General features: G+C 47.2%; 53 protein-coding genes (1 of these 53 running past the window's edge). All 53 read right to left on the minus strand.

Annotation, left to right across the window (positions count from 1 at the left end; translation table 11 throughout):
• Window positions 1-418, minus strand: a 418-nt coding sequence (locus JO375_RS18455) for a RicAFT regulatory complex protein RicA family protein (RefSeq protein ID WP_229525840.1), incomplete at its 3' end; no start/stop codon positions are given.
• 82 nt (window positions 419-500) lie between these two features.
• Window positions 501-2,054: a tRNA (N6-isopentenyl adenosine(37)-C2)-methylthiotransferase MiaB gene (miaB, locus tag JO375_RS18460; protein ID WP_229525841.1), complete on the minus strand. Its 1,554-nt coding sequence runs from the start codon at window positions 2,052-2,054 to the stop codon at window positions 501-503.
• Window positions 2,055-2,358: 304 nt separating this feature from the next.
• Window positions 2,359-2,931, minus strand: coding sequence for a phosphate propanoyltransferase (gene pduL, locus JO375_RS18465; protein ID WP_229525842.1), 573 nt, complete (start codon window positions 2,929-2,931; stop codon window positions 2,359-2,361).
• A 157-nt stretch (window positions 2,932-3,088) separates the two neighbouring features.
• Entirely contained in the window at window positions 3,089-4,105 is a 1,017-nt protein-coding gene (locus tag JO375_RS18470) for a dipeptidase (protein WP_229525843.1), read from the minus strand.
• A gap of 94 nt (window positions 4,106-4,199) precedes the next feature.
• A complete protein-coding gene (locus JO375_RS18475) occupies window positions 4,200-4,460 on the minus strand; it encodes a stage V sporulation protein S (RefSeq protein ID WP_007430104.1) in 261 nt (86 codons plus the stop codon).
• 129 nt (window positions 4,461-4,589) lie between these two features.
• Window positions 4,590-5,384, minus strand: a complete 795-nt coding sequence (locus tag JO375_RS18480; RefSeq protein WP_229526871.1) for a TIGR00282 family metallophosphoesterase — start codon at window positions 5,382-5,384, stop codon at window positions 4,590-4,592.
• A 75-nt stretch (window positions 5,385-5,459) separates the two neighbouring features.
• On the minus strand, window positions 5,460-7,004 hold the full coding sequence (gene rny / locus JO375_RS18485; RefSeq protein ID WP_229525844.1) for a ribonuclease Y: 1,545 nt from the start codon (window positions 7,002-7,004) through the stop codon (window positions 5,460-5,462).
• Window positions 7,005-7,371: 367 nt separating this feature from the next.
• Entirely contained in the window at window positions 7,372-8,121 is a 750-nt protein-coding gene (locus tag JO375_RS18490) for a regulatory protein RecX (RefSeq protein WP_229525845.1), read from the minus strand.
• A gap of 221 nt (window positions 8,122-8,342) precedes the next feature.
• On the minus strand, window positions 8,343-9,404 hold the full coding sequence (recA, locus tag JO375_RS18495; protein WP_322098757.1) for a recombinase RecA: 1,062 nt from the start codon (window positions 9,402-9,404) through the stop codon (window positions 8,343-8,345).
• Between the two features lie 241 nt (window positions 9,405-9,645).
• Window positions 9,646-10,914 carry a competence/damage-inducible protein A gene (locus JO375_RS18500; RefSeq protein WP_229525846.1) on the minus strand — a complete coding sequence of 423 codons (1,269 nt, stop codon included), beginning with the start codon at window positions 10,912-10,914 and terminating at the stop codon, window positions 9,646-9,648.
• Between the two features lie 94 nt (window positions 10,915-11,008).
• Window positions 11,009-11,596: a CDP-diacylglycerol--glycerol-3-phosphate 3-phosphatidyltransferase gene (pgsA, locus tag JO375_RS18505; RefSeq protein WP_229525847.1), complete on the minus strand. Its 588-nt coding sequence runs from the start codon at window positions 11,594-11,596 to the stop codon at window positions 11,009-11,011.
• Between the two features lie 208 nt (window positions 11,597-11,804).
• Window positions 11,805-12,296 carry a YajQ family cyclic di-GMP-binding protein gene (locus JO375_RS18510; protein WP_229525848.1) on the minus strand — a complete coding sequence of 164 codons (492 nt, stop codon included), beginning with the start codon at window positions 12,294-12,296 and terminating at the stop codon, window positions 11,805-11,807.
• A gap of 147 nt (window positions 12,297-12,443) precedes the next feature.
• On the minus strand, window positions 12,444-12,608 hold the full coding sequence (locus JO375_RS18515) for a hypothetical protein (protein ID WP_229525849.1): 165 nt from the start codon (window positions 12,606-12,608) through the stop codon (window positions 12,444-12,446).
• 82 nt (window positions 12,609-12,690) lie between these two features.
• The gene (locus JO375_RS18520) at window positions 12,691-13,803 is read right to left on the minus strand and encodes a helix-turn-helix domain-containing protein (protein WP_229525850.1); all 1,113 of its coding nucleotides are present in this window, start codon (window positions 13,801-13,803) and stop codon (window positions 12,691-12,693) included.
• A gap of 30 nt (window positions 13,804-13,833) precedes the next feature.
• Complete coding sequence (locus JO375_RS18525; RefSeq protein WP_229525851.1) at window positions 13,834-14,607, minus strand: DUF3388 domain-containing protein; 774 nt, start codon at window positions 14,605-14,607, stop codon at window positions 13,834-13,836.
• Window positions 14,608-14,840: 233 nt separating this feature from the next.
• Complete coding sequence (locus tag JO375_RS18530) at window positions 14,841-15,095, minus strand: DUF3243 domain-containing protein (RefSeq protein ID WP_229525852.1); 255 nt, start codon at window positions 15,093-15,095, stop codon at window positions 14,841-14,843.
• 102 nt (window positions 15,096-15,197) lie between these two features.
• Complete coding sequence (ymfI, locus tag JO375_RS18535) at window positions 15,198-15,965, minus strand: elongation factor P 5-aminopentanone reductase (protein WP_229525853.1); 768 nt, start codon at window positions 15,963-15,965, stop codon at window positions 15,198-15,200.
• 20 nt (window positions 15,966-15,985) lie between these two features.
• Window positions 15,986-17,266 (minus strand): EF-P 5-aminopentanol modification-associated protein YfmH, encoded by a 1,281-nt coding sequence (gene yfmH / locus JO375_RS18540; protein WP_229525854.1) that lies wholly within the window; start codon window positions 17,264-17,266, stop codon window positions 15,986-15,988.
• Between the two features lie 3 nt (window positions 17,267-17,269).
• Window positions 17,270-18,550 carry an EF-P 5-aminopentanol modification-associated protein YfmF gene (yfmF, locus tag JO375_RS18545; protein WP_229525855.1) on the minus strand — a complete coding sequence of 427 codons (1,281 nt, stop codon included), beginning with the start codon at window positions 18,548-18,550 and terminating at the stop codon, window positions 17,270-17,272.
• Between the two features lie 161 nt (window positions 18,551-18,711).
• A complete protein-coding gene (gene sleB / locus JO375_RS18550; RefSeq protein WP_229525856.1) occupies window positions 18,712-19,554 on the minus strand; it encodes a spore cortex-lytic enzyme in 843 nt (280 codons plus the stop codon).
• Window positions 19,555-19,774: 220 nt separating this feature from the next.
• The gene (locus tag JO375_RS18555) at window positions 19,775-22,462 is read right to left on the minus strand and encodes an FtsK/SpoIIIE family DNA translocase (RefSeq protein ID WP_229525857.1); all 2,688 of its coding nucleotides are present in this window, start codon (window positions 22,460-22,462) and stop codon (window positions 19,775-19,777) included.
• Window positions 22,463-22,565: 103 nt separating this feature from the next.
• The gene (locus JO375_RS18560) at window positions 22,566-22,778 is read right to left on the minus strand and encodes a YlzJ-like family protein (protein WP_229525858.1); all 213 of its coding nucleotides are present in this window, start codon (window positions 22,776-22,778) and stop codon (window positions 22,566-22,568) included.
• Window positions 22,775-23,623 carry a ClpP family protease gene (locus JO375_RS18565; protein WP_229525859.1) on the minus strand — a complete coding sequence of 283 codons (849 nt, stop codon included), beginning with the start codon at window positions 23,621-23,623 and terminating at the stop codon, window positions 22,775-22,777. Before JO375_RS18565 ends, JO375_RS18560 begins: the two co-directional genes overlap by 4 nt.
• 228 nt (window positions 23,624-23,851) lie before the next feature.
• A complete protein-coding gene (locus JO375_RS18570) occupies window positions 23,852-25,531 on the minus strand; it encodes a ribonuclease J (protein WP_229525860.1) in 1,680 nt (559 codons plus the stop codon).
• 267 nt (window positions 25,532-25,798) lie between these two features.
• Entirely contained in the window at window positions 25,799-26,677 is an 879-nt protein-coding gene (dapA, locus tag JO375_RS18575) for a 4-hydroxy-tetrahydrodipicolinate synthase (protein WP_229525861.1), read from the minus strand.
• A 41-nt stretch (window positions 26,678-26,718) separates the two neighbouring features.
• The gene (gene dapG, locus JO375_RS18580) at window positions 26,719-27,936 is read right to left on the minus strand and encodes an aspartate kinase (RefSeq protein ID WP_229525862.1); all 1,218 of its coding nucleotides are present in this window, start codon (window positions 27,934-27,936) and stop codon (window positions 26,719-26,721) included.
• Window positions 27,937-27,972: 36 nt separating this feature from the next.
• The gene (locus JO375_RS18585) at window positions 27,973-29,010 is read right to left on the minus strand and encodes an aspartate-semialdehyde dehydrogenase (RefSeq protein ID WP_229525863.1); all 1,038 of its coding nucleotides are present in this window, start codon (window positions 29,008-29,010) and stop codon (window positions 27,973-27,975) included.
• A 136-nt stretch (window positions 29,011-29,146) separates the two neighbouring features.
• Window positions 29,147-29,740 carry a dipicolinate synthase subunit B gene (locus tag JO375_RS18590; protein ID WP_229525864.1) on the minus strand — a complete coding sequence of 198 codons (594 nt, stop codon included), beginning with the start codon at window positions 29,738-29,740 and terminating at the stop codon, window positions 29,147-29,149.
• Entirely contained in the window at window positions 29,737-30,636 is a 900-nt protein-coding gene (dpsA, locus tag JO375_RS18595) for a dipicolinate synthase subunit DpsA (RefSeq protein ID WP_229525865.1), read from the minus strand. Before dpsA ends, JO375_RS18590 begins: the two co-directional genes overlap by 4 nt.
• 163 nt (window positions 30,637-30,799) lie before the next feature.
• Window positions 30,800-31,246 (minus strand): dUTP diphosphatase, encoded by a 447-nt coding sequence (gene dut, locus JO375_RS18600; RefSeq protein WP_229525866.1) that lies wholly within the window; start codon window positions 31,244-31,246, stop codon window positions 30,800-30,802.
• Complete coding sequence (locus tag JO375_RS18605; RefSeq protein ID WP_229525867.1) at window positions 31,224-32,489, minus strand: M16 family metallopeptidase; 1,266 nt, start codon at window positions 32,487-32,489, stop codon at window positions 31,224-31,226. Before JO375_RS18605 ends, dut begins: the two co-directional genes overlap by 23 nt.
• A gap of 66 nt (window positions 32,490-32,555) precedes the next feature.
• Complete coding sequence (locus JO375_RS18610; protein WP_229525868.1) at window positions 32,556-33,560, minus strand: polysaccharide deacetylase family protein; 1,005 nt, start codon at window positions 33,558-33,560, stop codon at window positions 32,556-32,558.
• A gap of 226 nt (window positions 33,561-33,786) precedes the next feature.
• Window positions 33,787-35,889, minus strand: a complete 2,103-nt coding sequence (gene pnp, locus JO375_RS18615) for a polyribonucleotide nucleotidyltransferase (protein WP_229526873.1) — start codon at window positions 35,887-35,889, stop codon at window positions 33,787-33,789.
• Window positions 35,890-36,102: 213 nt separating this feature from the next.
• Window positions 36,103-36,372 carry a 30S ribosomal protein S15 gene (gene rpsO, locus JO375_RS18620; RefSeq protein ID WP_229525869.1) on the minus strand — a complete coding sequence of 90 codons (270 nt, stop codon included), beginning with the start codon at window positions 36,370-36,372 and terminating at the stop codon, window positions 36,103-36,105.
• 132 nt (window positions 36,373-36,504) lie between these two features.
• Window positions 36,505-37,443 (minus strand): bifunctional riboflavin kinase/FAD synthetase, encoded by a 939-nt coding sequence (locus JO375_RS18625; protein WP_229525870.1) that lies wholly within the window; start codon window positions 37,441-37,443, stop codon window positions 36,505-36,507.
• 172 nt (window positions 37,444-37,615) lie between these two features.
• The gene (gene truB, locus JO375_RS18630; protein ID WP_229525871.1) at window positions 37,616-38,551 is read right to left on the minus strand and encodes a tRNA pseudouridine(55) synthase TruB; all 936 of its coding nucleotides are present in this window, start codon (window positions 38,549-38,551) and stop codon (window positions 37,616-37,618) included.
• Window positions 38,548-39,525, minus strand: coding sequence for a DHH family phosphoesterase (locus JO375_RS18635; RefSeq protein WP_229525872.1), 978 nt, complete (start codon window positions 39,523-39,525; stop codon window positions 38,548-38,550). Before JO375_RS18635 ends, truB begins: the two co-directional genes overlap by 4 nt.
• A 51-nt stretch (window positions 39,526-39,576) precedes the next feature.
• Entirely contained in the window at window positions 39,577-39,927 is a 351-nt protein-coding gene (gene rbfA, locus JO375_RS18640) for a 30S ribosome-binding factor RbfA (RefSeq protein WP_229525873.1), read from the minus strand.
• Between the two features lie 20 nt (window positions 39,928-39,947).
• On the minus strand, window positions 39,948-42,461 hold the full coding sequence (gene infB / locus JO375_RS18645; RefSeq protein ID WP_229525874.1) for a translation initiation factor IF-2: 2,514 nt from the start codon (window positions 42,459-42,461) through the stop codon (window positions 39,948-39,950).
• Window positions 42,454-42,777, minus strand: coding sequence for a L7Ae/L30e/S12e/Gadd45 family ribosomal protein (locus JO375_RS18650; protein WP_229525875.1), 324 nt, complete (start codon window positions 42,775-42,777; stop codon window positions 42,454-42,456). Before JO375_RS18650 ends, infB begins: the two co-directional genes overlap by 8 nt.
• The gene (rnpM, locus tag JO375_RS18655) at window positions 42,770-43,078 is read right to left on the minus strand and encodes an RNase P modulator RnpM (protein WP_007430067.1); all 309 of its coding nucleotides are present in this window, start codon (window positions 43,076-43,078) and stop codon (window positions 42,770-42,772) included. The genes JO375_RS18650 and rnpM overlap by 8 nt, the downstream gene beginning before the upstream one ends.
• A gap of 23 nt (window positions 43,079-43,101) precedes the next feature.
• Window positions 43,102-44,199, minus strand: coding sequence for a transcription termination factor NusA (nusA, locus tag JO375_RS18660; protein WP_229525876.1), 1,098 nt, complete (start codon window positions 44,197-44,199; stop codon window positions 43,102-43,104).
• 101 nt (window positions 44,200-44,300) lie between these two features.
• On the minus strand, window positions 44,301-44,762 hold the full coding sequence (gene rimP, locus JO375_RS18665; protein ID WP_229525877.1) for a ribosome maturation factor RimP: 462 nt from the start codon (window positions 44,760-44,762) through the stop codon (window positions 44,301-44,303).
• 303 nt (window positions 44,763-45,065) lie between these two features.
• Window positions 45,066-49,382, minus strand: a complete 4,317-nt coding sequence (locus JO375_RS18670; RefSeq protein ID WP_229525878.1) for a PolC-type DNA polymerase III — start codon at window positions 49,380-49,382, stop codon at window positions 45,066-45,068.
• Between the two features lie 233 nt (window positions 49,383-49,615).
• Window positions 49,616-51,064, minus strand: coding sequence for a proline--tRNA ligase (gene proS, locus JO375_RS18675; protein WP_229525879.1), 1,449 nt, complete (start codon window positions 51,062-51,064; stop codon window positions 49,616-49,618).
• Window positions 51,065-51,116: 52 nt separating this feature from the next.
• Window positions 51,117-52,388: an RIP metalloprotease RseP gene (rseP, locus tag JO375_RS18680; RefSeq protein WP_229525880.1), complete on the minus strand. Its 1,272-nt coding sequence runs from the start codon at window positions 52,386-52,388 to the stop codon at window positions 51,117-51,119.
• A gap of 110 nt (window positions 52,389-52,498) precedes the next feature.
• Window positions 52,499-53,638, minus strand: coding sequence for a 1-deoxy-D-xylulose-5-phosphate reductoisomerase (locus JO375_RS18685; protein ID WP_229525881.1), 1,140 nt, complete (start codon window positions 53,636-53,638; stop codon window positions 52,499-52,501).
• 104 nt (window positions 53,639-53,742) lie between these two features.
• Window positions 53,743-54,534, minus strand: coding sequence for a phosphatidate cytidylyltransferase (locus JO375_RS18690; RefSeq protein ID WP_229525882.1), 792 nt, complete (start codon window positions 54,532-54,534; stop codon window positions 53,743-53,745).
• Window positions 54,535-54,551: 17 nt separating this feature from the next.
• Window positions 54,552-55,319, minus strand: coding sequence for an isoprenyl transferase (locus tag JO375_RS18695; protein WP_229525883.1), 768 nt, complete (start codon window positions 55,317-55,319; stop codon window positions 54,552-54,554).
• An 84-nt stretch (window positions 55,320-55,403) separates the two neighbouring features.
• Window positions 55,404-55,958, minus strand: coding sequence for a ribosome recycling factor (frr, locus tag JO375_RS18700; RefSeq protein WP_229525884.1), 555 nt, complete (start codon window positions 55,956-55,958; stop codon window positions 55,404-55,406).
• Entirely contained in the window at window positions 55,958-56,686 is a 729-nt protein-coding gene (gene pyrH / locus JO375_RS18705) for a UMP kinase (RefSeq protein WP_229526874.1), read from the minus strand. Before pyrH ends, frr begins: the two co-directional genes overlap by 1 nt.
• A 121-nt stretch (window positions 56,687-56,807) precedes the next feature.
• On the minus strand, window positions 56,808-57,458 hold the full coding sequence (gene tsf / locus JO375_RS18710) for a translation elongation factor Ts (protein WP_229525885.1): 651 nt from the start codon (window positions 57,456-57,458) through the stop codon (window positions 56,808-56,810).
• 140 nt (window positions 57,459-57,598) lie between these two features.
• Window positions 57,599-57,671: the end of a 30S ribosomal protein S2 gene (gene rpsB / locus JO375_RS18715; RefSeq protein ID WP_229525886.1), read on the minus strand. Its footprint extends 626 nt past the window's final position; the window shows 73 of its 699 coding nt (coding positions 627-699); the start codon falls outside the window, past its right edge; the stop codon is at window positions 57,599-57,601.

The following is a 57,671-nucleotide window of genomic DNA, read 5'->3' on the forward strand; positions in this document are numbered from 1 at the left end:
CCTCTTCGACATTCACCTTTTCAGCAACCGTATCTCGGATAGCCGTGATCACCATTTGCAGCAGCTCATTAATTTCCACCTGGCTTTGCTGAAACTCCGTTACAATCGGAATTCCGTCGAGCTCTTCCTGCAGTTCCTGAAGCTCGGCCTCGATTTGGGCGATCATTTTTTGATTCTTCAAGGATTCAAACGCTACAATTTCCTTTTGCTTTTTCTTCATCGCTGCAATCAGTTGCTGGATGCGCTGATGATTCCGAATCTTTTCTTCGGCTCTCCGAAAAATCTGCACTTCCCCACTGTTGCCCAAAATATCTGCCAGCTCTTTAGCTTTTGCCAATATCATATCGCGATTGACCAAATGATCATGCGGGCGCGCCGCTGATTGAAGTCCTGTTTCTTGCAACCGCTCCTCTGTCACTGTCCATCGCTCCTTTTTTCTTACTTGGACGGTATGCACGCGTTACTTGCACTCATTCGCATACAGCCGGTCAGAATATTTTTTATCCATTTACCGCAACTGCCGTTTGAACAAGCTCACCCTTGATGTAGAAGGTCATCGGCTCTGTAATTTTCACTTGGACAAATGAACCAATCAGATCCTTGGAGCCTTCAAAATGCACAAGCTTATTGGAACGGGTTCGTCCGGAAAGCACCTCGCTGTTATTTTTGCTTTCACCTTCCACCAATACCTCAACAACCTCGCCCTTCAGCCTGCTATTAAAGCGAAGACTGTTTTCATTCACGACTTGATTCAGGCGCTGAAGACGCTCTTTTTTGACTTCCATAGGTACATTATCCTCCATAGAAGCCGCTGGTGTACCTTCACGTGGTGAATAGATGAATGTGTAGGCGAAATCGTATCCGACTTCGCGCACAAGGGATAGTGTATCTTCAAACTGTTCGTCTGTCTCACCCGGAAAACCTACAATGATATCCGTTGTCAAAGAGACATTCGGAACAGCCGCTTTGATCTTCGCTGCCAGTTCTAGAACACGCTCACGAGTATATTTTCGGTTCATTTTCTTCAATATATCCGTATTACCTGATTGTACAGGCAGATGAATATGCTCCACCAGGTTGCCGCCCTTACCAAGCACCTCAACCAAATGGTCGTCAAAATCACGCGGATGTGATGTCGTAAAACGTACACGCGGGATGTTGATCTTGCGCATATCATCCATCAGATCTCCGAACCTGTAGTTCATATCCTTCAGATCCTTGCCGTAAGCATTGACATTCTGCCCCAGCAAGGTAATCTCTTTAAAGCCTTGACGAGCCAAATCCCGTACCTCGGCAATCACATCCTCAGGGCGGCGGCTTCTTTCCTTACCACGTGTAAAGGGGACGATGCAATAAGTGCAAAATTTATCACAACCGTACATGATATTGACCCAAGCCCGCATGCCTTCACGCTTCTTCGGCAGGTTTTCGATAATGTCGCCTTCCTTGGACCACACCTCAACCACCATTTCTTTACTAAAGAGTGCTTCCTTGATAAGTTGAGGCAAGCGGTGAATATTATGGGTTCCGAAAATCATATCGACAAAACCGTGTTTTTGCATAATCCGGTTAACGACATTCTCTTCCTGCGACATACAGCCACATACGCCAAGCAGCATACCCGGCTTTTCTGTTTTGAGATGCTTGAGATGACCCAACTCGCCAAACACCTTATCCTCTGCGTTTTCACGGATTGCACAGGTATTCAGGAGGATGATGTCTGCTTCCTTGCGATCCTCAGTTGCCCGGTAACCCATTTGCTCCAGCAAGCCTTTGATAGTTTCGGTATCATGCTCATTCATCTGGCAACCAAATGTATAAACGATATAATGTTTTCCTTCACCGATATGCTTTAGCTCGTCCGGAACTGCATTATCATATAATACTTGTACGTCTTCTTTACCGCGCTGCTTTTCTTTTCTATGGTTCGGCTCCGCCATAATATTGATTTCACGTCCGCGAATGCGGATTTTTTTGCTATGCTCATCTTGAGAAATAATCTTTGCATCCGAGAAATCAAAATATTTGGAGTAATCTTTTGTTTCCTTCGCCATTCCTTGGTCACTCCTTACACCATCTATTTCACGCCATCTGCGTTTTTGCTATATCCTTATGCACGGGTAAATTCTTTTACGCCTGTGTCCATTAAAATCCTTTGAAAAAGGCATTACACTAAATTATAGCATGATTTATACAGCATCGCCATAGATCAGCTGCAGACGTCAGATCGCTGCCGTGTGAACGCATAATCTTGTATGTATAAGTTAAGCTATATGGATTCTCATATGTAAAAAGCCCGACTCTCTTGGGTAAGAATCGGGCTCTCTAAGCCTAAGCTAACGGCATCAAATACGAATATTAGTCAACGATTTCAGCGCTGTCACCGTTTTTCACGCCGGCTGCGTTCGCTTCGTCCGTATCAATGTGCATATCCAGAGCAAAGGAATCAGATACACGTGCAATAACATTCTCAAATACAACACCACGTTCGCCGCCAACACGTACTTTCAGTAGCTGCTTGTCCTTAATATCCCATTTAGCAGCGTCGGATGTATGGAAATGAATATGGCGGGCAGCAACAATTACGCCCTCTTTCAGTTCCACTTCTCCGGCTGGTCCTTTTACCGTAATTCCTGGTGTACCTTCAATACTGCCAGATTCGCGCACAGGTGCTTTTACACCAATTGCAAAGGAATCTGTACTGGAGATTTCGAGCTGGGAAGCTGGGCGAGCTGGTCCTAAAATACGAACCTTATCAAATTGGCCCTTGGAGCCAATTACAGCTACCGTTTCATTTGCAGCAAATTGTCCTGGCTGAGACAAAGGTTTAAATTCAGTCAATTGATAGCCTGCTCCAAACAAAATTTCAATGTGCTCTTGAGTCAGGTGAATATGACGTGCGGAAACGCCGACAGGTACGATTTTATTCATCGTAAGGTCACTCCTTTTTCTCTATACAATACTTTACACACCTAGCTATTATACTCCTATTTCGCCAAGAAAGAAAAGGAAAGCGACACAAAGTTCCTATTTTCGCCGTATTTAGTCTAGCGTTTTGTTCTATATTTGTCGGCGGGAATCCAATCATTCAGGAAGAGCTTTTAGAGGGCAGATTAGTTTGCAAATAATGGAGCGCATTTTCTCCCAGCCAACCTTTGACCATCTCCTCAGAATAATGCTTTAATAGCAACTCTGCAAAAGCGGGATATTTCCCCGGGTGCTCCAATCCCTCTACATGATGTTCGATCCCGTCAAAATCGGAGCCGAACATCAAATGCCGTGCACCACCCAAGGCACAAATATGTTCAATATGCAGCAGCAGATCCTCCGCGGTCACCGTCCCCTGCTCCTTGATAAACATCGTAACGAAGGTCAGGCCAATCCGCCCGTTACGTGAGATCAGTGCACGAACCTGATCATCCTGCAGATTGCGCGGATGTGAGCATACGGTAAAAGCATTGGAATGCGAGGCAATGGGCGGTAAAGCTGCCTGCTCCAGCACCTCCCAAAACCCCCGTACAGACAAATGCGACACATCCAGCAGCAATCCCAGCTCATTACAGCGCTTGACCAACTCATGCCCTTTACGGGTCAGGCCGCCCCCTCTTTGTTCCATAATGCCATCGGCCGCCCAGTTTGCATAATTCCAGGTTAATCCCATTAACCGTATTCCCATGGCATAACACAATTCTGCATACAATGGATTCCCTTCGAGCGCGTCAGCCCCCTCCAATGAGAGCAAAGCCCAGGGCGAGCGGGTTTGATGCATCCCGCTACCATCCGTACGTGGCAGCTTATCTGGTGCTTCATCTTTATTTTCCAAGTCTTCCCGCCACAGCAATGGTCTGAGTCCACCTGAGGAAGAGAGGATATGCTGCCTGAACAGCTCAATTTGCCGAACTACATGCTCAAATCTTGGCGTACCCAATACCTGTGATATATATATTGCGAACGTTTGCAGCTGCACATGGCCTTCAAGCAAGCTCTCCTTTGTGACATCAAGCGAAAGATGACTGAAATCTACCTGCGAATTAAGCTGCATTTTACTCAATACATCACAATGAAAATCCACAACTGGCCGTTTTGCTTTTAGCTTATCGTTCATACCCTTACCTCCATTTATAACTTGAAGCAGTGGCAATCCGTAATGCAAAAAAACCCGTTTACGCATCGTAAACAGGCTCAGCAACTTCCATTTATTATCTTGGCTCTACAATCAATTTAATTGCAGTACGATCTTCTCCGTCAATAACAATGTCTGTAAAAGCAGGAATACAAATCAAATCCACTCCGCTTGGTGCGACAAATCCCCGGGCAATGGCAACCGCTTTAATGGCTTGGTTTAGTGCACCCGCTCCAATCGCCTGCAATTCTGCGTTCCCGCGCTCACGCAATACGCCTGCAAGGGCACCAGCAACTGAATTGGGATTGGATTTTGCTGATACTTTTAATACATCCATAGTAAGTACCTCCCCTGGGAATGATGATGGCTTGATTCCACTATTAGATGTTATTCGAGAATCAGCAAAAAATTCCTGCTTTTTGGTGGCCCTTTTCCTTATTGTTTCCTTAAATAGCTTGCAAAAAGGTTAATCCATCCGCCATTCATCTTCTTTAAGCCTGATTTTCTGAATTTTACGGGCTTTTCCATCGTGGTCATCCAGTTCTACACTGATGGCATGAAAGTGCCATTTGCCCATGTCTACTTGAAAACGCACCGGCAGCTGTGTCTTGAATTTCTGAAGCACAGCCTCTTTTTGCATACCGAGCACACCCTCATAGGGGCCTACCATTCCTGCATCTGTCTGATACGCCGTTCCTTGCGGCAAAATGGTATCATCATTACTTTGTACATGTGTATGTGTACCCACTACAATGGAAGCACGTCCATCCAAATGCCAGCCCATCGCGATTTTCTCCGAGGTTGCTTCGGCATGAAAATCGACCAGTATATGCTTATGTTTCTTGCGCAGCTCATCTACAATTTCATCTGCTGCACGGAAAGGGCAGTCAATTGCCGGTAAAAAGGTTCTGCCTTGCAAATTAACGATGGCCAGCTCTTTTCCTCCACCTTTTACAACGGTATATCCGCGTCCCGGCGTTCCAGGTGGAAAGTTAGCCGGACGTATAATACGCGGCTCGTCATCTATAAAATCAAATATTTCCTTATTGTCCCATGTATGGTTCCCCATCGTAATCCCATGAACGCCCCAATCAAAAAACTCTCTGGCGATGGTTGCGGTAATCCCTCTTCCCGCAGCCGCATTTTCTCCGTTAACAATAATAACGTGCGGGTTATATTTTGATTTTAACGAAGGCAGATTTTCCTTCAGTGCCTTTCTCCCTACGCTGCCGACGATGTCTCCAATAAATAATACGTTGATAAGAAGCCCTCCCTAGTCTGCCTTACATAATAAAAGTGGCCCTACAAGCAGCGGCCACTTTTCAATAAAATGCTTTTATTTTGCGTATTCTACCGCGCGGGTCTCGCGAATAACGGTAACCTTGATATGTCCAGGATAGTCTAGTTCATTTTCAATCGTTTTCGTAATATCGCGGGCCAGTCGGAATGCTTCCGCATCATCAATTTTCTCTGGCTGTACCATGACGCGAACTTCACGTCCGGCTTGAATCGCGTATGATTTTTCAACACCTTCAAAAGACTCGGATATGCGTTCCAGCTTCTCAAGACGACGGATATACGTCTCAAGCGTTTCACGCCGCGCTCCCGGTCTTGCGGCTGACAGAGCATCTGCTGCCCCGACCAGCATGGCGATCACTGAAGTCGCTTCGCAGTCGCCGTGATGTGAAGCAATGCTGTTGATGACGACCGGGTGTTCCTTGTATTTCTTCGCCAGTTCCACGCCAATTTCAACGTGTGATCCTTCCACTTCGTGATCCAGCGCCTTCCCGATGTCATGCAGCAATCCTGCCCGTCTTGCCAATACAACGTCCTCGCCCAGTTCTCCGGCCATCAGACCTGCCAAGTATGCAACTTCCATCGAGTGCTTTAAAACGTTTTGTCCGTAACTTGTACGGAACTTGAGCCGTCCCAAAATTTTGATTAGATCCGGATGCAGGCTATGCACGCCTACCTCAAAGGTGGCTTGCTCGCCATATTCGCGAATTCGTTCGTCCACTTCTTTACGGGATTTCTCAACCATCTCTTCAATACGAGCCGGATGTATCCGTCCGTCCGCTACGAGCTTCTCAAGCGCAGTACGCGCAATCTCTCTACGAATCGGATCAAATCCGGACAAAATAACAGCTTCCGGCGTATCATCAATAATGAGATCAATTCCCGTAAGGGTTTCAAGCGCACGGATATTGCGGCCTTCACGCCCAATAATCCGCCCTTTCATTTCTTCGTTCGGCAACGTGACAACAGAAACCGTCGTTTCTGCTACATGGTCTGCCGCACAGCGTTGGATGGCCAGTGTGATGATCTCGCGAGACTTTTTGTCTGCCTCTTCTTTGGCCTGCTGCTCAATTTCCTTAATCATCTGAGCTGTTTCGTGGCGAACCTCCTGCTCGACGTTGGTCAAAATAATGCTCCTTGCATCCTCCATCGTCAGGTTGGATATACGCTCCAGCTCAGTAACCTGGCTCTTGTAAATCAACTCAATTTGCTGTTGGGTTTCATCGATTCGTTTCTCTTTGTTAACCACTTGTTCTTCTTTGCGTTCCAGCGATTCCAATTTTTTATCCAGCGATTCTTCTTTTTGCAGCAATCTTCGTTCTTGTCGTTGAATTTCATTACGACGTTCACGAGTTTCTTTTTCAGCTTCGGCACGAATGCGGTGAATTTCATCTTTCGCTTCCAATACCGTTTCCTTCTTCAGTGCTTCCGCTTCTTTTTTCGCGTTCTCCACGATTTGCGCAGCAGCTTCTTCCGCACTGGAGATTTTAGCTTCTGCAATAGATTTGCGAATAAAATAACCAACCCCGAACCCAAAGAATAACGCGGCTACAGCAACGAGAACGAACCAGATCGCAGTCACCATACTGTTCACCTCCCCGTTGGTTCCTCCAAGGCATTCCTTGGGACTTTTTTCATTTGTCATTTACTTTAATCGTCAAACTAAGATAACGACACAAGGTCGCTGCATTTCATATGCACATGCTTTCACATGTACAATTCCGCCTAGCATAGCGGCATCACTTGTTATTTGGCGATGAGAACTTACTGTGGATTCCGCTTTTTTGGAAGGAAAAAGGGCATTCCACAAGTATCGTTTCATGTATATTTTATTATTTGACAAATGGCATTGTCAAGGGAATGCAAACTTTAGTAGACTACCATGCAGTTTCCATGAATAACCTGCCCGGGTCCGATCATCCCCAATGAATGGCCGACCGTGAACAACCATTTTATTCATCCCACTGCGATAACTCATCGTCATCATAAGCTCCGTTTTGCTCGGCCGCAGTGAGATGATTAACCACTCGGCGTGTCATATCATTCGAGTATCCGCGTCTCATCAGAAAAGGATACGTTTTCCTTTTTTTCTCTGTCACGTCACCACGTACTTGCTTCCACTTCTTACGTCCGATAACCAACGCGCTCTCCCATTCCTCGTTATCGGTGATCTCTCCTAAAGCTTCCCCGATAGAGGCTTTAGAGATGCCCTTTTGACGAAGCTCCTGCCTGACCCACACTTTCCCCCTACGTTGGCCCGTTACACGCTGTCTCGCCCACTGGCGTGCGTACAAATCATCATCTACGAGCCGTTCGCTTTCGAGTCGCATCAACACTTCATCTATCACAGCCTGATCCAGTTCCTTTTGCACTAATCGCTGCGCTATTTCCTGGCGTGTACGCGGCTTTCGCCCCAAATAGTAGAGCGCATACACATACCCCTGCTGCTTTTCATCTGCCAGAACGACGGCTTCCAATTCCGCTTTGTCGAACGACGTTCCTTTGAACATATTGTACTTGATCATTACATCTTCCAAGACAGACAGTGAATACGGGCCAAAATGAATGATGTATCTTCCGCGTTTGCGCCCCTGTCCCTGCTCCACTTTTGTAATCACTAATTCTTCATGATCCGGGAAGTGAGAAATCCCTTGCTGCTTATTTTCTTCCGAGGCATATTCTTCTTCATTATGGAATTGCAATGTGCTTCCCCTCACTTTGAAAATTCACGAAAGCAAGCTGAGAACGCCTGCTGCGCAATAGTTGGATTCCGCTGAAAAGTTGTGCGATAAAGTCATGTACGATGCAAAAAAGGCCCTGCACAACCGTGCAGGGCATCAGAATTATGCTATTCAAACGTAATATGCGATATACCTCTGACCCCAGTCTACATCCCAGAGCAGAAGAAGAGATTCAGTCAAGCTTATTCGAGCTCCAGCAATTCCTGTTCTTCCTTGGCTTCCTGAGCCAACTGTTCTTCTGTCGGTGGAGCTACTGTCGTAATTAAATTGCTGGCCAATCGAATTTTCTGCTCGATTGTAACAGCAATGTTCGGATTTTCCTTTAAAAATTGCTTCGCGTTTTCCCGTCCCTGACCAAGGCGCTCACCTTCGTAGGAATACCAGGCTCCACTCTTGTCGACAATGTCATGCTCCGTACCGATGTCGATCAAGCTGCCTTCTTTGGAAATGCCCTCACCGTACATAATATCCACTTCAGCTTGACGGAAAGGAGGAGCCACTTTATTCTTCACGACTTTAATGCGGGTACGGTTCCCTACAATGTCGTTCCCCATTTTCAAACTTTCAACACGGCGAACATCCAAGCGTACTGTAGAGTAAAACTTCAATGCACGCCCACCTGGTGTTGTTTCGGGGTTCCCGAACATAACACCTACCTTTTCACGCAACTGGTTAATAAAGATAGCGATAGTTTTCGATTTATTAATCGCACCAGACAGCTTGCGCAATGCCTGTGACATCAAACGCGCTTGAAGGCCGACATGGGAATCCCCCATTTCACCTTCAATCTCTGCCTTCGGTACAAGTGCTGCGACAGAGTCAATGACGATAATGTCTACTGCTCCACTACGTACGAGAGCTTCAGCAATCTCAAGTGCCTGTTCTCCTGTATCTGGTTGCGATAGCAACAACTCATCGATATTGACACCCAGCTTGCTCGCATACGATGGATCAAGTGCATGCTCGGCATCGATAAAGGCAGCCTGTCCGCCTGTTTTTTGCACCTCTGCGATAGCATGAAGAGCTACTGTCGTTTTACCGGATGATTCCGGTCCATAAACTTCAACAATCCGGCCTCTTGGAAAGCCGCCCGTTCCTAATGCAATATCCAAAGCAATTGAACCACTGGGAATTGTTTCCACCTGCATATGTGTAGACTCACCCAGCTTCATGATAGAACCTTTACCGAATTGCTTTTCTATTTGACGGAGCGCCATATCCAGCGCAGCACGACGATCTGACAATAAACTCACATCCTTTATTGTTTGTACTTTAATAATACCTTGTTTTAACACACTTGCCAAGCATTTTTTCGAACATACATTCGTTTTTTTAACCCAGTCACTTCTCTTCTATAATTACATCAGCCTCTTAAAATAAAAAAAGAACCGAAGGCAAAAGGCTTTGCAACGGTTCTTCCGATGATATGATTATATCATGAATGCTCTATCAAAAACAACTCTGCGATTCGTTCCCTCTGCATACTCAGGAAAGCTTCTCGTTTTCCACCACCTGGCGCCACAATCTGTATAAGATTGCTTTGACAGAGCGCAGACGGATCGTTTCACGGTTTCCGCTCAGCTTCAGCTCGTAGATTTCCGTCTCCTTGTCGCGTTCAGCAATACCGATGTATACCAAGCCAACAGGCTTGCGTTCGGAAAATCCGGGTCCGGCCACACCTGTAACGGAAAGACCGAAGTCGCTGTCCATAACCATTCTGACCTGCTCAGCAAGGACAAGAGCCACTTCCTTACTCACTGCACCGGGCGCCTGATCCCCTTCCAGATAATCCCGGGGAACATTAAGCAGCTTCATCTTCATTTCGTTGGAATAACACACAATGCCACCTTGGAACATAGCAGAGCTACCCGGTACGGAAGTAATGTGCTCCATCAGCATCCCGCCTGTACAGCTTTCCGCCGCACTGACAGTTAGTCCGCGTTTGGACATAAGGTCCACAATAACCTCCTCCAGCGTAACATCCTCGCTTGCATACATATACTCGGAAAGACGCTGCTGAATTTCCGCCTCCGTAGCTGCCAGCTTGATTAATGCTTCGCTTTCACTGGCCGCCTTGGTAGATATGCGGATCGCGACTTCCCCTTCCTTGGCATAAGGAGCAATCGTCGGGTCTGTCTGGGATTGAATCAGATCAAGGAGCCGGGTTTCAAGCGCAGACTCACCAATCCCTGCAAATTTTAGCATTTTCGAGTAAATCGCCAATTCTTTGCCACCCAGTGCCTGCTGCAGCAGCCAAGACTTTGCTTGATTTTCAAACATCGGTTTAAGCTCTTTGGGCGGCCCGGGCAAAACTACATAAAACTTGCCATCCTGCGCAATGGCGTCTCCTATAGCCAATCCTGTCTCATTTTCCAGCGGGGTCGCCCCTTCAATCGAAAGAGCCTGACGACGGTTGTTCTCGGTCATTTCTACCCCGCGGTTACGGAAAAATTGTTCGAGCTTGTCCATCGCAAGACGATTCAGGTGCAATTCGCGCCCCAATACAGCAGCTATCGCATCCTTCGTCAAATCATCCTGAGTCGGCCCCAAACCACCGGAAAACAAAATAATATCTGCACGCTTCTGAGCCAATCGCACCGCTTCCTGAAGCCGATCCATGTTATCGCCAACTACAGTCTGAAAATATACATCAATTCCGATTGCAGCCAACTCTTGTGACAGGTATTGAGCATTGGTATTCACGATTTGTCCTAGCAATAATTCTGTCCCTACTGCGATGATTTCAGCCTTCATTGTCTTTTCCTCCTGTACTGCGAATGTGGTTGGAATGATGTAAAGAAACAGCAATAAGTTCCGCCCTATTGCTGTTTCCATAGAATGTATCCTGTTAAACTTTGGAGGAACTCAGCAAATGAATATTCTTCACAAAGTAGTCTATACCCGAATAAATGGTAACCAATGCAGCCGTCCACACCACGATCAAGTCGAACGGAATACCCAGAAAAACAAACGGGAAATTATTAATGAGCAGTGCTACAATGGCAACAATCTGAATGATTGTCTTTAATTTGCCCCAATTGCTTGCTGCGACCACCGAGCCGTCCAGTAAGGCAATCTGACGCAGACCCGTCACTGCAAACTCGCGGCTGACAATCACTACGACGATCCACGAATCAATCTTGCCCATTTCCACCAAAGAAACCAAAATAGCGGTTACCAAAAGCTTATCAGCAAGGGGGTCCAACAGCTTGCCCAAATTGGTGACCATATTATTTTTACGGGCCAAGTACCCGTCAAGACCGTCCGTGCTGGCTGCAATGAGGAAAATGATAGCCGCGACCAGCTGATTGTACGGCAGCTCGAAAGCTCCAATCTCAATCGGTGGCGGATAAAAATCAAAATTCACCAGCAAAGCCAGCATCATCACCGGAATAAGGCAAATCCGCGTAATTGTAATTCTGTTGGGTAAATTCACAACACACTCTCCCCTGATTATCGTACTTGATTGCAACTGGCAGTTCCCGGATTGATTTCAATCCTATGTAAATCGCTTCTGACGAGCGCTACACCTGAATTGTCTGCATTTTCGTTACAAGTATAATATGGTGCAAAACGCATGTCAAAATAACCTGCCCACATCAAGCAACGCTTTATTCCTATACCATGCAAAAGGGAAAACGGCTTTATTTCATGTTCGTAAATTGGAGCTCCAGTGGCAAATCCGCTTTACGCAGCAGTTGAATGATGGCTTGCAAATCATCCCTGCTTTTTCCGGTCACGCGAATTTGATCACCTTGAATTTGACTTTTAACTTTTAACTTGGAGTCCCGAATCAGAATGTTGATTTTTTTGGCATTATCCTGATCAATTCCCTGCTTAAGCGTAAGACGCTGGCGTACTGTACCCATAGAGGCTGGTTCCAGCTTACCAAATTCCACATTTTTTAGAGACAATCCCCGCTTGACCATTTTAGATTGTAAAATATCAATCACCGCATTCAGCTTGTATTCGTCTTCCGATGCAATTGTAAGCGCATCTTTCTCAAGCTTCAGGCTACTTTTACTCCCCTTAAAATCAAACCGTGTTTCAATTTCACGCTCCGTCTGATGAACTGCATTCGTTAACTCCTGCATATCCATTTTGGAGACGATATCAAATGAATTTTCCGAAGCCATCGTTTCACTTCCCTTTCCACAACAAAGTTCAATAACTAATTATAGGCTAGTCATTTACAAAAATCCAATAATCCGTTCATTAAAAAGGCGTTCCTGCCGGTTTCCCTGACAAAAACGCCTTTATTTCAATTTCTAGATTCTACATGTCTAATTGTAGGTACGGGTTGAAGTCCGAAACATATCCAAAACTCCAAGCAAAATGTGAGCGAGACCAAAACCAAGTATGCCATAGCCCCAAGCGCTCGGTGTCAGATAATAGCCAAGCAGACTAACAATGATTCCGAGTCCGGTCACGATCCAGCTAACGGTCATAACATATACACCTCACTTTGCGGAAATAAAATGACTGACCATCCAAGAATTACAGTCATATTATCTACTCGCATGCAGGTGTTTATTCGCCGGTCGTAGTTGTAGAGTCTGTACCGCTTTGAGCTGAGTTCGTATTACTACCTGTCGTCGTATCCGCGGGTGAACCCGTCACCCCGGCACTCGTCCCGGTAGAGGAAGCTTCTCCTGGCTGAATCAGTACGCGAGTCGTTGATTTGTTATCGGTTATCGGCTGACCAGCTACGGAAATATCTGTAGCAGAAGATCGTCCTGATTTGATATATAAGCCTTCCGGACCAATATCAAACGACATGGCGTCTCCGCTTTTAGTCATACCATAGCTCAGCTTTTCACCACGGGAGTTTTGTCCCTTGTATACTTCAAGCCAGCTTTCACCCGTTGCTTTAATATCAACCTTGACCGTAGCCCCGGTTGCACTGGAGACCTTGAAAATCGTCGTTTTGCCTTGCTTGCCGTCCTGTACCACAGTTACACCTTGTTGTGGTGCAGCCGTATCGGGCTGCTGGCCAGTCCCTGGTGAAGTTCCATCGGGAATACCTGTTCCTGTCCCCCCTGGCTGAGTCTGTCCCGTTTGTCCTGCATCAGGGGTCTGCCCGCCACCACCATTAGGAGCCGTCGTTTGGGCGCTATTATCCGGTTGAGCTGGTGTTGTGGTCCCTGGTTGCGTCGTAGTTCCACCTTTTGCAGTATCAGGGGTAGATGACGAGTCTGGTGCTGTGCTTGGTGTTGTCATCGGTGTTGTGTCTTCTGCTGTTTTAGGAGCTGAATGATTGTTGCTTACCCAGTAAGCATAAATAACCCCAACAATAAGAACTAGAAAAAGCCACATTAACGCAGTAGGCAACCATTTAAGATTCCCTATTGTAGCGGGACGGCTGGAACGTTTCTGTGTGACAGGCTCCATAATCGCCTCCGGTTCAGGTTCAGGCACATTGCTATGATGTCCCTCCAGAATCTCATCGGGGTTCAAACCAACCGTTTCGGCGTACGTTTTAATAAAAGCTTTGACATAAAAGCTTCCCGGCAGCACTTTGTAATCGCCTGTCTCAATGGCTTCCAAATAACGTTTACGTATCTTCGTCATTTCCTGAACATCGTCAAGGCTCAATCCTTTTTGCAGCCGGGCCTCCTTTAATTGCTGACCCAGTTCTGGCATGTCATCATCTCCTTGTGTGATTACGCTTATTTAAAGATCTTCAGTATAACTGGCTGTAAAGGTATCATAGATAATTTCCTCAGCCGGATTATTGCGAAGCTCAATAATAATATTGAAATCATCATAGCTGTATCCCGATTCACGCACAAATACATCAGGATGCTCAATTACTTTGGTGCTCGGCATGCTCATAATTTCCTGCAGCAAATGATAATGTCTTTCATTAGAGCGAATTGTACTCACAATCCCGTCAATAATAAACACATTGTTGGGGTTCATTTCTTCTTCTGAAAGCTGACTGCGCACCGTCTGCCGCAAAAGTGTCGAGGATACAAAGGTCCAGCGCTTCATGGCACACACGCTGCTGGCAATAATGGATTCGGTTTTACCTACACGCGGCATTCCGCGAAGACCAATGATCTGATTACCATCCCTTTTTAATACTTCACCCAAAAAATCGACCAGCAACCCAAGCTCATCCCGTGTAAAACGGAATGTTTTACGATCATCCGAATCCCGGTCAATGTAACGGCCATGTCTTACCGCCAATATATCGACCAGTCTCGGAGCACGCAGGGCCGTGACAGTAATGTTGCTGGCTTTTTTTAACGTATCGCCGAGAATACGTATTTTCTCATCGTCGTCCGTCTCCAGCAGCATCCCCCGTCTTTCACCTTCAACACCGTTGATCGTTAATATATTAACCCCCAGAACACCAAGCATGGAAGCAATGTCCCCTAGCAGTCCAGGTCGATTTTTATGTATCTTGTACTCCATGTACCACTGTTTTGTTTCCTCTGTCACGTCAGCACCTCATTCACATTCAAAACCACCAGAAATACCAAATCAAAGCATTATTGTATCATAAAATACCAGCATACGACAAAAGCCAATTATTGAGAGCCTGAAAGTTCTTGTTGATGATTGTATGTCTCAATCACGTTTATGATATATAAATTACAATGGAATTACAAGAACAGCTCTGTAACCATTACAGAAAAGCCCCACAAAAGGGGGCTTTTCTTGTAAATTCCTGCTTATACGTTGCTTTTGGCTAATTTGACCATTAACCGGGCGATGGTGTGACGCTCACTTTCATCGGCAACTTCCCACAGTTCTTTCAGAGCGCGGTTAGAATGGTTGGCTGGATCGACTTTCTCATCCAGAAAATCGCCGATTTCATAAGCAAGCTCGGCAATGGTATCCTGACTGATTCCCAGTTTCTCCGCTTGCTCTACACGCTGCCCGAGGAACTTTTTCCAAACATCAAAATCCTTGACAACTGTTGACATGCTTAAATCCTCCTTAGATGATTCAGATTTAAAATCAACAATTGTAATATTCTCTTCTCAGACGCTTACTATACTGGTGGATTCGTCCAAGCGCTATCTTCCTCAGGTCACCCATCCTCCATTGGGACTTATGACCTGCCCATTAATATAACCTGACTCAGGAAGCGCAAGAAAATAGACCAAGGAGGAAATTTCATCAGGTCGGGCCAACCGCCCGGCAGGGATTTCCTCTTGCAGACTGGTAATTTCCCCCTCATCCAAATGATCGAGCATCGATGTATCCACTGCACCCGGAGCCACAGCATTCACCGTCACACCGGACGGTGCAACCTCTTGAGCCAGCGCCTTAGTAAAAGCGTTAATGCCTCCTTTGGTGGTGGAATACAGCACCTCACATGAGGCGCCACATATGCCCCACACGGATGAAACATTTATAATGCGGCCATAGCGCTGAGAAATCATATGCGGCATAAAAGCCTGCGAGCACAAAAAGGTTCCTTTCACATTAACGGCCATCACATCGTCCCATTCCTCTTCGGAAACATCCGACAGCAGTCCATAATGCGATAATCCGGCATTATTCACAAGAATGTCCGGCTTCATTCCGTGATTTTCAAGCTTTTCCCGCATACGTTCAATCTGCTCCTTGCTGCGCAGATCTGCTGACACTGTCATCACCTTGCCCGAATAAACCATACAACGGCGGGCAACCTCATTCGCTTTTTCATGGGATTTCATGTAGTGGATGACCACATTCATTCCTACAGATGCAAATCGCTCGGCAATTGCCGCCCCAATTCCCCCGCTTGCACCTGTAATTAGCACGGTCATGTCGCCAATAGCTTTTAAAGCTCCGTCCCTGGTACTCATCGGTTCCCTCTCCCTGGGCATTACGGACTCACCACCAAAGATATTGCTAATTGATCCCACTGGATATGATCATTCAGACGGCGATTGATATCCTCCAGCGTAATGCTTTCATAAACCGGAAGCAATTGAAAAAAATCGCTATCCCGAAAGCGATGTCTTGTAAATTCATGCGCGATATTTTCGGGTGAGTTAAGTGTACGCAAATAACCGCCGATTTTCTTTTTGCGCGCCCGTTCAAAATGCTCTACCGAAAAGCCCTGCTGCTGGATTGACTCCACCTCTTCACGTATTCGTGCCAGCAGCCGATCCGGATCTTTGGTATCCCCGCCGATTGCAGAGAAGGCATACTGTGACGTACAGTTGTACTCATGGCCAAAACTGTCTGAAATCAAACCTTCATCGTAAAGTTTTTGATACAGCTGTGTACTGGAACCAAAAAGGAGCTCAAGCATCAGCTTGCTTTCCAGATCATGACGAAGCAATTGTTCACCTGTCAGGCCCACCCTGGCCTCTTTGAATCCAAACAGCAGCTTTGGCAGAGAAACCGCCAGCTTTACCTCACGACGTGGTTCTGCAACCGCGGCAGGCTCCCTATCAAAAATCCGCTCGATCTCTCCCTGCGGCTTATATTCCTTTTTCGCCTGATTGTTCCGCACCAGTTCCATTACTTCCGCCGCATCAACCCCACCGACCACAAAAAGAATCATGTTGCTCGGGTGGTAGAAAGCTTCATAGCAACGATAAAGCGTTTCCTTTGTAATCGTGCTGATGGATTGAACCGTACCTGCGATATCAATATGCACCGGATGAACCTTGTATAGTGCTTCAATCAGTCCAAAGTAGCTCCGCCAGTCCGGGTTGTCCTCATACATATTAATTTCCTGGCCAATGATGCCTTTTTCCTTTTCTACATTTTCATCTGTAAAATAAGGATGCTGCACAAAATTGATCAGAGTCGTCAAGTTTTCCTGAATACGCTCAGTTGCGGAAAACAGATATACAGTCTGATCAAAGCTCGTAAATGCGTTCGCTGAAGCCCCATTGGAAGAAAAAGTAGCAAAAATATCGCCTTCAGGCTCTTCAAACATTTTATGCTCCAAAAAATGGGCAATCCCGTCTGGTACCTTGATCGGCTGTTGGCCTTCCACACGGAAATGATTATCAACGGAGCCGTATTTGGTTGCAAATGTGGCGTACGTCTTCTGAAAACCCGGTTTGGGTAATACATAAACATGCAAGCCGTTATCCATTACTTCATAGTACAACGTTTCCTGCACACGTTCATAAAGTATGCGCTCCACCCGCTATTCCCCCTTCTGGTCTCTCAAGAAATAAATAGTGTCCAGTCGGAACGTCCGGGCGGCATCCTGAACATCCTGCACCTTGACAGCTTCCACCTGGCTCAGCAGCTCATCTACCGTCCGTTCTTTGCCGGAAAGCTGTCTGTTAAAATCATAGGCGATCATTTCAAAAGCGGAATCCTGCATTTCCTTTAGCAAGTTGCGAATCATCGCCTGCGTTTGCGTCATTTCCAGTTCGGTAATCGCTCCATTTTGCGTATCTTCCAATTGCTTGCGAATAATACTAACCGCTTTTTCATAATTAGGAATTTCAATCCCGGATTGAATCGTGCCAATGCCTTTATGCCCGTCATACCGCGATGAGGCATAATAGGCCAAGCTTTCCTTCTCCCGCACGTTGACGAACAGCTTGGAATGCGGATATCCGCCCAAAATTCCATTGTACATCAGGGCAGAAGCATAACGATCATCACCATACGTAATGGGGGTACGCAAACCCATGTTGAGCTTGCCCTGATTCACATCAAGCCGCTCAACCACCGTTTGGACATCACGCTCCACGGATTTGGGCTGCTCGGGAACATACCCTGCTTCCGCTGAACGGTTTAGCTGAAAATAACGGTCAACGTATTTCTCTATTTCATCCAGTGTCGTATCGCCCACAACGTATAAATCCATGCTGGCATGGTTTAGCCAGTCTCCATAAGCCTGATATAGACCCTGTGCATCTATGTTTTCCAAATCAGAGCGTTGACCGAGAGGATGCAGACGATAAGGCTCATCTTTACACATTTCCTCCATGCAGCGCTCAGCGGCATAACGCATTTTATCGTTAACGATGGATTCCAGCTTCTTTCTTACATTTTCTCGCTCCTGCTGGACATAGTCGGTTCGAAAAGTACCATTTTCCATGGCAGGCCTTGTTAATACTTCTCCGAGAAAAGCAAAGGAACGGTCCAGCAAGCTGTCCGGGCTGCTTACAAAGCTGTCATTAATCGTATCCATGCGAAATTGTACGATCTGATAATCTCCGCGTTTATAGATGTCGAATCCAAAGCCCGCCCCGTACAATTGCTCCAATTGTTCTCTGAATTGTGTCGTTTGGGGGAAAGATTCTGTACCTCTTCGCAATACGAAAGGTATCAGTCCGACTCGGGTTACGGTTTCCTCTCGAAGTGGAGTACCTGCATACAATGATATGGCAAACGTCTTAAAGCGTTTGGTCGGCAGCACATGAATCCTTAATTGTCTGCGCGTGCCACGCTCGAAACCTGTTATATTCAAGTCCAAAACTCCTTTGTGGCGTCAATTTCGTCCAGCCATTTTATTCACATGAACTGCTCTAGATCATTCTCCTGTAAAGAGGTAAAGTGTACCAATCTTTATTCTAACGATGCAAAAGCCAAGAAGCAACCGAAAGACAAGCTTCCGGCTGCTTCGACGGTTTACATGCAAAAAATATGCTGACCAATCGTCTTTACCTGCGGACGGCTCCAAATCCATTTGGCGGTGGCTGTTTTTGGGTTAAAATAATAGAGACAACCTCCGCTTGGGTCCCAGCCGTTTAATGCCTGACGCACTGCCTTCTGTGCAGTTTCATTCGGGGTGAGCCAGATTTGACCATCTGCTACAGCTGTAAAGGCCCCTGGTTGAAAAATTACCCCGGACGGTGTGTTTGGAAAATCGGGTGATTTGACCCGGTTCAAAATAACTGCCGCCACGGCAACTTGACCTTCAAACGGCTCGCCACGGGATTCACCATAGACCGCATTGGCCATAATTTTAAGATCATTTTCAGATAGCCCCATCGTGTTGGCCGATCCCATCGTTTCATCTGTTTGATCATTATTGGCCGCTGTCTGTTCTTGTGCGGAAGCTTGATTTTTACGGTGCAAAGGGGTTTCCGTCGGTTTCCAGTGAGGAGTAGCGTTTACCAGCTTCAGCTTTGTTTTCGCTCCAACCACTCCATCCGGAGTCATGCCAAATTCCTTTTGAAATCCTTTGACAGCCTTTAACGTACTGCTGCCAAACTGACTGTCCACCTGCGCGCCGAAAAAGCCGAGCAGCTTCAAGCGTGATTGCAGCTCATAAACATCCTGACCATATGAACCAAACTCAATCGCCTCTGAGCTAAATGTCGGCTGAGAAGGCTGCGCCGATTGTACTTTCTGCTGTGCACTGAGCGGCTCAGCTTGCCGGTGTGCAGAATCATTTTTAAAAAGCCCTGTGTACGTAATCGCCGAGGCTACAAGAATACCTGTGCAAATCCAGATCATTGTCTTTTTCATATGCTGCGCTCTACCTTTCTTTTGTGGGATTAACAGGATGGCTACGTTTATTATGACAAGCTCTGCTTGAAGCTATTCACCCTTTTAATCTTCTTTGAGCAGGCAGGCGTTACTTCGGGAAAAAAGCACAAAAAAACGCTGTCTGTACGAATGGAGCGGCGAATTGAAGCCCCGAATGTGCAAACAGCGATTTCATGTAGTTCTGGATAAAAGCTAATGATTATGAGCTAGCTTTATTTTGCTGATATTGCTCTATTGAAATAAGCACCTCGCGAGGTTTGCTGCCCTCATAAGGACCAATCACTCCGCGAGCCTCCATGGAATCAATCAGCCGGGCAGCGCGTGTATAACCGATCCTCATCCGTCGCTGCAGGAGAGATACCGAGGCCTGCTTGGCCTCGAGAATGATGGTAACGGCCTGATCATACAGCTCATCCAGCATTTCATCTGCATCAGCCGATACCTCTTCCACCTCCGGTACCAGTGTTTCATCATACTGCGCTTCACCTTGTTCACGCACATAGTTCACGATGTTCTCCACTTCCTGATCACTCATGAACGCCCCCTGAACACGAACCGGCTTGGAAGCTCCCATTGGCATGAACAGCATATCCCCGCGTCCGAGCAGTTTCTCAGCTCCTCCCATATCCAATATGGTACGGGAATCCACCTGCGAAGAGACACCAAAGGCAATACGTGAAGGAATATTGGCTTTAATGACCCCAGTGATTACGTCAACCGAAGGTCTCTGCGTTGCAATGATCAGATGAATACCTGCGGCACGTGCCATTTGGGCAAGGCGTGCAATGGCATCCTCCACATCTCCCGCAGCCACCATCATCAGATCCGCCAGCTCGTCCACAATGACGACAATGTAAGGCAAAAAGGCAGCCGGATTATCCTTCATCAAATTGTTGTAGCCTTCAACGTTACGAGTTCCTGATTTGGAAAATAACTCATAGCGTTTTTCCATTTCAACCACGACTTTTTTCAACGCAAGTGAGGCACGCTTTGGATCAGTCACGACTGGAGCCAACAAATGCGGAATTCCGTTGTACACGTTCAACTCCACCATTTTGGGATCGACCATCAGGAATTTAACCTCATCCGGCTTTGCCTTGTACAGGATACTTGTGATAATCCCGTTAATACACACGGATTTACCAGAGCCCGTTGCACCGGCGACGAGCAAATGGGGCATCTTGGCTAAATTCCCGACAATGGTCTGCCCTGCAATATCACGTCCGAATGCAATGGACAAATTGGAAGCTGACTCCTGGAAAACGGTCGTTTCCATAACTTCACGCATGGTAACGATGGAAACTTCATTGTTCGGGACCTCAATTCCGATAGCGGATTTACCGGGGATCGGAGCTTCCATACGGATATCTTTTGCAGCAAGTGCAAGCGCAATGTCATCCGTCAGGCTCACAATCCGGCTAACCTTCACACCAATGTCCGGCTGAATTTCATAACGCGTTACGGCAGGCCCACGGACAACCTCCAGCACTTTCGCCCGCACACCAAAGCTTTCCAGCGTTGCCTCCAGCTTGCGTGCTGTCTGCATATAATCCTTTTGCCCCATGCCTTTGCCTGCGCTTTGCGGTTTGGCAAGCAAACGAAACGACGGGAGCTTATACGGCTTGGGTGGCGGTGAAGCAGGAACGGCTGCACCGGAGCCTTCCGTCTCTTCACCTGTCAACCCGGTTGCAGTCGTCTGAACGTGCCCTTCAATTCTTTCGACCGTACCCTGCGTCACGTCTACATTGTCCATATCTGTTCGCAAAGCGGCCTCCGTGAGGTTACTTTCCGAGAAGCTAGCATCCAGCGGTTCATGATAAGCCTCGCCCGTCTGCTCTGTTCCTACCCCAGACTCCTCCGATCCAGCTTCCGATTTTCTTTCCTCATGCTTCACTTGTTCAAAGAAGTCCCGAATAATCGGTGACCTTTTCACCGGAGTTGAAGCTTCCTCCTCTGCATGTTCGACCACATCAGCTCGCTCTTCCCCCTGGTTTTCATATCCCCACCTAGGTAGTGCAGCCTCGGCTTCATATGGAAGCCCCTGCTCCTCCTCATCCCCATGGGCGGAAAATAGTTCCTTGTCCGTTTTATCTGATTTTTTGAGGCCAAACAACTGAAAGAAAATCGGTTGCTTGCGCGCCGACGGCTGTCTTTCATCAAAGTCATCATCCATATCCTCCTCATAGGCAGGAATGGGCTCGGATTTGACTTTTCTATTGCCTTTGCCAGAAGCCGAAAGTGGAGTCGCTTTTCCATTCCACTTTTTCCGCACGCTCCCCCCTGCTGTCAGCAGCTTGGTCCGTACAATCCGCACCAGATCCACATAAGACAGCTGGGTCAGCAGCATGAAGCAAATCACAAACATCACAATCATAATCAGCTTGGCCCCAGTAAGTCCAAACAGCCACAACAAAACGATAAGCTGCAATGCGCCCACGTACCCGCCGCTGATATCCTTGCTCAGCATTGAGGTATGACCTTCCCTGTCAGGCGACAGCAGTTGCTCACGCATATCTATATGTATTTGGCTCATCACCCCGCCCGGCTGAAGCGCATGAATTGGCCCCAAACGCTGCTCCATAGACGAAATAGAACTCATAAGTGTAAAGGCAAATACCAGCAGCAGCAATCCCGTTTTACGTGAGTTCCACTGGTTCGGCCATTTTCGATGAATCATCACCATCAGACCGTAATAAATACCGATCAATGGGATAACAAAAAAGAATTTTCCCAGTACGAGTCCGAACATTTTAGATAGCGATCGACCTACTGCCGCTTCACCCGACAACGCAATGACTGCCAATGTAATCAGCACAATGCCGTAAATTTCATATTTAAGAACTCCGCCAAACACGGCTTTCTTTTTCTTTTTTCTTCTTCTGGACATACAAGGTCACCCCCCAGAAGAATATTATACCACGTCATCGGGTATCCGCACATATGTTCTTTTCCTGCAATAAACGACCGATTTTCGTCCTATTCGACACCTTCTACGACCACTCGATCACTTGTCCTGGTTCATAACGCGGATTCAGGTAGGCTTCCAGCGGACATTCCAGCAATCGGACAATGATTCCACGACGGCTTTCAAGCGGCTGAACCTGCATAAGCAGACCATCCACCCGAACCTCTGCAAGCGCTTCTGGCTCCTTCCACATCCCCTCCCACACCATTTCCATTGGCATTACCGTATATAGGGTCATTGGGGCAGCTCCTTATCACGCTCACCTGAAATCGTCTCGGCAGGACTACCTGCAGCATTAGGTGGAAAAGGAGTTAACGGAGCCTGCTGCTGAGCCCCTGGCAGCCCGTTTTGCTGGCGGCGTGTCTCAATGATGGCATTCAACTGTTTCATTGCCTCTCCAATGCCACCAACCGCATCTATCAAGCCATATTTTACTGCATCAGCTCCACCAACTGCTGTGCCGATATCGCGGTTTAGCTCCCCGGTTTTGAACATGAGTTCCTTGAACTTCTCTTCTGTGATCCGGGAATGGGAAACGACAAACCGCACGACGCGCTCCTGCATTTTTTCCATGTATTCAAATGTTTGCGGGACCCCAATGACCAGGCCGCTCATCCGAATGGGGTGAATGGTCATTGTTGCACTCTCTGCAATATAGGAATAAGTGGATGACACGGCAATAGGTACACCGATGCTATGGCCCCCGCCAATGACGATGGTCACCGTTGGTTTACTCATGGAGGCGATCATTTCTGCAATAGCCAGTCCTGCTTCTACATCACCGCCAACTGTATTCAGCAATATCATTAAGCCTTCAATCCGGGGATTTTGCTCTGCTGCTACCAGTTGAGGAATAATGTGCTCATATTTGGTTGTTTTGTTTTGCGGCGGTAAAATCAGATGTCCTTCAATTTGACCGATAATCGTCATGCAGAAAACATTGGATTCACTCCCCGGCATGGAGGTTTGTCCCAGCTGCTGCAAGGCCTCCATAGCAGGTAAAGCAGGTCTTTGCCCCACTTCGGGTTGATCCGGAGTTGCTGTTTCCTCGTTGCCAGATGACAGGTTACTATATGGTTTCATATGGGTGATCTTCCTTTCGCTTTACGCATCTATGTGACCCGTATTCACCCTCTAGTATGGGATGGCCATGGAATATTTTATACTCATCCCCATGCTTTTCCTCAGCAGCAAAATCAAAAAAAGCCTCTCCTCCCGCGGAAACCGTCCAATATTTCCAAAGGGAAGAGAGGCGACTGTGTGCCTGTGACTACGTTTTTAATTCAGGTTTTCTAACAAATTTCAATTGGCTCACACTTCCATTATAATTGGCAGGATCATCGGTCTGCGACGAGTTTGCTCGTACAAGAAGCGACCCAGTGCATCCTTGACATTTGTTTTGAGAGAAGCCCATTCATTTACATTTTCACTCATGAGCTTGTGCAGCGTACTTGAGACAATACGATTAGCTTCATCCAGCAAACCTTCCGATTCACGGACATATACGAAACCACGGGAAATGATATCAGGTCCTGATTTAATCGTACCGTCTTGCTTGCTCAGCGTAACCACGACGACCAGAATACCGTCCTGTGACAGCAATTTGCGGTCACGCAATACGATATTACCTACATCCCCTACACCCAGTCCGTCGATTAGAACGTTGCCTGCTGTAACTTTACCAGCTCTGCGCGCACTGCCATTCTGAATTTCAATCACTTCACCGATGTCTGTAATGAAGATGTTTTCAGAATCGATGCCAACTCCTTCGGCCAGAAGGGCATGACGTCGTTGCATTCTAAACTCACCATGGATAGGCAAGAAGAATTTAGGTTTCATCAGGTTCAACATCAGCTTGAGTTCTTCCTGACTTCCGTGTCCGGAAACATGGATACCCGGATTAGCTGCGCTGTAGTATACATTGGCGCCTAAACGGAACAATTCATCAATCGTGCGGCCTACATATTTTTCATTGCCAGGTACCGGCGTAGCTGCGATAATGACCGAATCGCCTGGAAGAATATCCACTTTACGGTGGGTGGAACGAGCCATCCTAGTCAAAGCGGACATAGGCTCGCCCTGACTGCCTGTGCAGAGAATAACGACGCGATCTGCTGACATCTTGCCAACTTCTTCAGGCTCGATCAGCATTCCGTCTGGAATCTCCAGATAACCCAGATCAGCAGCGATTCCTACGACATTCACCATGCTGCGGCCGATAACTGTTACCTTGCGCCCTGTCGCTTCCGCAGCATTGATAACCTGCTGAATGCGGTGTACGTTGGAGGCAAAAGTTGCTACGACCACACGCTGTCTCGACTTGCGGAAAATATCCTCCAGCACGATGCCAACGCTCTTTTCCGAAGGTGTAAAGCCCGGCTTTTCCGCATTGGTACTGTCTGACAAAAGAGCCAGTACGCCACGCGCACCGATTTCAGCCATACGCTGTAAATCCGCATACTGTCCATTTACCGGAGTATGATCGAACTTGAAGTCACCTGTATGAACAACTGCGCCTTCAGGAGTATCAATGCAGATCCCTACCGAATCCGGAATACTGTGATTCGTTTTGAAGAATGTTACCTTCAGCGTGGAACCCAGTTTGATTTCAGAGTCAGCATTGATCAAAATACGTTTGGTTTCGCCAAGCAGATTCGCTTCCTTCAGCTTGTTCTCCACCAACCCCAGCGTCAATTTGGTACCATATACAGGCACATTCAAATGTTTCAGCACGTAAGGCAAACCACCGATATGGTCCTCATGACCATGAGTCAGCACAATGCCTCTTACTTTGTCGCGGTTCTCTGTAAGGTAGGAAATATCAGGAATAACGATATCAATGCCAAGCATGTCCTCTTCCGGAAATTTCAAGCCGGAGTCCACCACGACAATGTCATTGCCGTATTGAACGACATACATATTTTTCCCGATTTCACCGACGCCGCCCAAAGCGAAAATCATCAATTTATCGTTGTTTGTTTTTTTAGACAAATGAATCTAAACCTCCTATGGTAGTTGGACGTCGTACCTTGATTTGTTTATTTAATTTTCAAAAAAATACCGCACCCAGTCACTTGACCCCATTATACATGATTAAAATACGAAAAAACAAGTCATCCTGTCGTCACGCTAGGTTTCCCCTTGCCAACTTAAACAATTAATCCCTGTCTGTTTGGCTATATTCTAGATCATAGGACAGCAAAAAAGGACGTTCGTATAGAACGCCCTTCATGGGTAAAGATGTCGTCAGGTCGTAAATCAATTCAATAGCTGCTTGATAAATTCCGCTTCGTCCTCGGTAGGAGGAATAAGCGGCAACCGAACCGAACCTACTTTTACATTCCGCAGTTCCAGCGCGTATTTTACAGCCACTGGATTGGGCAACGGATGAGGACAGCTAAACAAGCCCTTGAAAATCGGGAACAATTGCTGATGCAGCTTGGCTGCCTCCTGCGCACGTCCTTCCACAAGCGCATCAATCATTTGCTTCATTTCTGTCCCTACTACATGGCTGGCTACGCTAATAATACCATATGCGCCTACAGCCATCGCAGGCAATCCGGAAGCATCATCCCCGGAATAAACCACAAAGCCTTCCGGAGCTGCTGCAGCAATCTGTGTGACCTGCGCGAGTGATGCACATTCTTTGGTTCCCACAATATTCGGAATTTGCGCAAGCCGCAGTGTTGTTTCAGCTGTCAGATTCGCTGCAGTGCGGCTTGGAACATTGTAAAGGATAACCGGAAGGGATGTAGAATTGGCAATGCTTGCAAAATGCTGATACATCCCTTCCTGATTCGGTTTATTATAATAAGGTACTACCAATAACACACCGTCTGCCCCTGCCTGCTCCGCTTCGCGGGTCAAATGAATGGAATGACGTGTATTATTACTTCCGGTTCCGGCAATGATTTTGCATCGTCCGGCTGCTTTTTCTGCAACAAATGCAAATAGCTTGATTTTTTCCTCATCACTCAACGTAGGGGACTCGCCTGTTGTCCCTGATACAACAAGTGACTCTGAATGTTGTTCTTCTATTAAATAATCAATCAACGAGGACAATGCAGTCCAGTCAATCTCTCCTTGCTGATCAAAAGGTGTCACCATTGCGGTAATCAGTCTGCCGAAGTTCACCATGCTGCCTCCTTTTTTTCCAAAGTCCAAGCACGGACATGCGCCTACTGATGGAGTTCAAATTTATTATGCAGTGCACGTACAGCCTGCACCATATCATCTTTTTTTACAAGCACCCATATGGTCGTGTTGGAATCGGCTGATTGAAGAATCTGTACATTTGATTCTGCCAATGCCTCTACAATCGTCGCCATAATGCCCGGTACCCCGTTGATACCGCCACCTATAACCGAAACCTTAGCGCACCCGGCCAGAATCTTAGGCTCCAGGCCCAAACCGTTCAATACTTCAACCGCTTTGCCTCCATCATGATCGAATACGGTGTAAACCGCCCCGGACGGAGTGACATTAATGAAATCGACACTGATTCCATTCCCGGCCATGGATTTGAATACTTGCAGCTGCAAATGTTCCAAACCTGGCTTGAATTCTACTGTAATTTGAGTGACATTGCCCACATACGCAATACCGGTCACGAAACGGTCTACGATGTCTGCCTCCACATCCTTAAAGCCTTCAGGGTGTGTAACCAGCGTACCTTCCCCATCGGAGAAGGTGGAGCGAACACGAACCGGTATATTCGCCTGCATCGCGATTTCAACAGCACGCGGATGAATAACCTTTGCTCCCTGATGAGCCATATTGCAAATTTCCGTATAGCTAACATGTGAAAGCGGCTTGGCATTTTCTACAATGCGCGGGTCAGCAGTCAATATGCCGTTTACGTCCGTATAAATATCAACGATATCCGCATGCAGAGCAGCACCCAAAGCAGTAGCTGATGTATCGCTGCCTCCCCGGCCTAGCGTAGTCAAATCACCTTGTGCTGTCTGTCCCTGAAAGCCTGTCACAATCACAACCCGGCCTCGGTTCAGTTCTTCTACAATACGATCCGGCTTTATATCCAAAATACGAGCATTGCCGTATTGATCATCCGTAATAAAACCTGCCTGTGCCCCAGTCAGCACCGTGGCAGGAATACCTTCGTTCTCCATTAGGCTGCACAATGTAGCAGCAGAAATGATTTCACCGCAGCACAGCAGTAAATCCCGTTCGCGCTTCGGAAGACTGTCGCCGTTAGACGCTGCCCAGTCAAGCAGCGTGTCCGTAGCATAAGGCTCTCCTTTCCGCCCCATTGCCGACACCACAACAACCAGTTGAACATTTTGTTCCAGTTCACGCTTCACATGTCCCAGCACCAGTTGTCGAGCTTCAGGTGTGGACAGCGAGGTTCCCCCAAATTTTTGTACTAAAATACCCATCATTTTTCCCCCATCTTACTCCCTGCCTTGGGAACGTTACTCCGCATTTGCAGCAATAATCTCGGCGATTTGCACCGCGTTCCATGCCGCTCCCTTGAGCAGATTGTCGGATACAACCCACAAATTCAATCCACGGCTATTGCTCAAATCACGGCGTACACGCCCTACGAATACGTCAGGTTTTCCCGCAGCTTCGGATGCGAGCGGATAGAGCTGGGCAGCAGGATCGTCTACCAGCGTTACTCCGGGTGCCGAAGCCAGCAGGTTGCGCACTTCCTCCAGATCATAATCTTTTTTAAGCTCTACATAGACAGATTCTGAATGACCATATACGACAGGAATACGTACACACGTTGCTGTTACATCAACAGATTCGTCACCTAATATTTTTTTCGTTTCACGTACCATTTTCATTTCTTCCAGGGTATAACCGTTGTCCTGGAATTTATCAATTTGCGGGATTGCATTGAAAGCGATCTGATGCTTCACCGGCAACGAACCTACCGGCAGCAGGTCAGGCTTAACTTCTTCACCGCTAAGAATGGCTGCGCTTTGACGATTCAGCTCATCGATGGCACGGCTTCCGGCACCGGATACGGCCTGATATGTGGATACAATAATACGGGAAATGCCATACTTATCATATAATGGTTTCAAAGCAGCTACCATCTGGATGGTGGAACAGTTCGGATTGGCAATGATACCCTGATGTTCAGCAATTTTGTCGCTGTTCACCTCAGGTACTACAAGAGGAGCTGTCGGTTCCATTCGGAATGCATTCGTGTTGTCAATGCAAACTGCCCCATGACGAACAGCATGTGGCGCCAGTTCCTTACTTACGTCTCCACCTGCACTAAACAAGGCAATGTCGATTCCTTCAAAGCTGTCAGGGGTGGCAATCTCTACTGGAATTTGCTGGCCTTTAAAGCTAATTAACGTGCCGGCAGAACGAGGCGAAGAAAGAAATTTGATTTTGTCCACAGGAAAATCTCTGCTTCCCAGCAGATTTACGATTTGTTCTCCTACAGCGCCTGTCGCTCCAACGACAGCTACATTAAACTTTCTATTGCTCATCTAGTGTATCTCCCCTTCTCGACTAAAAAAACCTTTTTTATTCTGAAAGCATCCACCGCCAGCAAGAAATTAGATCCGATGCATGATCGAATCATCTTCTAGGGCGAGGGATGCTCAGCAGTTGACTATCAGTACTTCATGGGGTCTTACGTTCCACAATCATGGGCTGAAGCTGTCTGCCCTGCATGGCTTCGTATGCAGCCTCAGGAATCAGTTCCATATTAGCCACAAGCGAGTTCGGCTTTTTAAATGGATTGTCCTGCCCGAACGGCACAAAAAAGATGTTTTTGGCCACTAGTAACTTGGCGATATTGGCAGCATTCAGGCCCAGTCCATCATTGGTAGATACGGCCAAAAGAAGCGGACCACCATTGCGAAGTTGCGCCTTGGCAGCCATTAAAACCGGACTGTCGGTCATCGCATGCGCCAGTTTGCTCATCGAATTTCCCGTCAAGGGTGCAATTACCAGCACATCGAGCATTTTGGAGGGTCCCAGTGGTTCAGCCTCCACAATTGTAGAAATGATATCATTCCCTGTTATATCTTTCAACTGTTTTTGCCAACTGTGCGAAGTGCCAAAGCGGGTATCCGTTGTTAGTACCGTATTGGATATAATGGGAATAACCTTAGCGCCTTCATTAACAAAGCGCTGTATAACAGGCATTACCTCTTCAAATGTGCAATGTGAGCCTGTAATTGCATAACCTACTGTTTTCCCTTGCCAACTCATCGTGCATCCCCCCGCTCAGGATTATCTTCCATTAACAACTGCACCAGCGTATTCGCTATAATGGCACCAGCAGTTTTGGGAGCAACAATACCGGGAAGTCCGGGGGCAAGCATAGCCGTGATTCCACGTTTTTCTGCATAGCGGAAGTCACATCCGCCCGGGGCGGAAGCCAGATCAATAATCACGGTACTCAGTGGCAACTTAGACAGGATTTGCGCTGTGATAATCATAGAGGGTATCGTATTAAAAATCAAGTCAACTCCCTGTGTCTCACCCGCTAAATCCCTTGTCATAAAAGGCTTCCACCCCATTTCTACCGCTCTTGCCGCATCCTCTGCCCGCCGCACTCCAACCTTCACTATTCCTCCCAATCCCTGCAGTGCCCTTGCCATGGTAAATCCAGTCCGCCCCATTCCCAGAACCATACAATTGGCACCATGAATTGTGAAATCTGTATGCTGAATGGCCATCACCAATGCGCCTTCGGCCGTAGGTATGGAGTTGTATATGGCCACATCGTCTCTTTTGAGCAGTTCCACCAGCTTCAGGTCGTGTCTGATACAAATTTCTTTTAAGTATGTCCGCGCCATTCCTGTATACACGACACAATGCGGTGGAAGCGCGGCGGCATGCTCATTCAAAAATTGGAGCTTTTGCGTACTGAAAAGTGCACTCACATTCCCTTCCTCATCGCATCCCACAACTGGCAAAAACAATGCGTCTGACGATTCCAGCAGCTTGGCTGACAATGTCTCATGAGATACTCCCTTGAGTGGTACTTCCAGTTTGTCAAAGCCGACTACACTGACGGTGGCATCCATTTCCACACATTTGCGAATGACTTCAAGTTGCCTTGCATCGCCACCCAAAACAACGATGCGTATTCCTGTTAGCATCCGGATCACTCCTTTCCGAGACACGATATGTTTTAGTCTATGCACTCGCCCGGAAAAGAGTGAAAAAACAAAAAAGCTGCCCCTTAGAAAGGACAGCTCTAATATACTTTTGATTAAATCTCAAAACTGGCAATTGCGTTGCAATCAAAAAAGAATTACAGACTCATCGCCCTGTATGGCCAAAGCCCCCAGCACCACGTACAGTTTCAGACAAATGATCTACCTGCTTCAGCTCCACCTCAGGCACAGCCTGAAATACCATTTGCGCAATCCGTTCATTACGTGTAATTGTGAATGATTCCTCACCCAAATTAATAAGCAGTACCTTAATCTCCCCACGGTAATCCGCATCAATCGTCCCCGGTGTGTTCAGACAGGTAATACCATGCTTGAGAGCCAGTCCACTACGCGGACGGATCTGTGCCTCCAGCCCCGCCGGCATCGCTATTGCAAATCCGGTTGGCACGAGGCAGCGTTTGCCCGGTTCCAGTACCAGCTCCTCCTCTACCGCTGCATACAAATCGAACCCCGATGCAAGTTCTGACATTTTACGAGGCAGCTCAATATCTTCGTTGCCCTCTAGTCTCTTAATTTCCACGTAAGTTAACAAAATAGTCCCTCCTCATATTTCTAACCGCTGAATCGCTGGCTCCGACCATCGACAGGGCAAACGGCTGTGAAAACATCCGGTCCAGCACTTGGTTTACATCGTCGGACGTCACTCGCTCAATGTGTTCGATCATTTGATCCAGCGTATAATGCTGGCCCAGCATCAACTCATTTTTTCCAAGCCGGTTCATTCGGCTGCCTGTACCTTCCAGGCTTAGTATCAAGCTTCCTTTTAGCTGCTCCTTGCCTTTATGAAGCTCATTGGCGTCCAATCCATGGATAGCGACATCCCTTAGCAGCTCCAATGTCAAATCCAACACTTCCTTCGTCTGCTTGGGCGCCGTACCTGCATAGATCGTGAACAAACCGCTATCTGCATGCGAGCTATGATAGGAATAAACCGAATAAGCCAGTCCGCGCTTTTCTCGAACTTCTTGAAACAAACGTGAGCTCATGCCGCCGCCGATCGCGTTGTTCAGCAGGACCATAGCATACTGGAGATCGTCGCCAGTTGCAAATCCAGGCAGGGATAAGCAAATGTGATTTTGCTCCGTTGCTTTCTCGTAGTACAGCAGCTCACCGTTAAACGCAGGCATTGTCAAAGGCGAATCGGTTCCATGATTATCAAAATGTCCAAAATGCCGTTCCAGCAATTCGATAAGACGCTCGTCCACATTCCCGGCCACACTAATAACGGTATTATCTATGGTATAATGTTCCTTCATGTATTGACTGAGATGTGAGCTGTCCATCGCCAGCAGATGTCCTTCGGTTCCGAGAATTGGGTAGGCCAGTGGATGTTCACCATAGGCTGCCTGCGATACCAGATCATGCACCATATCATCCGGTGTGTCCTCGTACATGGAGATTTCCTCAAGGATCACATTTTTCTCTCTTGCCAGTTCATCACGCTCCAATTTGGAATGAAAGAACATATCAGACAACACATCAACCGCAATCGGCAGATGCTCATCCAGCACTTTGGCATAATAACAGGTATATTCCTTCGAAGTGAAAGCATTGACATTTCCTCCGATGGCATCGAATTGCTCAGCAATTTCCTTGGCGCTAAAACGCTCTGTTCCTTTGAAAAGCATATGTTCAATAAAATGAGAAATACCGCTATTGTTCGGTGTTTCATTGCGGGATCCGGTTTTAACCCAGATGCCAAACGAAACAGAACGCACGGTTGGAATTTTTTCAATGACCACCCTTAGGCCGTTTTTGAGTTGAATTCTTTCCACGATTGGCCCTCCTAAACTAAATTGCATACTTAGCCATAATGTTCAATCCTAACAGAAAAAAGCCATTCACTCAACCGGAACAGGAAGCTGCCGGTCAGGTGAGAGCGTCTGACTGACAGTTCCTGGCGCGAGCCCCTTACTCCGAATGGCACGAATCATGCCTTTGAGCGCCGCGGATGAGGAATCGGTCGGGTGCATCAATATCAGGGAGCCTGATTCAACCTTGCTGCTGATTTTTTGAACTACCGAGTCCGGTGCCGGATGCTTCCAATCTACGGTGTCCAATGTCCACAGTACTGTTTTGAGCCCGAGTTCTGCAGCCAGATCAACGGTTTGCTGATTAAAATCACCTGACGGCGGGGCAAACCAGCTGTTTTTCACACCCAAAGTTTCGTGAAGGAGCTTTTCCGTCTTTTCAATTTCTTGGGTGGCCCTTGCCCGGCTCAGACGGCTCATATCGGGGTGAGAGTAGGCATGATTGGAAAGCTCATGTCCTCTTTTTTGAATCTCCTTGGCGAGCTCAGGATTTTTTTTCAGCCAGCTTCCATCCAGAAAAAACGTAGCCTTGACCTTTTCTTCATCCAGCGTGTTCAGGATCGGCACGATATACTCGTTTCCCCAGGCCACATTGACCATGAAGGATACCATCGGCTTTTCGGGATTTCCCCTGTAAATCGGTACATTCCCAAGCTGGTTCAAATGCACTTTGGGTGCTAATTGCCGATATACATACTGGATTGGGCGGTCTGGGGCCGCAACCGCTTTGCGGTAGGTCGCATCCAGATCAACCTCCAGTCCGTTATACCCCGGAATAGCCTTCCATACTCTGTCGACTCTGGCATCCACTGGTTCACGCCGCTGCCGGGCTGCTTCAGTACGCAGTCGCTGCATAAGCGCATTTTCAGGTAATGCCGCAACCGCCATCGTTGTTGCAGCCTCAGGCTCACTGGCGCCTGAACCTTGCACGTCGCGTAATTGATCAATGTAATCACGAACTCCACTAAATTGCCCGATGATCAGCGTGATGGCCAAGCTGGCTACAATCCACACCGCTCTCTTTGCCCTTCTCATGTTCCATTCATCCTCCCGCCCGTTTGTCCACATTGTATGCGGGGAGGACAAGAACTATGACGCACAGGCCTCTATGAAGCCCACTTTGCCACAGCTAGTGTGTATGTATGAAAAAAGAGCCAGAAACGTAGCTCTGCCTCTTTCCAAAAGCTTAAATAATACTGTTCAATCCCGTGTTCTGAAATCGTAACAGAACTGCTGATGCTGCAGACCGCGTTATCCGATATTAGGACTTCGCAGGCACCTCAGCAGTTAGAACCGCCTTGCGGGACAAGTTGACACGGCCTTGCTGATCGATTTCCGTTACTTTTACTGTAATCGTATCTCCAATAGCAACGACATCTTCAACTTTGGCTACACGCTCTGTAGACAGTTGGGAAATATGAACCAGACCGTCCTTGCCCGGTAAGATTTCGACGAATGCGCCGAACTTCTCAATCCGCTTCACCGTACCGATGTAAATCTCACCGACTACAACCTCTTTGACGATCCCTTCAATAATAGAGCGTGCCTTTTCATTCATCTCTTGGTTCGTCGAAGCAATGAACACACGACCATCTTGTTCGATATCAATCTTCACGCCGGTTTCTTCGATGATTTTATTGATGACTTTACCGCCTGCACCAATAACATCACGGATTTTGTCCGGGTTAATGTTCAACGTCATAATTTTTGGAGCGTACGGAGACAACTGCTCGCGCGGCTTCTGGATGGCTTCCATCATCTTGCCGAGAATGAACATACGTCCCTCTCTGGCTTGATTAAGCGCATCCTGCAAAATTTTACGGTCAATACCGTCAATTTTAATGTCCATTTGGATGGCAGTTACACCTTCTGCTGTGCCAGCCACTTTAAAGTCCATATCGCCCAGATGGTCTTCCATCCCTTGGATATCCGTTAACACGGAAACATGCTCTCCGTCCTTGATCAATCCCATGGCCACACCTGCAACCGGAGCCTTGATTGGTACACCTGCATCCATCATAGCCAGTGTGCTGGCACAGATACTTGCTTGGGACGTTGAACCGTTCGATTCCAGTACCTCGGAAACCAGACGAATGGTATATGGAAATTCCGCTTCGGAAGGAATTACTTTGGAAAGCGCGCGCTCACCAAGGGCACCGTGTCCGATCTCACGCCGACCCGGCGCACGCAAAGGACGAGCTTCGCCTACGCTGAATGGAGGGAAATTGTAATGGTGCATAAAGCGTTTCGTTTCTTCCAGATCGATACCGTCCAAAATTTGCACGTCACCCAATGCGCCAAGTGTACAAACGCTAAGCGCTTGCGTTTGACCGCGTGTGAACAAGCCCGAACCGTGGGTACGCGGCAAAATACCGGTGTCGCTTTCAATTGGACGAATCTCGTCAAGCTTACGACCGTCAGGACGCACTTTGTCATGCGTTATCAGACGACGAACTTCCTCTTTAACGATATCATAGAGAACTTCGCTAACATCTTTCAACAGCTCAGGCGTCTCTATGTATTGCGCTTCAAAATGGGCGACTGTCTCTTCATTGATTGCATCAATTGCATCTTGGCGGGCATGTTTTTCTGCAATTTTTACAGCTTCCACCAAACGTTCGGCTGCATATGCACGTACCTCACTGTTTACCTTTTCATCCACAGCATGCAGCTTAACCTGCATTTTCTCTTTACCTGCGACTTGAACCAGCTGTTCAATGACTGCCACAATATTCTTGATCTCATCGTGACCGAACATAATCGCTTCAAGCATGACTTCCTCTGGAATTTCATCGCCTTCCGCTTCTACCATCATGATGGCATCTTTCGTTCCGGCAACAACCAGATACAAATCGCTTGCATTTTGCTGTGCAATATCCGGGTTAATTACGAATTGCCCGTTCACACGGCCTACAGCAACTCCGCCAATCGGCCCGTTAAAAGGCACATCCGAAATACTAAGTGCAGCCGAGGTGCCGATCATTGATGCAATCTCCGGTTCACAATCCTGATCGACACTCATCACCAGGTTCAATACCTGTACATCATTCCGGAAGCCTTCCGGAAACAATGGACGAATCGGCCGGTCAGTCAAGCGGCTGGACAAAATCGCTTTTTGACTCGGACGTCCTTCACGTTTAATAAATCCACCTGGAATTTTCCCGACAGCATACAATCTTTCCTCATAGTTTACGGTCAGCGGAAAAAAGTCCAGATCTTTGGGTTCACGGGAAGCAGTCACGGTACAAAGCACAACTGTTTCTCCGTAGCTTACTTTAACTGCCGCATTGGCCTGTTTCGCAAGACGTCCTGTTTCCAGCACCAGCTTTCTTCCGCCGAGCTGCATTTCTACACGTTGCTCCATGGTATCCCTCCATTTCATTTCATTGTAAAAGTTCTATACATATCCAGTATTTCCTGCGCAGGTCTTATTCATAAGAAAATCACAGGCAAACCAGAAGATGTAATTCAAAAAAAGATTCTCATTTCAAAAAAGAACCCGGCTGCTGTCCGCCGTCGCCTTAGCAGGGACAAGCGGTGAACAACCAGGCTTCTTTTCTCATTGCATGTCTGAAAATTAACGGCGCAGTCCGAGACGCTCGATCAACGCACTGTAACGTTGAACATCAGTCTTCTTCAGGTAAGCCAAAAGTTTACGACGCTGACCGACCATTTTCAACAACCCGCGGCGGGAGTGATGGTCTTTCTTGTGCGAACGAAAGTGACTTTGCAAGTTGACGATGTTTTCAGTAAGGATAGCGATTTGTACCTCTGGAGATCCTGTATCGGATTCATGAGTTTTGTACTCCTCGATCAATTGCTGTTTACGCTCTTGAGTCAATGCCATCCTGTTCACCTCCTTCATTATAATCGCCATTAGCCTCGTAGCCGCCGGTGAAAGCGGGCAACCAAGCTAAGGTTCATCGTTGTTTACACAACATAAGTCAGTATAACACAGCGCCTGTCTTATGTAAATAATTTAGCCTAACAGCTTTCTAGCCGTCTGTGCGTCATTGCCGATTTGGCTAATCAGCTCGTCCACGGAAGAAAATTTTCGTTCAGGACGGATATAATGATGAAGCTCAACAAGCACAGGCTCCCCATAAATCTGCTGATTAAAATCAAACAGATGCACTTCAAACGACGGACTCAGCACGCCTTCATGAAAAGTAGGCTTAACCCCCACATTCATTACACCGTTTATCCACCGATTATCTACAAGTGCGCGAACAGCATACACACCTTTGACCGGAATGACGTAAGTATCATCCAGCTTGAGATTAGCGGTAGGAAATCCAATCGTACGCCCCCGCTTTTCTCCATCCACTACAGTTCCCCGGATACGGTAGGGACGCCCCAACCAGCGGGAGGCATGCGTTAGCTCGCCAGTCTGCAAAGCACGGCGGATGCCGGAGCTGCTGACCTTTTCCCCATCCAGTTCAAACGGTGGTACGGTGTGCACAGCCATCAGTTCTCCACCAAGCTTGCGCAATGTATCCTCATGCCCCGCCCCCCGGTAGCCAAACCGAAAATCAAAGCCCACAACTGCTGTTTGAATTTGTAACGGTAGCAGTACATCAGTAATGAACGCCTCCGGGCTGACCTTGGAAAAATCCTCGTTAAAACTCATAATATAAAGTACATCTATACCCATATCAGCCAAAATCGCCTGCTTGTCCGCAAGCGGTGTTAAGTAGCCTTCATAGTCACCCTTTTTCATGACTTCCTTCGGATGAGGATGAAATGTCATAACAGATACCGGGATTTTTTGTTCCCGGGCAAGTGCAACAGCTTGGTATATGACGCTTGCGTGACCCAGATGAAGACCGTCGAACTGACCAATCGCCGTGACTTGTGGACGTCCCCATTGCTGCAAAAGCTCATCACTCAATGGATAAGATAACGAAACGGTAATCATATTCATTCACCTGCATTTCACATCATTTGACTAACTTCGTCAAAATTATAGCACAATTCAAGATAAGAAAAACGTCTATCGACGAATACTTTCACGGAAGCCAGACCGCGCCTAGCGGAGTTTTTCTTGCGATTACAGAATGATTCAGCTCTGCTGAAAATTATAAATTCTATCATCTTAAAAAAACTTTAATTGGAGTGATCGCACCGGATTCATCTCGTCCGTATATGCCCAAAAACGTTCCATCCGTTTTATACAAACGGAAGGGACGGCTATCAGCTACAGGCGGTGAAACCACACTGAGCGATAGACGTTGGCCTTGCAGAGCTGCGGCTGCTTTGGCCTCAGCCACCGTATGTTTAGGCATATAATCAATCGCCTGATCGATTGCTATAAGCCGCTCTCCCAGGCTGCCATCCGCAACGCAGCGCTCTATTTCTTCGAACGTCAGACAGCGTTCCGCAGGTATTCCCGCAGACATGGTTCGCTCCAGCTTGACCATCGTTGAGGGATATCCCAATGCACGACCAATATCTACACACAGTGTTCGGATATATGTCCCCTTGGAGCATAAGGCACGAAAGGAAATATCCACATACGATCCTGTCTGCGCGAATCCTGTCATCTCCAGCTCATAAATGTCCACTTCGCGGCTTTTGCGCTCCACGGTTTTGCCTTCCCGAGCCAGTTCGTACAGGCGTTTTCCATTTACTTTGAGTGCGGAGTACATCGGCGGTACCTGCGAGATTGTTCCAACAAACTGCCCCAGTATCGCTTTGGCCTCTCCCTCCGACACCTTTACCGGGCCCTCACTCTCTTCAGTAACTGTCCCCGTTAGGTCTTCAGTATCGGTCGCAATGCCTAATCTCAGCGTAGCCTGGTACTCCTTCGGCCGCTCCTGCAAATATTCTACCACCCGGGTAGCACGTCCCAGACACAGGGGCAGTACCCCGGTTACCTGGGGGTCAAGCGTTCCGGTGTGCCCGATCCGCTTCATCCCCAATAAACGGCGAGCCTTCGCCACCACATCATGGGAAGTAAATCCAGCGGGTTTATAGACGGGCAAAATACCTTCCCACGTTGCCTGTACCTTTTTCATCGGGTTCATAGCTCTGCTTTCACCCGCCCTACAACGGTTTCAATGATGTCCTCCAGTTTACCCTCCAGCTTGCAGCCCGCGGCACGAACATGTCCCCCGCCCCCAAACGATTGGGCTAATGCAGCTACGTCAACCTGACCTGCCGATCTCATGCTGGCTTTAACCGCTTGTTCATTGATCACTTTAAAAAGTATGCCTACTTCAACACCACGAATATTTCTTGGATAATTAACAATCCCTTCCAAGTCCTCATTAACAGCTCCGCACTCATTCATATCATCAGGTGTCACAATCACCCAGGCGACTTTACCGTCGTCCGACATCGTGAGTGTTTGCAGTGCCCTCGTCAGCATTTTCATTTGCGGAAATGTCATTTCTTCCAGTATTTTTTCGGACAAGGCTGGACCATCTACACCGTAAGTGAGCAACTGTGACACAATAGACATCACCTTTGGCGAAGTGTTGGAATACCGGAAGCCTCCTGTATCCGTCAGTAATCCTGTATATACGGAAGTAGCTACTTCAACGTCCCAGCTTACTGCGAAACTTTCCAGCAAATCAAAAAGAATTTCCGCTGTTGCCGCTGCGTCCGGCTTGATCACATTCACCTTGCCATACGCATCATTCGTCGGATGATGATCAATATTCAGAATAACCGCATCTTCCGCAAAAAATTGTTCTGTCAGGCCCACGCGGCGATAATCTGCACAGTCTACGCAAATGATGCAGTTGTATTTCCGTTCTGGCGGTTGCTGGCTCATATCCATAATCTCATCGGCATGCCACAAAAAATCCATGCGTTTGGGGATGGGTCCCTCATTCAACATGGTATATTTCTTCCCCAGACATGAGAGAAGCCAGCCCACCGTTACGGTGGAGCTGACTGCGTCTCCGTCCGGCTGTACATGCGATACGATCAGGTAATCATCATGCTCCAGAATAAATTCCTTCGCTTGTTGAAGCGCCTGTTCATAGGTATGCATTCGCCGTCTCCTTTACATTCAGTTCATCGTTCTTTCGATACACAAGAATTCCTATTTTTCGTCCTTGTCAATATCGCTCAACAGCTTTTCAATCCGGCTGCCGTAAGCAATGGATTCGTCAATTTTGAAAATCAGCTCAGGAATATGGCGTAGCCGTATCCGTTTGCCAAGCTCAGAACGAAGATAACCGTTCGCTTTGTCCAATGCTTTCAAGGAAGAAGTTTTTTGCTCTTCGTCCCCTAACACACTCAAATATACCTTCGCTTGGGACAAATCGTTTGTGACATCAACACCTGTAACCGTAATAAAGCCGATACGGGGGTCTTTTAAATCTGTCTGTATAAGTTGGCTCAGTTCTTTCTTAATCTGCTCCCCAACGCGACCTGTACGTATTTTAGCCATGGATGCTCACCTCTCTGCCGTTAGCGCTCCACTGTTTCCATGACGAACGCTTCAATAATGTCGGATTCCTTAATATCATTATAGCCATCAAGGGTAATACCACATTCATAGCCTTGGGCAACTTCTTTGGCGTCGTCCTTGAAGCGTTTCAGTGAGTCGATTTTACCTTCAAAAATGACGATTCCGTCGCGAATCAGACGTGCCTCTGCTGAACGTGCAATTTTGCCGGACGTCACCATACAACCAGCAATCGTCCCGACTTTAGTAACTTTAAACACGTTGCGAACTTCAGCGTGTCCGATCACATTTTCTTTATATTCAGGGTCCAGCATGCCTTTCATAGCCTGCTCGATTTCTTCAATGACATTGTAAATGACACGATGCAGACGAATGTCCACTTTTTCAGCTTCGGCTGTAGATTTTGCCTGATTATCAGGACGAACGTTAAAGCCAATTACGATAGCATTGGAAGCTGCAGCCAAAATAATATCGGACTCGGTGATGGCACCTGCACCACTATGAATAATTTTGACGCGCACACCTTCAACTTCAATCTTGTTCAAGGAGCCTTTCAGGGCTTCTACGGAACCTTGCACATCACCTTTGATGATGACATTCAGGTCCTTCATCTCACCATCCTTGATGTGCTGGAACAGGTCATCCAGCGTTACGCGGGTGTTGCTGCCCAGATCGGACTGACGCTGCGTGATCGCACGCTTCTCAGCGATAGCACGAGCTTTGCGCTCATCCTCAAACACCATGAACGGATCGCCAGCGAGCGGCACTTCTGTCAAACCAGTAATTTCAACTGGTGTAGAAGGTCCCGCTTCCTTGAGACGACGACCTTTGTCGTTGACCATAGCACGTACACGTCCAAAGCAGTTGCCCGCGACGAACGCATCGCCGACTTTCAGCGTACCATTTTGAACGAGAACACGGGCTACAGAACCGCGGCCTTTATCCAGCTCAGCCTCGATGATTGTACCGCGCGCACGTTTGTCCGGATTCGCTTTGTACTCATTCACTTCAGCTACGAGCAGAATCATTTCAAGCAGATCTTCCAGGCCCATTCTTTGCTTCGCTGAAACGTTGACGAAAATAGTATCTCCGCCCCACTCTTCAGGCACCAATTCATATTCCGTCAGTTCCTGCTTCACTTTATCCGGGTTCGCATCCGGTTTGTCAATCTTGTTCACAGCCACGATAATAGGCAGGCCTGCTGCTTTCGCATGGCTGATCGCTTCGACTGTCTGGGGCATAACACCGTCGTCAGCCGCCACCACAATAATCGTCATATCTGTGACTTGAGCACCACGAGCACGCATTGCAGTAAAGGCCTCGTGACCCGGTGTATCCAGGAAAGTGATTTTTTTACCGTTGATCTCAACTTGGTATGCACCGATATGCTGTGTAATGCCGCCGGCTTCGCCACCTGTTACATTCGTGGAGCGAATCGCATCCAGCAAAGTGGTTTTACCATGATCGACGTGACCCATGATTGTGACAACTGGCGGACGTGTTTTCAGATCTGCCGGATCATCATTCTCTTCAACCGTTTCAAAACGATCCTCTTCGACCGGAATCTTCACTTCCACCTCAACGCCAAAGTCACCAGCCAGCAAAAGAATGGTATCCATATCCAGTTCCTGGTTGATTGTTGCCATTGTTCCGAGCATAATCAGCTTTTTGATCACTTCTGACGCGTCTTTGTGAAGCAGCTTTGCTGTTTCACCTACGGTCATCTCACCACGCACAATAATTTTCTTAGGCGTGTTGTCGATTTTCTCACGACGCTCCTGTTGTTGTGGAGCTTTACCGCGATTGTTGAATTTCCCGCCACGATTGTTGCCACCGCGGTTATTGCCGCCGCGACCACCGTTACCACCGCGTCCTCCGCCTTGACGGCTATCTTCGAAACGGCCTTGGCCGGAGCGGTTATTACCAGAGTTAAAGTTGCTGCCTGAACGGTTGCCACCGCCATTACGGCTGGCATTGCTGCTTCCCGTAGATGAAGATGTTTTTAGTGCCGTTCCGCCCTGACTTCCTTGAGAACGTGAACCTGTGTGGCTGCTGGAACGCTGTTGTCCCCCTTGCTGCTGGCCACCTGGTCTATTGGTACCTTGTTGACTGCGGTTTTGTCCGCCCTGCTGACTACCTTGCGCTTTAGGAGCGCTGCTTCGATTATTGTTTTGGTTGTTGTTTGTCCTATTCATACTTACCTGCTTTTCCTGTTGATTTTTGGTTTGCCCAGTTGAACGATTACTGTTCTGACTTGAACCGGTCTGGCTTGAATTAGCCTGAGCCGAGCTTGCTTGTGCCGTGTCTGCTCCACCTTGCTTGGCCGCAGCACTCGATTTAATACTCTTAAAAAAATTTTCCACTTTACCTACGGCATCATATTCTATGACGCTCATGTGGTTGTTCACGGGAATATCCAGCCGTTTAAGAATGGTGATAATTTCCTTGCTGCTCATGTTCAACGATTTGGCGTATTCGTATACCCGCACTTTGTCTTTGCTTTCTTGTTTACTCAATATACTCCACCTCCGACATTATCCCCGCATGTTTTACGATCAGTTTCGCGAATCCTTGATCCGTTACAGCCAGCACCACCCGTTCAGGTTTGCCGATACTGCTTCCCAAGCTTTCCCGGTCAAATCCTATCAATAAGGGGATTTTGTACGTTCCGCATTTGTCACGGAATTTCTTTTGAGTATTCATTGAAGCATCTTTCGCAAGAATGACCAGCTTGGCTTCTGAGGACCTGATCGCTTTATAAACGATCTCATCACCTGTTAGCAGCTTACCAGCTCTCATGGCAAGGCCCATTCCAGACAGCGCCTTATTCATCCTGCACGCTGCCTTGTGCCGCCAGGAATTCTTCCTCGACGGCAGCAAAATCGCGACTTAGCTGCTCATAGATATCAGGATGTACCGAGTGCTTCAAAGCTCGGTCCAGTGCCTTGCTCTTTTGAGCCAGCTTGAAGCAGGCGGCTTTGCCGCACAAGTAAGCACCGCGCCCTGACTTTTTGCCGGTCAAGTCAATCAACACTTCGTCCTCAGGGGTTTTGACGACACGGATTAGCTGCTTCTTTGGCATCATTTCATGACAGGCCACACATTTTCGCAAAGGTATCTTTCTCTGTTTCATGCATTACCCCCCCTAAACTCCGCTTAATCTATAGAAACGGAATCCTGATGCATTTCATCGGTGGATGTTCTTGGTCTGCCAAGCTCTTCCTCCGCCTGTGTTTCACTCTTAATATCAATTTTCCAGCCAGTAAGCTTCGCCGCAAGCCGAGCGTTCTGACCTTTAATGCCGATAGCTAAAGAAAGCTGATAGTCAGGCACAATGACACGCGCCATTTTTTCCTCTTCAAACACTTGTACCTCAAGCACTTTGGAAGGACTCAGCGCATTGGCTACGTATTCGTCAACGTTATCGGAATAGCGCACGATGTCGATTTTTTCTCCACGCAGCTCATTTACAATCGTTTGTACGCGTGTTCCTCTCGGTCCTACACAGGAGCCAACCGGATCAACCTCTTCATTACGGGAATAAACCGCGATTTTGGAACGGAAGCCTGCTTCACGTGCTACAGAACGAATCTCTACAACACCGTCAAAAATTTCAGGAACTTCAAGTTCAAACAACCGCTTAAGCAGACCTGGATGAGAGCGGGACAGCATGATTTGCGGTCCTTTGGTGGTATTCTCTACCTTAGTAATATAAGCCTTGATTCGATCCAGATGGTTAAACTTCTCATTTGGCATCAGCTCGCTCAACGGGAGAACGGCTTCTACTTTACCCAAATCAATATAAATATTACGCGGGTCCTGGCGCTGTACAGTTCCTGTTACAATGTCTTCTTCCTTGTCCACAAACTTGTTGTAGATGAGTCCGCGTTCGGCCTCGCGGATGCGCTGGGTCACGACCTGCTTCGCTGTTTGTGCGGCAATCCGGCCAAAATCACGTGGTGTAACTTCAATTTCTGCAATATCCTCCAATTGGAAATGCGGATTAATTTCACGAGCTGCCGGCAGTGAAATCTCAGTGCGGGGATCCAGTACCTCCTCAACAATCAGCTTGCGTGCATATACTTTAATAACGCCCGAGTTGCGGTTCATATCAACACGCACATTCTGTGCGGTGTTGAAATTCCGTTTGTAGCTGGAAATCAAGGCTGCTTCAATCGCCTCAAACAGCACATCCTTGCTGATCCCCTTTTCCCTCTCCAACTCGTTCATTGCTTCAATAAAATCCATACTCATGGATTACTGCTCCCCCTTTCAAATGATGGCACCTGTGTCCCGGTCAGCACACGAGGTTAAAAACATGAAGTTATATCAAACAGCAACAGCCAAATCCAAAATTAAAATATGATCGCGAGCCTTGCGCCAGCCACCTTCTCATAAGGTATGGTATGCTTCTTTTGCCCGCTTTGAACAGTGAGTTCTCCATCTTCAAAAGAAAGCAGACGACCTTCAAATTCCTTCAGACCGTTGATCGGCTCGTATGTAGTAACAAATACATTTTTACCCACCGCTTTAGTTACGTCCTCCGCTTTTTTTAGCGGTCTTTCCGCGCCTGGTGAAGATACCTCAAGAAAATATGCTGTAGAAACAGGGTCATTTTCGTCCAGCTTTTGGCTCAGATATTCACTGATCATACTACAATCGTCCAGATCAATTCCTCCGTCTTTGTCTACAAAAACGCGAAGAAACCAATTGCTGCCCTCTTTGACATACTCGACATCAACCAGTTCAAAGCCATGCTCATCGAGAAAAGGCTGGGCCATTTCTTCCACTGCTGATTTGATCTTTGGTGTGCTCAAAGATTATAACCTCCAAAAGTAAACTTTCCTGGACTGAAAAAAGACGCCCATTACCATGGACAATGCTTCTTCACCACAGGTATTTTCATTTGCTGTGATGTTCATTTCAGGCTCACTGCAAATAAACCGGCGTACCGGTTTCAGCCTAAAAATAACGTCTTCACGTTGTAACTGTATATCAAACAGTAAAGAGTGGGTTTCCCCACTCTTTTAGCAACGGTTTTATCTCCATGATTACCAAAAAAATTATAACATAACCGTAGTAGTGTGACAAGTGCCAGAGCTTGACTACTGTGGTTCAGATTAAAACAGAGACAGCTGGTTGCTCTCCGGCAGACCTCGGAAGCATCCCATCTGGGACAGCATTTCGACAATTGTTTTACTGGCCTTTGATTTCTGTTGGAAATCCTCTACAGATAAAAATTCACCCTGTTCACGGGCTGCCGCGATGTTGCGCGCCGCGTTCTCACCAATTCCCTGAAGAGCTCCGAATGGTGGGATGAGTGAATCCCCATCCACTTTAAAGCGTGTAGCTTCGGAGCGGTACAAGTCAATGGATTTGAAGCTGAAGCCGCGAGCAGTCATTTCCAATGCCATTTCCAGGATTGGCAGCATCACTTTTTCCTTTTGCGAGGCCTGGAAGCCGAGCTGCTCGATCTCGACAATTTTCTTTCCAATTGCATCATATCCCTGACAGCACAGCTCAATATCAAAATCAGCTGCCCGGACCGAGAAATATGTCGCATAATATTCAATCGGATGATACAGCTTGAAATACGCTGTCCGCACCGCTGAAATAACATAGGCTGCAGCATGCGCCTTCGGAAACATGTACTGGATTTTCAGGCAGGAATCAATGTACCACTGCGGCACCTTGCATTTTTTCATTTCCTCAATCCATTCGTCACTAAGCCCCTTACCTTTACGCACGCTTTCCGTTATTTTAAAGGCCAGACCTGCGTCCATCCCCGCCTTGTAAATCAAATACAGCATGATATCATCCCGGCAACCAATGACAGTCTTGATGTTACAGGTATTATTTTTGATCAGTTCCTGTGCATTGCCCAGCCATACGCCTGTACCGTGAGACAAGCCGGAAATTTGCAATAAATCCGCAAAAGAGCTCGGCTGCGACTCTACCAGCATCTGGCGGACAAACTTCGTTCCCATCTCTGGTATGCCATAGGTTGCGACAGGTGTGCGGATTTGCTGCGGTGTTACCCCGAGCGCTTCGGTGGAGTTGAACATGCTCATCACCTTGGGATCATTCATCGGGATCGTCGTAGGGTCAACCCCGGTCAAATCCTGCAGCATTCTCATCATGGTCGGATCATCATGGCCCAGAATATCGAGTTTGAGCAAATTCGCATCAAAGGCGTGATAATCAAAATGCGTCGTTTTCCATTCTGAGCTCGTATCATCTGCCGGGTATTGCACCGGAGTAATGTCTTCGACCTCGATATAATCGGGAACAACAACAATCCCGCCCGGATGCTGTCCTGTACTGCGTTTTACACCTGTACAGCCGGAGGCCAGCCTGTTCAGTTCGGCTCCACGCCATTTTTTATGATGAGCCTCTTCATATTTTTTGGCAAAACCAAAGGCCGTTTTCTCGGCAACCGTACCGATGGTTCCTGCGCGAAATACACTTTTCTCACCAAACAGCACCTTCGTATAGTTATGCGCAACAGGCTGATATTCCCCGGAGAAGTTCAAATCAATATCGGGAACTTTATCTCCTTTAAACCCGAGAAACGTCTCAAATGGGATGTCTTGTCCTTCACCCTTGAGCTTGCCGCCGCATTTCGGACAGTTTTTGTCTGGCAGGTCAAATCCGCTTGGCACACTGCCGTCCAAAAACCATTCACTGTGCTTGCACTCCGGATTCACGCAAATGTAATGCGCAGGCAGAGGGTTAACCTCGGAAATGCCAAGAAAAGTAGCTACAACAGATGATCCGACAGAGCCCCGCGAGCCTACCAGGTATCCGTCCTGATTAGACTTTTTAACCAGACGTTCGGAAATGAGATAGTTCGCGGAGAACCCGTATTTGATAATTGGTTCCAATTCTTTTTCCAGGCGGGCTACCACCACCTCGGGCAAGGACTCCCCATAGATGGATTGTGCTGTCTCATAGCATTTGTTGCGAATTTCCTCGTCTGCCCCGTCCAGCAACGGTGTAAACAGCTTGTCAGGGAACAGTTCCAGTTCCTCAAACCGATCCGCGAGCTCATTGGTATTCGTAACAACGACCTCATAGGCCTTTTCCTCACCCAAAAATTCAAACTCTGCCAGCATTTCATCCGTTGTACGCAAATGGGCATCCGGTTTACGAATATCTTTGAGCGGGCTAAACCCCGTAATACCGTGTATCGTAATATCACGGTACAGCTTATCGCGAGTATCCAGATAATGAACATTGCCTGTGGCAATAACCGGCTTATCCAGCCGCTGCCCGATTTCGCATACTTTGCGCAAGGCCGTTTTCAGCGCATCTGGTCCGTTTACCAGTTGCTTTTCCACCAGATGCATATACATGGTTAAAGGCTGAATCTCCAGCACATCATAAAACTGTGCAATCTCCTCGGCTTCTTCCTCGGATTTGTTCAGTACTGCCTCGAAAAATTCCCCTTTTTCGCAGCCGGAAATGATAAGCAATCCGTCTCTCATTTCCGACAATTTGGATTTGGGAATACAAGGTACACGCTTGAAGTAGTCTGTATGCGACATGGAAACCAGTTTGTACAGATTTTTTTTGCCAATGGGATTCAGGGCATAAATACAGCAATGGAAAGGACGAGTGTTCGATAAATCCTTGCCCACATAGTCATTCAAGCGGTCGAGCATTTTTAATCCCTTCATTTGTTCCGCATCGCTTAGCAATCCGTTCAATACTCCTGCGAGTGCAACGGTATCATCAATAGCCCGGTGATGGCTTTCAAGGGCAACCTTATATTTAGCCGTCAATGTATTCAAACGGTGATTTTTCAATGTCGGGAACAACAAACGGGCCAGTTCCAGCGTATCGAGTACCGGATTGGTCATTTCAGGCAAGCCCATTCCTCGAAGCGTTGCCTGGATAAAGCCGACGTCAAATCGTGCATTATGGGCAACCAATACAGCATCGCCGGCAAAGGCAACGAATTCTTTTAGAACTGGCTCCACATCCGGTGCATCCTTGACCATCTCATCGTTGATATTCGTCAGCTGCTGAATGTTGTAGGGAATACGCTCATGCGGATTAACAAAGGTAGCATAACGGTCTATTTCTTTGCCTTCATGCATTTTGACAGCTGCGATTTCAATGATTTTATTTTGTGTGACTGACAAACCGGTGGTTTCAATATCAAAAACGACATAAGTCGCTGCTTTCAGATCTAAAGACTGTGGCTGCATTACAACCTCAACTGCATCATTAACCACATTGGCCTCAATACCGTAGATCATTTTAATTCCGTTTTTCTTGGCTGCTTTAGCAGCTTCAGGATAGCACTGCACAACGCCATGATCGGTAACCGCAATCGCTTTGTGTCCCCATTTGGCGGCTGTTTGGATATATTGGTCAATCGAGGTTACTGCATCCATCGCGCTCATCTTCGTATGCAGATGGAACTCAACCCGCTTTTCCTCTGCATGATCCTTACGTGTAGGCGGTGCCTGCACTTCAACCAGATCGGAGGGAATCATAACCAGTTCAGGAATTTGCATAAAACGATCATATTCAACTCGGCCACGGACCTTTACCCATTTTCCGTTAGCCAGCAGGCTAAGCACTTTTAGATCTTCTTTGGTTTTTGCAAACATTTTCATCTGCAGCGAATCACTAAAGTCCGTCAAATAAAACGTAAACAATGTACTACCATTGCGCAGTTCCTTACTATCAAGTCCGAAGATCGTACCCTGTAATGTGACTTTCTTCTCCTCATCCTGAATATCTTGCATCGGAACAGGCGGCTCCTTGATCTCGTATCCGAATTGGAGATGGACGGCTCCCTCTTCTTCATCCACAGGCGGCATTTCAGCTTCCATACTTTCCATCATCTTCTGAATCACTTCGCGTTCTTCCTGCATCTTCTTCTCTTGGAATTGCTGCAAGGCCTCCTGGTTGCTTTCGCCTACCTGGATTTTAACGCGCATGGAGAGCCCAAAATATTTATCATAAAACTTGATAATTGCTTGATCGATCTGCTTTTTGCGCGCCAGTTCCAGCGACATACTATCGCTCATCGTCAGCAACAGCAGCCCATCTTCCCACTCCTGCACAGCCCGATTCATCCAACCGTTTACAGAAGGGATTTCACGGTGCACCCACTCCAGAAAAAGCTTCCAGTATTCACCGATGATGTCACCTGCTTGAACCTGCTCACTATAATGAAAACGAAACGTAATTTTTGCGATATGATTCATCTTTTCCTGTACCTGAATGCAAAACGTACGATACACTTGAGCAGGAACCAGCATCTCCTTGGCAATGACAATATTCCAATCCTTATTCGTACGGCTAATTTCCACCTGCTCAATCCAACCGTCCAAAAAATAAGGTTCAACCACTCCCGCTGGCATTATGACCTGTTTCATCAACAGTTCCAGCCGCTTTCTCTTCTCTTCAGCGCCGCCCATGGCTCTCCCCCGTTCCTAATGATGCTAGCCTATCTATTGTATACATGCTTCCATCTACACGCTGAAAACATGAAAAGCTTCTGCGTCAAAAATATCTCCGACCGCAAAAGCTTTTCGTAGCCCTCCTCATTCCTCTGTAACCACTGCATACAACCTGCGGGGCATAGCCACGTACAGATACTGCTCGCAGAGAAAATGATGTGAGTATAATGGGTAGTGCTTTGCTTCCTAAATTAGTACGCCCGTGCGAACACTACAGTATGCTTGGCAGGTTTGCCACAGCACAGACATGTGGTCTTTTGCTCGGCTGCTTTGAATGGGATGTTACGGCTTGTAGCGCCCGTTACTTCTTTGACTTTATCTTCACATTCCTCAGATCCGCACCAGCCTGCCAGAGTAAAGCCGCGTTTTTCTTCCATAAGCACCTTCATTTCATCCAGCGTATCCACAGAATAGAAGTGATCTTCCATAAAGCTCTTCGCTCGATCATACATTTCCAGTTGTACCTGTGCTAGCATGGCCTGGACTTCCTCAACCAGGTTGTCCTGCTGTACGACCTTTTTTTCGCCGCTAATACGGGACACAAGTACACAGACACCATTTTCCATATCACGAGGTCCGATTTCCAAACGTACCGGGACACCGCGCATTTCATATTCATTAAATTTCCAGCCTGGGCTTACATCGCTGCGGTCATCCATTGTCACACGTACACCTGCTTGCTTCAGTTCAGTGAACAGTTCATCTGCACGCGCGATCACTGCATCACGCTTCTTAGGCGGCCCAATCGGAACCATAATGACTTGCGTAGGTGCCACTTTAGGGGGCAGAGCCAGACCGCGATCATCCCCATGGACCATAATCAGTGCACCAATCAGGCGCGTACTTGTCCCCCATGAAGTGGTATGCGCGTATTCCAGGCTATTTTCACGACTCAAATATTTGATGTCAAATGCAACCGCAAAATTGGTCCCCATATAGTGGGAAGTCCCGGCTTGTACCGCACGCCCATCCTTCATCATCGCTTCCAGTGAGAAGGTATCCTTCGCACCTGCAAATTTTTCAGATGGTGTTTTTTGCCCGGTAATAACCGGAATCGCGAGAACCTCTTCAATAACCTCGCGGTATACTTCAAGCATTTTCATCGTTTCTTCGCGTGCTTCATCCTCGGTTTCATGAGCCGTGTGACCTTCTTGCCACAAAAATTCACTCGTACGCAAGAAAGGCAATGTACGTTTTTCCCAGCGCACCACGTTAGCCCATTGATTAATAAGTACAGGCAGGTCCCGATAAGACTGAATCCATTTGGAATACATATGTCCAATCATGGTTTCTGAAGTCGGACGGATCGCGAGCCGCTCTTCCAGCTTTTCTCCACCAGCCTCGGTTACCCAAGGAAGCTCAGGGTTAAATCCTTCCACATGCTCCTTTTCTTTTTGGAAAAAGCTTTCTGGAATGAACATCGGGAAATAGGCATTACGGTGCCCCGTTTCCCTGAAACGCACGTCCATCGCTTCCTTGATGTGCTCCCAAATTTCAAATCCTTCTGGGCGGAATACAATACACCCGCGAACCGGGGAATAATCCATCAGTTCCGCTTTTTTAATAACATCAATGTACCATCGGGAAAAATCTTCGCTCTGTGGCGTAATCTCCTCGACAAACTGTTTATCGTTCGACATAGAAATGCATGTCCTCCCATACAGACCGTTTTTATATAAGTCCGCCTCTAAATTAACCATTAATTAAGCGTAAAATATCGTTGTACGTGACCGCGATCATCAGCAGGAACAGCATGGCAAAGCCAACAAAATGGACCATTCCCTCTCTGCCCGGATCAACGGGACGTCCTCTTACCGCCTCCACACCGAGGAATACAAGTCTGCTACCATCCAGCGCTGGAATCGGCAGCAAATTGAATATCCCCAGATAAAGACTCATGATAGCAGTCCAATACGTTAACTGCACAATGCCCTGCTTGGCAATCTGTCCTGTCACCTCAAAAGTGCGTACCGGACCTCCCAGGTCATTAATGGAGAAGCGTTGAATGAGTTGGCCAAATCCTTGGAAGATCATATCGGTCGTTCGTACCATGGATTGTCCGGCAAATTTAAACGTCTCCCCAACACCCGCTTGGCGTGTTGGAAGTTCTGGCACGATGCCTACTTTACCGCCCTTTTGCCCTTCCATTGCACGAGGCGTTATGGTAAGATCAAACGTTTGGTTATCCCGGCGAACCTTCCACTTCATCGGCTTGTCTTGAGAATCGGCAATCAGCTTGATCAAATTTTCAACATTCGCACCAATGGCAATTCCGTTTACCGATTCAATGATATCCCCCTTATGCAAATCAGCCTCGGCAGCAGGCATCCCCGCTGTAATATCACTAATTTGAACATAAGTCGGGTTCTCCACTTGTATCCCAACCATCTGGATATGCAAAGCAAAGAGAATAAAGGCAAGAATAAAATTCATCAGCGGTCCGGCAAAAATAGCCAGTGCGCGCTGTCCCACCGTTTTACTGCCATACTGTCGATCCTTCGGCGCAATTTGGGTGGATTGTCCCTTGGCTATCATCATCGCTTGCGGGTGTACAGTGTATTGCTGTTCTTCGCCATCGACATCCAACTTTACAGTCAGCGCCTCTACCAGATCGATATCCAACACTTCGCCACGTACTACATTTTTACGGTTATCCAGTTGATCCAGATAAATGGTTTTAACGATGCCGTCCGTTACGCGTACAGCAACTGTTTGTCCGGTTTCAATTTCATTGACTTCCGGATCTTCTCCCGCCATACGGGCGAAACCGCCGAAAGGCAGCAAACGCAGCGTAAATCGCGTCTCGTTTCTTTTATAAGAAAACAGTTTTGGACCGAAACCGATCGCAAACTCCCGTACCAGAATCCCGGCGCGTTTGGCAAAATAATAATGCCCCCATTCATGCACCGTCACTATGACGAAAAACATGAGCACCGTCATCAACACTATTTGAATCGTTTCCAATCGTTTCCGTTCTCCTTTCAATGAGATCGAGTTTGTCTTCCTAGATTATCATTATTCTCCAATCCTGTACAAGAGAATCACATTTCACCTCTCGAGTCCCAAGGTCAGCCTTATAGTCTGGCAGCTATGCTGCGCGTCTCATGGTCACAGGCTTCAATGGCAGACAGATCAGGGTTAGCGATATTGACATGTTGCTCCAACACATGTTCAATAATAGCCTCGATATGCAGAAAAGGAATCTCTCCACGCAGAAAACGAGCAACAGCAATCTCATTAGCTGCATTAAATGCGGTTGGTGCTGTACCACCTATTTTACCACATTCGAAGGCAAGCCTTAAACAAGGAAAACGATCAAAGTCCATTTCCCTAAAATGGATTGCCCCCACTTCAGCCAGCGACAGCGGCTTCACCGGGGACTTCATCCGCTCTGGGTATGTTAAAGCATACTGAATAGGGACTCTCATGTCTGGATTCCCCAATTGGGCAACGATACTCGTATCCTGGAACTCCACATAGGAATGAATGATGCTTTCCGGATGAAGCAACACGTGGATGTGCTCATAATCAAGCCCGAACAGCCAATGAGCTTCTATAACCTCCAGCCCTTTGTTCACCATTGTTGCTGAGTCAATCGTAATTTTGGCGCCCATCGACCAATTGGGATGCTTGAGTGCATCTTCCACCGTAACTTCTCGAAGCTGCTCTCTGGTCAAATCTCTAAAAGAACCGCCTGATGCCGTCAGGGTGATATGCGCCACATCTTTCATGCGCTCACCATTCAGGCATTGGAAAACAGCTGAATGCTCACTGTCAATCGGCAGCAACGGCACTCCTTTCGCCCGAGCCCGCTCTGTGACCAGATGTCCGGCCGTAACCAGTGTTTCCTTATTGGCCAAACCGATTTGCTTTCCAGCCTCAATCGCGGCCAGCGTGGAGTGCAATCCGACACTGCCCATTACAGCCGTCACAACCATATCCGCCTCTGTGTTGGCAGCCAGTTCAACAAGTCCTTCATTTCCCCAATGCAGTTCGATATCGGATGACAATAAAGGCCGAATTTCTTCCGCCAGTTGTTTAGTACCGACAGATACTTTTTTAGGTTTATAAAGTTGCGCCTGTTCAGCGAGCAGCTTTATGTTGGCCCCCCCCGCTAAAGCCTCAACAACAAACTGGTCCGGGTGCATGGATACCACATCCAGCGTTTGTGTCCCAATCGACCCGGTTGAACCAAGTACCGTAATTCTTTTCATGATGCACCTTCCTATCCTGAAAATCATGGTTTCATCCTTCTAATGGCGCAATATAGGCAACATAGAGATGAATCCTGAACATAAATGATAATCACCAGGTAATTTTATGGAAGCAGCATCAGCATATGTACAAATGGAAAAACGACAATCCAGCTGTCGCAGCGGTCTAATATACCACCGTGTCCTGGCAGCAGATTACCGGAATCTTTGATGCCGTACACTCGTTTGTACGCAGATTGTACCAAATCACCCAGCTGCCCTACAACAGCACAGGACAAGCCAATACCAAAGGCTTTAGTCCACGGCAACAGCCCGCCTGACAATCCGGCGAATACTAAAGCTACAGCCAGCGCCAAAACAATGCCGCCAATGGAGCCTTCGACCGTTTTATTCGGGCTAATCGCAGGCCATAGCTTCGTCTTCCCTGCCATTTTACCTACAAAATAGGCCCCGGCATCACTTGCCCAGATACAAGCCAGTAATAAAAAAGTCCATAACAGCCCATGTTCCATATGACGTGATTCCGCAATGTACGAAAATCCAAAACCTATATATACAGTACCAAGAAATAGCATTGCTACCGTTTGAATAGGGATCTTGTTTTTCGTTCCTACCGTAATGACCATAAAAGCGATCATGATTAGCCAAAGCATGCTGGCAAAGGGCAATGGTGAGTGCAAGCCCAGAGGCTGATACGGGAATACAAAAGCTAATATGCCCACGTAGCCAAGTAATGCCGTCCTCCCGACAGGAGATACCTGCGTCATTCGTGCGAACTCATAAAATCCGATTAGGGCCATCACCAAAACAAGCAAATGGTAGGCCAAGCCGCCCCACAGGACCATTGCCAAAAAGAATACGCCTGCCAGAATACCGGTAATTAATCTCTGTCTCAACGGCTTTCATCCTCCATTTACTTTAGTCCGCCATATCGTCGTGATCTTTGCTGATATTCGCTCACTGCTTCGTATAAGTGCTCTTTCTTAAATTCAGGCCAATAAATATCCGTAAACCATAGCTCACTGTAAGCAAGCTGCCAAAGCATAAAATTACTGAGTCTAAGTTCACCACTTGTTCGAATCAGTAAATCAGGGTCTGGCATACCGCTGGAAAGCAACGTGTTCCCGATCATATCAGGCGTTATATCTTCTGGTTTAAGCTCTCCGTTTTCTATTTGACGGCCGAGCGCTTGCATGCATTCCGTGATCTCCAGACGACTGCCATAATTTAATGCAAAATTAAGAACAAGCCCGGTATTATGCTCGGTTCGGTGAATGGCCTCAGTCAATGCTTCAACGGTATAGGAAGGTAAATGCTCCTTGTTTCCCATCATCCGCACCTGCACATTTTTTTCAATCAGTTCATCCAGCTCAATAGCCAGAAACTCCTGTGGCAGCCGCATCAGAAAGTCGACTTCTTCCTTTGGGCGTGTCCAATTTTCCGTTGAAAAAGCAAATAGAGTCAAATACTTAATGCCCAGTTCATCCGCCGCAATTGCCGTGCGTTTCACTGCCTTCATTCCATTTTGATGCCCTACAATCCGCGGCATTCCAATCCGTTTGGCCCATCTGCCGTTTCCATCCATGATGACAGCAACATGCTTCGGAATATTGTCCTTTGAAATGGCCGGTGTTTGCTGTTTTTGTTCCCCGTTCCACCAAGACCGAACCCGTTTGATCATTCCAGTTCCTCCAGCATTCTCTGAAAATGTGCCTCAGGCTTGAAAAGAGACAAACCCCACCGTAAGGGAGGGGCTGCCATTCTTTTAGACTTCCATAATTTCTTTTTCTTTTGCAGCTAACACTTTATCCACTTCAGTGATAAATTTATCAGTCGTTTTCTGGATATCTTCCTGATGTTTACGGGATTCGTCCTCGGAAATATCAGTTTTCTCCATTTTTTTGATATCGTCATTAGCATCACGACGGATGTTACGAATGGCGATCTTTGCTTCTTCACCATTCTTTTTCGTCATCTTTACCAATTCGGTTCTGCGTTCCTCAGTTAAAGCAGGAATGGTCAGACGGATGGTATTTCCATCATTTGATGGTGTCAAACCCAGATCGGATTTTTGAATAGCGCGTTCGATATCGGCCAGGGAGGATTTGTCCCAAGGCTGAATCATCAAGGTCCGGCTGTCAGGCGTATTTACGTTTGCCAGCTGGTTGACCGGAGTCATTGCACCGTAATACTCAACTTGCACACGATCCAGCAAAGCTGGTGTTGCCCGTCCGGCACGCAAGGACGAAAGATCACGTTGCAATGCCTGGATTGCTTTTTTCATGCGCTCTTCTGCACTCTTTTTCACGGATTGTGGCATTAATTTACACTCCCTTTGACGATCGTACCAATTTTCTCGCCCAGTACGACACGTTTAATGTTACCTTGCTCTGTAATAGCAAAGACAATCAACGGAATATTGTTATCCATGCACAACGAGGAAGCTGTAGAATCCATGACACCGAGGTTTTTGTTGAGCACATCCAGATACGTAAGCTGCTCATATTTCTCGGCTGTACTATCTTTAAACGGATCGGCCGAATAGACGCCGTCCACTTTATTTTTGGCCATCAGAATCACTTCGGCTTCAATTTCAGCAGCTCGCAGCGCAGCCGTGGTGTCTGTTGAAAAGAACGGATTGCCTGTACCTGCCGCAAAAATAACGACCCGGCCTTTTTCCAGATGGCGAATAGCTCTCCGGCGGATATAGGGTTCCGCAATTTGTTGCATCGCAATGGATGTCTGCACACGGGTAGGTACTTTAATTTGTTCTAAAGCATCCTGCAAAGCCAGTGAGTTCATCACCGTTGCCAGCATCCCCATGTAATCGGCCGTTGCCCGGTCAATCCCGTTGGCACTACCGGCGATACCACGCCAAATATTGCCGCCTCCACATACGATAGCAACCTCTACGCCCAGTTCTACAACGTCTTTAACTTGCTGAGCAATCGATGCAATCGTTTCTGCATCGATACCGTAGCCGTTCGTTCCTGACAGCGACTCCCCACTAACTTTCAGGACAACGCGCTTAAACACAGGTTTTTCCAAATGATCACCCTTCAATATCATTTTATTTTTTGTAACAGGATAGGTGTCCTGTTGCAAGAAAAGGAACACTGATGTGTTCCATTTCCGTTTTTTTGTATATGCAATTACCGTTCGCTGGTAATTATTGTTTCACTTGCGACATAACTTCTTCGTAGAAGTTATCTTCTTTTTTCTCCAGACCTTCACCCAGCTCAAAACGAACAAAGCGACGTACGGAGATGTTTTCACCAATCGTGCTGATTTTTTCGTTGATGAGCGTAGAGATTGTTTTATCTGGATCTTTGATGAAAGATTGCTCCAACAAGCAGAATTCTTCATAGAATTTGCCGATGCGGCCTTCAACCATTTTTTCAACGATTTTTTCTGGTTTACCTTCGTTCAACGCTTGTGCTTTCAGAATTTCTTTTTCTTTTTCAAGCTCATCCTGTGGCACTTCTTCGCGACGAACATAACGAGGGTTCGATGCAGCGATATGCATTGCGATATCACGCACAAAATCTTTGAACTGGTCTGTTTTAGCTACGAAGTCTGTTTCGCAGTTCACTTCTACCAGTACGCCGATACGGCCGCCAGCATGAATGTAAGATTCAACAACGCCTTCAGTAGCAATACGGCCCGCTTTGTTGGCTGCAGCTGCGAGTCCTTTTTCGCGCAGAACTTCAACCGCTTTTGTCAAATCACCATTTGCTTCTTCAAGCGCTTTTTTGCAATCCAGCATTCCTGCGCCTGTTTTTTCACGAAGCTCTTTTACTGCGCTAGCATTAACTGCCATATTATTTCCCTCCAAATTTGGTTTCAGTAGTATAAACAAGTTTTATTCCTTAAAAAAAGGGTAGTGAGAGGTTATCCACCTACCAACCACCCTTTTCATTTAATTCATATAATTCATATAGGTATTTCCTGACGGAATTATTATGCTGTAGTTTCTTCGCCTTGGTTAGCTTCCATCACTGCATCAGCCATTTTACCAGTCAGCAATTTAACA

This window comes from Paenibacillus farraposensis (assembly GCF_020736845.1).
GTDB classification, from domain to species: Bacteria; Bacillota; Bacilli; order Paenibacillales; family Paenibacillaceae; genus Paenibacillus; species Paenibacillus farraposensis.

Bases quoted from the DNA above. Each gene is read 5' to 3' on its own strand.
- sleB (WP_229525856.1), bottom strand. From the start codon at position 19,554: ATGAAAAAGACAATGATCTGGATTTGCACAGGTATTCTTGTAGCCTCG.
- tsf (WP_229525885.1), bottom strand. From the start codon at position 57,458: ATGGCAGTTAATGCTAGCGCAGTAAAAGAGCTTCGTGAAAAAACAGGC.
- JO375_RS18500 (WP_229525846.1), bottom strand. From the start codon at position 10,914: ATGAAGGCTGAAATCATCGCAGTAGGGACAGAATTATTGCTAGGACAA.
- rny (WP_229525844.1), bottom strand. From the start codon at position 7,004: ATGGTGACTGCGATCTGGTTCGTTCTCGTTGCTGTAGCCGCGTTATTC.
- ymfI (WP_229525853.1), bottom strand. From the start codon at position 15,965: ATGAGTACCAGGGACGGAGCTTTAAAAGCTATTGGCGACATGACCGTG.
- JO375_RS18610 (WP_229525868.1), bottom strand. From the start codon at position 33,560: ATGAGAAGGGCAAAGAGAGCGGTGTGGATTGTAGCCAGCTTGGCCATC.
- JO375_RS18530 (WP_229525852.1), bottom strand. From the start codon at position 15,095: ATGTCAACAGTTGTCAAGGATTTTGATGTTTGGAAAAAGTTCCTCGGG.
- truB (WP_229525871.1), bottom strand. From the start codon at position 38,551: ATGAACCCGATGAAAAAGGTACAGGCAACGTGGGAAGGTATTTTGCCC.
- JO375_RS18695 (WP_229525883.1), bottom strand. From the start codon at position 55,319: ATGATCAAACGGGTTCGGTCTTGGTGGAACGGGGAACAAAAACAGCAA.
- dpsA (WP_229525865.1), bottom strand. From the start codon at position 30,636: ATGCTAACAGGAATACGCATCGTTGTTTTGGGTGGCGATGCAAGGCAA.
- dapG (WP_229525862.1), bottom strand. From the start codon at position 27,936: ATGGGTATTTTAGTACAAAAATTTGGGGGAACCTCGCTGTCCACACCT.
- JO375_RS18560 (WP_229525858.1), bottom strand. From the start codon at position 22,778: ATGACCCTATATACGGTAATGCCAATGGAAATGGTGTGGGAGGGGATG.
- rbfA (WP_229525873.1), bottom strand. From the start codon at position 39,927: ATGGCTAAAATACGTACAGGTCGCGTTGGGGAGCAGATTAAGAAAGAA.
- JO375_RS18625 (WP_229525870.1), bottom strand. From the start codon at position 37,443: ATGATTACCGTTTCGTTATCTTATCCATTGAGTGATGAGCTTTTGCAG.
- JO375_RS18510 (WP_229525848.1), bottom strand. From the start codon at position 12,296: ATGGCTTCGGAAAATTCATTTGATATCGTCTCCAAAATGGATATGCAG.
- JO375_RS18520 (WP_229525850.1), bottom strand. From the start codon at position 13,803: ATGCCAGAACTGGGTCAGCAATTAAAGGAGGCCCGGCTGCAAAAAGGA.
- JO375_RS18475 (WP_007430104.1), bottom strand. From the start codon at position 4,460: ATGGATGTATTAAAAGTATCAGCAAAATCCAATCCCAATTCAGTTGCT.
- JO375_RS18650 (WP_229525875.1), bottom strand. From the start codon at position 42,777: ATGAATAAGGCGCTGTCTGGAATGGGCCTTGCCATGAGAGCTGGTAAG.
- miaB (WP_229525841.1), bottom strand. From the start codon at position 2,054: ATGGCGAAGGAAACAAAAGATTACTCCAAATATTTTGATTTCTCGGAT.
- nusA (WP_229525876.1), bottom strand. From the start codon at position 44,199: ATGAGTATGGATTTTATTGAAGCAATGAACGAGTTGGAGAGGGAAAAG.
- JO375_RS18685 (WP_229525881.1), bottom strand. From the start codon at position 53,638: ATGAAAAGAATTACGGTACTTGGTTCAACCGGGTCGATTGGGACACAA.
- JO375_RS18555 (WP_229525857.1), bottom strand. From the start codon at position 22,462: ATGTCCAGAAGAAGAAAAAAGAAAAAGAAAGCCGTGTTTGGCGGAGTT.
- JO375_RS18565 (WP_229525859.1), bottom strand. From the start codon at position 23,623: ATGAAACCATATAGTAACCTGTCATCTGGCAACGAGGAAACAGCAACT.
- rpsO (WP_229525869.1), bottom strand. From the start codon at position 36,372: ATGGCATTGACTCAAGAGCGTAAACAGCAATTGATCGAGGAGTACAAA.
- frr (WP_229525884.1), bottom strand. From the start codon at position 55,958: ATGCCACAATCCGTGAAAAAGAGTGCAGAAGAGCGCATGAAAAAAGCA.
- JO375_RS18515 (WP_229525849.1), bottom strand. From the start codon at position 12,608: ATGACCGTTAGCTGGATCGTGACCGGACTCGGAATCATTGTTAGTCTG.
- JO375_RS18635 (WP_229525872.1), bottom strand. From the start codon at position 39,525: ATGCATACCTATGAACAGGCGCTTCAACAAGCGAAGGAATTTATTCTG.
- pnp (WP_229526873.1), bottom strand. From the start codon at position 35,889: ATGGAGCAACGTGTAGAAATGCAGCTCGGCGGAAGAAAGCTGGTGCTG.
- JO375_RS18590 (WP_229525864.1), bottom strand. From the start codon at position 29,740: ATGAGTTGGCAAGGGAAAACAGTAGGTTATGCAATTACAGGCTCACAT.
- JO375_RS18470 (WP_229525843.1), bottom strand. From the start codon at position 4,105: ATGAACGATAAGCTAAAAGCAAAACGGCCAGTTGTGGATTTTCATTGT.
- proS (WP_229525879.1), bottom strand. From the start codon at position 51,064: ATGTCGAACGATAAACAGTTTGTCGAGGAGATTACGCCACAGAGCGAA.
- JO375_RS18585 (WP_229525863.1), bottom strand. From the start codon at position 29,010: ATGAGCAATAGAAAGTTTAATGTAGCTGTCGTTGGAGCGACAGGCGCT.
- dapA (WP_229525861.1), bottom strand. From the start codon at position 26,677: ATGGTGAACTTCGGCAGACTGATTACCGCAATGGTGACACCTTTTGAT.
- pduL (WP_229525842.1), bottom strand. From the start codon at position 2,931: ATGAATAAAATCGTACCTGTCGGCGTTTCCGCACGTCATATTCACCTG.
- JO375_RS18670 (WP_229525878.1), bottom strand. From the start codon at position 49,382: ATGGGCGGCGCTGAAGAGAAGAGAAAGCGGCTGGAACTGTTGATGAAA.
- rnpM (WP_007430067.1), bottom strand. From the start codon at position 43,078: ATGAAACAGAGAAAGATACCTTTGCGAAAATGTGTGGCCTGTCATGAA.